Genomic DNA, 56501 nt, shown 5'->3' on the forward strand with positions numbered 1-56501 from the left:
CGCTCGGGCAGCCGAGCAGGCCCGGTCATACGATCACATGTTCGTCCCCACCCTGTGGACAACCGAATCCGCTCCCCGCCGCCGTGGGTTACGTTCGGATCGTGAACGCATCCAGCCCTGATCTCGCCTCCGCCGCCGGCCCCGGTCGCATCGTCCTGCTCACCACCAGCCACCGCGTAGCGCCCGGCCTGCTGTCCTGGCCCGCCTGGCAGGCCCTGCGCACCGCGGACGCCGTGCTCTGCGCGGACGGAGCGCATCCGCAGCTGCCGTATCTGCGCGAGGCCGGCATAGCGGTCGAGGAGGCGTCGCCCACCGCGCAGGAGCTCGTCGACGCCTGCACGGGCGGGCGGACGGTGGTGGTCGTGGCCACCGGTGAGGGGGAGCCCACGCTCACCGACGGCCTGGCCCGGCTGGCAGGCTCCGGCCGCGTCACCATGCCCGAGCTGGAGCTCCTCCCGGCCTCCTACGACCTGCCCGGCGCCCGGCTGCTGGACCTCGTCCAGGTCATGGACCGCATCCGCGCCGAGTGCCCCTGGTCCTCCCAGCGGACCCATGAGGGCCTGGCCAAGTACGCCATCGAGGAGTCGTACGAACTGGTCGAGGCGATCGAGGCCGGCGACCGCGAGGAGCTGCGCGAGGAGCTGGGGGACGTCCTGCTCCAGGTCGTCTTCCACTCCCGGATCGCCGAGGAGCACCCGGAGGCGCCGTTCTCCGTCGACGACGTGGCCGGCGGCATCGTCGCCAAGCTCGTCCACCGGCACCCGCATGTCTTCGGCGACGAGAAGGCCGAGACACCGGAGGACGTCAAGGCGCACTGGCTGCGCACCAAGGCCGAGGAGAAGCGGCGCACCTCGGTCACCGAGGGCGTCCCGCTCGGCCAGCCCGGCCTGGCCCTCGCCGCCAAGCTCGCCTCCCGCGCGCGCACGGCGGGCCTGGACGTGCCGCTCCCGCAGGGCGAGGGCATCGGCTACCAGCTGCTGGCCCTGGCGGCCCGAGCCGAGGCGGAGGGCGTGGACCCGGAGGCGGCCCTGCGTGCGGCGGCGCGTGCGTACCGGGACGCCATCCGGGAGGCGGAGGGAGTCGCCTCCGAGGCGCTAGGCGCGGCCCCCGGCGACCACCGGGACGTGGAGGCCCACCGGGACGCGGAGGCCCACCCGGATCCGGATACCGTCGAAGAGTGACCGACCAGCCCCACCCCCAGTCCGCCCCCGGCCCGGCCCCGGACTCCGCCCCCGCCCTGTTCACCTGGGAGTTCGCCACCGACCCCTACCCCGCCTACGCCTGGCTGCGCGAGCATGCGCCGGTGCACCGGACGCGGTTGCCCAGCGGTGTCGAGGCCTGGCTGGTCACCCGGTACGCCGATGCCAAGCAGGCCCTCGCCGACCAGCGGCTGAGCAAGAACCCGGCGCATCACGACGAGCCCGCGCACGCCAAGGGCAAGACCGGCATCCCCGGCGAGCGCAAGGCCGAGCTGATGACCCATCTGCTGAACATCGACCCGCCGGACCACACCCGGCTGCGCCGGCTGGTCAGCAAGGCGTTCACCCCGCGCCGGGTCGCCGAGTTCGCGCCCCGGGTGCAGGAGCTGACCGACCGCCTCATCGACCGGTTTGCGGCCAAGGGCTCCGCCGACCTCATCCACGAGTTCGCCTTCCCGCTGCCCATCTACGCCATCTGCGACCTGCTCGGCGTCCCCCGCGAGGACCAGGACGACTTCCGGGACTGGGCCGGGATGATGATCCGCCACGGTGGTGGGCCGCGGGGCGGGGTCGCCCGGTCCGTGAAGAAGATGCGCGGCTACCTCGCCGAGCTGATCCACAAGAAGCGCGAGGCACTGCCCGCCGAGCCCGCGCCCGGCGAGGACCTCATCTCCGGCCTCATCCGCGCCTCGGACCACGGCGAGCACCTCACGGAGAACGAGGCCGCGGCGATGGCCTTCATCCTGCTGTTCGCCGGCTTCGAGACCACCGTCAACCTCATCGGCAACGGCACCTACGCCCTGCTCACCCACCCCGGGCAGCGCGAGCGCCTCCAGGACTCCCTGGTCCGGAAGGAAAGGGGTCTGCTGGAGACCGGAGTGGAGGAACTCCTGCGCTACGACGGCCCGGTGGAGCTGGCCACCTGGCGGTTCGCCACCGAGCCGCTCACCATCGGCGGACAGCACATCGCGCCGGGGGACCCGGTGCTCGTGGTGCTCGCGGCGGCGGACCGGGACCCGGAGCGGTTCGCCGACCCGGATGTGCTGGACCTCGCCCGCCGCGACAACCAGCACCTCGGATACGGCCACGGCATCCACTACTGCCTCGGCGCGCCGCTCGCCCGGCTGGAGGGCCAGACCGCGCTCGCCACCCTGCTCACCCGCCTGCCCGACCTGCGGCTCGCCGTCGATCCGGCCGACCTGCGGTGGCGCGGTGGGCTCATCATGCGGGGCCTGCGCACCCTGCCCGTGGAGTTCACGCCGGCCCCGGCAGGCACCGGCGATCAGTAGTCCAGGCCCGCGTACCAGTCGCCGCGGCCGCCCGGCGTCAGGTCGAGGAGGTGCCAGACGGGGTTGAGGAGGTCGATGCCGCGCTGGTCGATGTCCTCGGACATGCGCGGGTGGGCGGAGTAGAAGTGGTGGACCGTGCCGTCCGTGTCCCGGGTGAAGACGGAGACGGTGGAGTCCTGCACCCCGTCCTCGTCCTCGCTTCCCAGGTCGTACTTGAAGGTGCTGTCCCCGGCGCTCAGCAGCCGCAGCCGGGACCAGCCGCGGCCCCGGGCGTGCCGGCGCAGGGTGGGCGGGTCGGCCGCCGCGACGACGACGAGGTCGGCATTCCGGGCGACGTGGTGAGCGACGCCGTTGAAGCCGTCGATCCACAGGGTGCACATCGGACACGGGTCGGTCTGCCGTTTGCCGTACATGAAGTGGTAGACGATCAACGGCCGGTCGGGGCCGGTGAACAGCTCGCTCAGCCTGACCTCGCGGACGGGCGTGTCGCCCGCGTCGAGGTCGGCGGGGCCCTCGAGGAAGACGTAGTCGTCGACGGCGGAGCCCTGCGGAAGCGCCCTGCGCAGGGCCGCGACCTTCTCGCGGTGGCGCATGAGGTCGATCTCGGCGTCGCGGAGTTCCTCGCGTGCGGCGAGGTACTCCGCGGACTCGCCCGCCAGCCGGGTGTGCCGCGCCATCGTGTCCTCCTGGACGGAAGCCCCCCCCCGTGGGTCATGTCGGGGTCCATGGTCGCGGCCGCCCCGCGTGCCGGGCGTGAGGCGCCGCCGTTCCCGACGGGTGACAAGGACAGCGAGAACCGAGCGGGGCCGGCTGCCCGCGACGTGAATTGGGCTCAGGTGGCGCTGCCCGAGTTCGTTCCGGGTTTCGTGTGGAGGATCTCGCGAGCCTGGTCCGCGGCGCGGGCGATGCTCTCGGAGACGAAGTCGACGAAGCGGGCGATGTTCTCCAGCCGGGCGGCGGCCGCGGTGCCGGGGCCGAGGATGCCGACGCCCTGCCGGGCGATCTCGCCGAGCTGGGCGGTGGACCGGGCGGCGGCCATCGTGGATTGGTACATGACGTCGTCGTCGACGACATAGCGTTCGCGGCGGCGTTCGTCGCGTTCGCGGCGGATGAGGCCCTGGCTTTCGAGGAACGCGACCGCCTTGGAGACGGATGCCGGGCTGATCCGGAGGTGCCCGGCGAGTTCTGCGGCGGTGAGGCTGCCGGCGTCGGTGGTGTAGAGAGCGGCCAGCACCCGGGCCGTCATCCTGGGCAGGCCCGATTGCATGAAGACGGTGGTGAACGTCTCCTCGTACTCGCGTACGGCTTCGGCATCGCGCCCGTGGGCCTGCGGGGGCGTGTCGGTGTCCCGGGGCGCGGCCTTTCGGCGGCGGTGGGCGCGGCGTTCGGTGGCACGGTGGGCGAGGTCGGCGCGGTAGGCGGTGGGGCCGCCGTTGCGCATGACCTCGCGTGTGATGGTCGAGGTCGGGCGGCCGAGACGTCTGGCGATCTCCGCGTAGGCGAGGCTGTCGGCCAGTCCCAGCGCGATCTGCTGGCGTTCCTGCTGGGTGAGTCTGCCTCCCGGCATCGCGGTCTCCTTCGTGGTCCGTGGTGTCTCCACCGTAGCGTTCATTCCCAATCAAGTGCAACGAACGCGCTGGGCTTGTTGCATTGAATTCAAAGCCATTGCAATGAATTCATCACATCTACCTGCGACTATAGAGACAGTAGGCAACGAACTCGTTGCCAGACATTCGAATGCAACGTAGCGTTTCTGTTGTCGGAAACGGGCCGAAGGAGCCCGCGATACAGCAGAAGGAGCGCACGATGCAGAAGTTCGACACCCCCGCCCCGGTCTCGGTCGTCCTCGACGTCCCCGCCGGACACATCAGGTTCATCGCCGCCGACCGGACCGACACCACGGTCGAGGTTCTGCCCGCGGACGCCTCCAGGAGCCGCGACGTGAAGGCGGCGGAGCGGATCGAGGTCGCGTACGGCGACGGCGTCCTGCGGATCGAGGCCCCGGAGGCGAAGAACCGCATCCTCGGCAACTCCGGAGCCATCGAGCTGACCGTCCAGCTGCCCGCCGGCTCCCGCGTGGAGGGCAAGGCGGCCCTCGGCGAGTTCCGGGGCGTCGGACGGCTCGGCGACGTCACCTTCGAGGGCGCGCAGGGCACGGTCAAGCTCGACGAGACCGCGAGCGCCCACCTGACCCTCCAGTCCGGCGACATCGCGGTCGGCCGCCTGGGCGGCCCCGCACGGATCACCACCCAGAAGGGCGACCTCCGCATCGCCGAGGCCGTGCAAGGCACCGTCACCCTGCGCACCGAGCACGGCGCGATCTCGGTCGGCGCCGCCCGCGGAGTCTCCGCCTCGCTGGACGCCGGCACCTCCTACGGCCGGATCCACAACGCGCTCAGGAACACCGACGGCGCCGCCGTTCTGGACATCCACGCGACCACCGCCTACGGCGACATCAGCGCCCACAGCCTGTAAGAGGGGCGCCCCTCAGGCCAGGCGATCCCGTCCGTCCAGTTGACTTCCGCGACAGTTCCGAAGGAGCACATCCATGTCCCTCACTCTCACCGACCAGGACCGTCCGGAGCTGCGGAAGGCCATCGAGGAGATGGTCGAGTCCGGTTTCACCGGGGTGACGATGCGCGTGCACGACGAACGGGGCGAATGGGCCGGCAGCGCCGGGAGGCGCCAGCTGGGCGAGAGCGCGAAACCGCCGGCGGACGGGCATGTCCGGATAGGCAGCAACACCAAGACCTTCACCGCGACCGTGATGCTGCAACTGGCCGCAGAGGACACGATCGGGCTGGACGACCCGGTGGCCGACTGCCTGCCCGAGTTCGGGCTGGACCCGAGGGTCACGGTGCGGATGCTGCTGCAGCACACCAGCGGGCTGTTCAACTTCACCGGCGAGTACTACGACGACGGGACGTTCGCGCCGGGCATCCCCGCCACGACCGCGGGCCGGGAGTGGGTGGACAACCGGTTCAAGACCTACCAGCCGGAAGAACTGGCGCGGTTGGCGTCGTCCAGGCCGGCGCGGTTCGAGCCGGGGACGGACTGGAGCTACTCCAACACCAACTACGTGCTGGCCGGGCTGCTGGTCGAGAAGGTGACCGGCCACTCGCTCGCCGAGGAGATGCAGCGGCTGATCCTGGGGCCGCTCGGGCTGTCGGGCACCGTGCTGCCGGGCACCGGTCCGGAGATCCCCGAGCCGCACGCCCACGCCTACTACCGGTACGAGGAGGACGGTGAGCAGAAGACGGTCGACGTCACCCGCCAGAACCCCTCCTGGATCTCCACCGGCGGAGACATGATCTCGACGACCCGGGACCTCCACACGTTCATCTCCGCCCTGATGAGCGGCAGGCTCCTGCCGGCCCCGCTGCTGGCCGAGATGTGCAAGCCGCATCCCAAGGCCGGTTACGGCCTCGGGGTGTTCGTGCAGGACGCGGGCGACAACGGCGGCACCGTCATCACCCACAACGGCGGCATGGCGGGCCACGCGGCGCTGATGTACAGCACGCCCGACGGCAGCAAGACCCTGACCGCCGCGCTGAACTACGTCGACGACGCCGCCCTGTCCCTGGCGGTGGCGTTCCAGAAGGCGACGCAAAGGCTCGTCCAGGAGGTGTTCGGCGGCGGGCAGGACGGGCGGGCTCGGTAGCCAGGGCCGAGCGGCGTGGACCCGCGGGGGCCACGTACGGGCGGCGCACTCCGGCACCGCATCGGAGCGCGCCGCTCGTTCGTGTTCACCGGCCCCGGGGACAAAGCGGACGGGACGGGAGTGTCGGTGCCGCGCGAGGGCTAGATGACAAACATTCAACTCTGTGATCTTCACGTGATCTGCGCGGCATGAACTTGTGACAAGTGATCGTCTGCCGATACGTTCACCCATCAGCGTGGCGAGAGGCACGACTTCGCCGCGCCGGTTCCGCTGTCGCACGAAAGGCTTTCGCATGCTCTCCGGGAACGGTCGTCACCGTCGCCCCCGTCAGGCTCCGGCCCTCCTCGTCGCGGCCGGCGTGACCGGCTCCGCCATCGCCATCCCGCTGCTCGGCGCCGCCAGTGCCAACGCGGCCGACGGCACCACGTGGGACAAGGTCGCCGAGTGCGAGAGCGGCGGATCCTGGAGCGCGGACACCGGGAACGGCTACTACGGCGGTCTGCAGATCTCGCAGGACGACTGGGACAAGTACGGCGGCACGCGGTACGCGGAGAGCGCCGACCAGGCCAGCCGCTCCCAGCAGATAGCCGTCGCCGAGAAGATCCTCGCCGACCAGGGCACCAAGCCGTGGGCCATGTGCGCGCTGACCGCCGGGCTGACCTCCCACTCCGGTTCGGTCGACGTCGACCCCGGTGTCGGCGGCTCCGGCGACAGCGGCGCTTCGGGTGACGCGTCCGGCTCGGCCGACGGCTCCGACTCGTCCGGTCTGCCGGATTCATCCTCCCCGGACCCCGGTTCCGGTTCTGCCTCCGACTCCGCCTCGAACTCCTCCGGCTCGGACTCGACCGGCTCCTCCTCGGGCGAGAGCGCCACGCCGACCCCGGGCGGGCACACCGCCGGGATCCTGGACGGCACCGGCGGCTCCACCGGGACCAGCACCCCCAAGTCCGACAAGACTGACAAGTCCGGCTCGCCCGACGGTGGAAGTTCACAGGGAGGCGACAGCTCTCCCACGGCCACCCCGAGCGCCGGCAACCCGGACAAATACCAGCAGAGCGCCGGTTCCTGGAGTCTGGTCGACACCGGCGCGCTGAGCAGTGGCGGACGTCACCGTGGCGGGAGCGCGGACGAAAGCGTGACAAACGGTCAGAACGCCACATCTTCCGGCCGTCACGCCAGCCGTGAAACGGGCACCTACACCGTCCGCGAGGGCGACTCCCTCGCCTCCATCGCCGACTCCCTTGACGTCGACGGCGGATGGCGGGCGCTCTACGACAGCAACAAGGAGGCCATCGGCGCCGACCCGAACCACATCAGTGCCGGTCAGACCCTGAAAGTCGGGGGCGAAAACGGCGGCGAATAGCGGCAGTTGACGCCCCGTTTCGCGGCTGATGTCCGTTTTGGCGAAAGTGTGGGATGAGTCTCAGAAGCCCTGATCGTCTTTGAAAATCCGACGATCGCATGTCTACGGTCAGGACCGCTCGTCACCACGAGCCCCGGCCGTCGCAACGCCGAATCCTGCCAGCGACTGCCCGGGAACAGTCGTCGCGTCAAGCGCCGTAGGCAGGAGCGGGGGACCCAAGGTAAGCGCCGGGCCCAGCGGTTGACGCTGGACCGGCTTGGGGTGAAGCCACGCCTCGCATGAGCGAGTGCGCGGCCGGGCAACTCAACCGGCCCGAACCCGACAGCTCACCTCGCAGGCGTCGGTGAGGGGATCGATCCATGCTGTTCTCCGGCAAGGGCAAGCACCGTCGTCCGTCCAAGACCGTCCGCGCCATCACGCTCGCCGGTGTCACCGGCGCCGCCGTCGCCGCCCCGCTGATGGCGGCCGGCAACGCCTCCGCCGCCACCGCCTCCCAGTGGGACGCCGTCGCCCGGTGCGAGTCGGGCGGCAACTGGTCCATCAACACGGGCAACGGCTTCTACGGTGGCCTGCAGTTCACCAACTCCACCTGGGCCGCGTACGGCGGCACCGCCTACGCCGCGCGTGCCGACCTCGCCACCAAGGCGCAGCAGATCGCCATCGCCGAGAAGGTCCTCGCGGGCCAGGGCAAGGGCGCCTGGCCGGTCTGCGGCACGGGCCTGACCAGCGCCGCCTACAACGGTTCCGCCCCGACGACCACCAAGTCCAGCAGCACCACCACCCGCTCCACCGACCAGCAGGCCGCCACCCGCTCCACCACGCGGACGGCGCCGAAGGCGAGCAAGACCGTCACCGCGCCGACCGGCAAGAAGGTCAAGAAGGGCGACGGCGAGTACAAGGTCGTCAAGGGTGACACCCTCAGCGCCATCGCCGAGAAGCACGGTGTGAAGGGCGGCTGGCAGAAGCTCTTCCAGCTGAACAAGGACATCGTCCAGGACGCGAACCTCATCTACCCGGGCCAGCAGCTGCACCTGAAGTGACATCTGGCTCCGAACGGACCCACAGTGCCCTCACATCCCCGGCCCGCACGCTGAAGGCCTCGTGAGGGCCACCCCCGTCCCCACGGGCTCCCCGCCCCGGCGCGTGTTCCCCCGTACGCGCCGGGGCGGGGTCTTTCGTCTCCGCGCGCTGTTTCCCCACTCTTCAGCCGGGTCTCACCAGCAGGCCCCTTTGTTCCGTGGGTGAACAATGGGTACCGTCTGCGTGTCTCTCCTGTCCACGGGACGGTCGGTCGGTGGCCGGCGCCCCGGGGACGGTTAGGCTCTAGTCGCAAGGCACAGCCGTAAGGCAGAACGCCCCCGCACTTCCAGCGTCACATCCCAGAAGGAGATGCTCGTGCCGTCCATCGACGTCGTCGTAGCCCGGGAAATCCTGGACTCCCGAGGCAACCCCACGGTCGAGGTCGAGGTCGGCCTCGACGACGGCAGCACGGGTCGTGCCGCCGTCCCGTCCGGCGCCTCCACCGGTGCCTTCGAGGCCATCGAGCTCCGCGACGGCGACCCCAACCGCTACCAGGGCAAGGGCGTCGAGAAGGCCGTCCTCGCCGTGATCGAGCAGATCGGCCCGGAGCTGGTCGGCTACGACGCCACCGAGCAGCGCCTGATCGACCAGGCCATGTTCGACCTGGACGCCACCGACAACAAGGGCTCCCTCGGCGCCAACGCCATCCTCGGCGTCTCCCTCGCCGTTGCCCACGCCGCCTCCGAGGCGTCCGACCTCCCCCTGTTCCGCTACCTGGGCGGCCCCAACGCGCACCTGCTGCCGGTGCCGATGATGAACATCCTCAACGGCGGCTCGCACGCGGACTCCAACGTGGACATCCAGGAGTTCATGATCGCCCCGATCGGCGCGGAGTCCTTCTCCGAGGCCCTGCGCTGGGGCGCCGAGGTCTACCACACCCTCAAGTCCGTCCTGAAGTCCAAGGGCCTGTCCACCGGCCTCGGCGACGAGGGCGGCTTCGCCCCGAACCTGGGCTCCAACCGTGACGCCCTGGACCTGATCCTCGAAGCGATCAAGCAGGCCGGGTACGTCCCCGGTGAGCAGATCGCCCTCGCGCTCGACGTGGCCGCCTCCGAGTTCTACAAGGACGGCAAGTACCTCTTCGAGGGCAAGGAGCGCTCCGCCGCCGAGATGACGGAGTACTACGAGGAACTCGTCGCGGCCTACCCGCTCGTCTCCATCGAGGACCCGCTGTTCGAGGACGACTGGGCCGGCTGGAAGGTCATCACCGACCGCCTCGGCGACAAGGTCCAGCTGGTCGGCGACGACCTGTTCGTCACCAACCCCGAGCGCCTGGCCCGCGGCATCGAGGAGGGCACCGCCAACGCCCTGCTGGTCAAGGTCAACCAGATCGGCTCGCTGACCGAGACCCTGGACGCCGTCGAGCTGGCCCAGCGCAGCGGCTTCAAGTGCATGATGTCCCACCGCTCCGGCGAGACCGAGGACGTCACCATCGCCGACCTCGCCGTCGCCACCAACTGCGGCCAGATCAAGACCGGCGCCCCGGCCCGCTCCGAGCGCGTCGCCAAGTACAACCAGCTGCTGCGCATCGAGGAGATCCTCGACGATGCCGCGGTGTACGCCGGCCGCAGCGCCTTCCCGCGCTTCAAGGGGAACCACGAGATCTCCAAGGGCTGAGCCAACCCGGGCCAAGTCTTAGCCAGTCGTACGTACGTCCCCGTACCCGGTCCCGTACCGTGTCCGGGGACGTACGCACGTGTGAAGGACACCGGCAAGGGGAGGCGGGAGAAGCCAGATGGCCGTGAAGGACCGGGACCGTTTCTCCACCACGACCAGGCTGCGGCTGCTCGGCGAGCAGACTGCGGCCCGCGTGTACCGCTCCCAGACCAGGCGCCAGGCCCGCCGCTCCCGGCTCACCGGGCGGGCGGCGCTGCTCGCGCTGGTGCTGTGTTCGCTGATCGTCGCGCTCGCGTATCCGATGCGGCAGTACGTCTCCCAGCGCGCGCAGATCTCCGACCTCCAGCAACACCAGGAGCAGGCCCGCAAGCGGGTCGAGCAGCTGCGCGACCTCAAGGCGCGCTGGCAGGACGACTCCTACGCCGAGCAGCAGATCCGGCGCCGGCTGCACTATGTGATGCCCGGGGAGACCGGGTACGTGGTGATCGGCCCAGGGGGGGCCAAGCAGCCCCGCGCCGACCTCGGGGCCGCCCGCCGGCCCTGGTACGCGAACGTCTGGGACGGCGTCGACAAGTCCGACGCCTCCGACCAGTGAACCGACAGAAAGCCTGACGAAAAAGCAGTCATGGAAACGCCCCCGCCGCCCACTGAGCGCACCGAGCCCACCGACGCCGACGTCGAGGCCTTCAAGCAGCAACTCGGCCGCCCGCCGCGGGGCCTGCGGGCCATCGCACACCGCTGCCCGTGCGGTCAGCCGGACGTCGTGGAGACGGCACCCCGGCTGCCCGACGGCACGCCCTTCCCGACGACGTACTACCTGACGTGCCCGCGCGCCGCCTCGGCGATCGGGACGCTGGAGGCGGACGGCGTCATGAAGGAGATGACGGAGCGGCTGCAGACCGACCCGGAACTGGCCGCCGCCTACCGGGCCGCGCACGAGGACTACATCCGGCGCCGGGACGAGATCGAGGTCCTGGAGGGCTTCCCCAGCGCGGGCGGCATGCCGGACCGCGTGAAGTGCCTGCACGTGCTGGTGGCGCACTCGCTGGCCGCCGGTCCGGGCGTGAACCCGCTCGGTGACGAGGCGATCGCGATGCTGCCGGAGTGGTGGCGCAAGGGGCCGTGTGTGCAGCCGCTCCAGGCTCCCGATCCGGCGGACGAGCACCCTGGTGAGGAGGGTGCCGTGTTGGACCCCGCAGAGGTCCGCAGCGGCTTCTTCGCCTACCGGCCGATGGTTCCGGAGGGCTTCTCCCGGGTCGCCGCCGTCGACTGCGGCACGAACTCCATCCGGCTGCTGGTCGCCGACGTCAACCCGGCCACCGGCGAACTGCTGGAGCTGGACCGGCGCATGACGATCGTGCGGCTCGGCCAGGACGTGGACCGCACCGGCCGGCTGGCTCCGGAGGCGCTGGAGCGGACCTTCGCCGCGTGCCGGGAGTACGCCGGGGTCATCCGTGAACTCGGTGCCGCCGAGGTGCGGTTCGTCGCCACCTCCGCCTCCCGGGACGCCGAGAACCGGGACGACTTCGTACGGGGAGTCGTGGACATCCTCGGCGTCGAGCCCGAGGTGATCTCCGGCGACCAGGAGGCCGGGTTCTCCTTCACGGGGGCCACCAAGGAACTCGCGGGACGTGCCGACCTCGCCAAGCCGTACCTGGTGGTGGACATCGGCGGCGGCTCCACCGAGTTCGTCGTCGGCGACGAGCAGGTCCGGGCGGCGCGGTCCGTGGACGTCGGCTGTGTGCGGATGACCGAGCGGCACCTGGTGCACGACGGCAAGGTGAGCGACCCGCCCACCGAGGAGCAGATCGCCGCCATGAGGGCGGACATCGAGGCGGCTCTGGACCTCGCCGAGGAGACCGTCCCGCTGCGCGAGGCGCGCACGCTGGTGGGTCTCGCCGGGTCCGTCACCACCGTCTCGGCCATCGCGCAGGAACTGCCGGAGTACGACTCCGCGCGCATCCACCACTCCCGTATCTCCCGCGACCGGGTGCGCGAGATCACCGAGTGGCTGCTGCGCTCCACGCACGCCGAGCGCGCCGCGATCCCGTCGATGCATCCGGGCCGCGTCGACGTCATCGGCGCGGGCGCCCTCGTACTGCTCGCGATCATGGAGCGGACCGGTGCCGAGGAGGTCGTGGTGAGCGAGCACGACATCCTCGACGGCATCGCGTGGTCGGTGGCGTAGCTCTCTTTTGTTACCCGTGGGTAGCCATCTGCTGAGCAGGTCGGATAACGTTTGAGCGGCATGGGGGGCCCTTCGGGGCCCCTTCGTCGCGACCGCTCCGGAAAAGTTCGTGAAGTTCTTCACAAGGAATTCGGCCCGGTCGGGCCACGAAAGGGTGCCGGTTGACCCTTCCGGGGGCCCAAAGGTCGTTTGAACATGTTCAGATGGAGGGCGCGGGTCGCCGCGGAAAGGGTCGTTCCGGGGGTGTCACGGCACCCTCACCGCCGCCCCGCCGGCCCGGAGAGGCAGCTCACGCGGCATTGACAATGGCCCAAAGGGGGCTGCGGTTCCGCTCGCCCGCCATGATCTGGGTCACGTGGGTCGCGGAGTGTAGCACAGCCCCTGTCAGAGCTTGTGAAGGGGCGCACGAGCACCCCCTCCAAGGCGGGTGGATACTCGATGGCATGAGCACCACGGAGCGTCCCAGGATCCTCGTAGTAGGCGGTGGGTACGTAGGCCTGTACGCAGCTCGGCGCATTCTCAAGAAGATGCGCTACGGAGAGGCGACCGTCACGGTCGTCGACCCCCGGTCGTACATGACCTACCAGCCCTTCCTCCCCGAAGCCGCCGCCGGCAACATCTCCCCTCGCCACGTCGTCGTCCCGCTGCGACGCGTGCTGCCGAAGGCGGAGGTCCTCACCGGTCGGGTCACCACCATCGACCAGGACCGCAAGGTCGCCACGATCGCCCCGCTGGTGGGCGAGGCGTACGAGCTGCCCTTCGACTACCTCGTGATCGCGCTCGGCGCGGTCTCCCGCACCTTCCCGATCCCCGGCCTCGCCGAGCAGGGCATCGGTATGAAGGGCATCGAGGAGTCCATCGGTCTGCGCAACCACGTCCTCGAGCAGCTGGACAAGGCCGACTCCACGACCGACGAGGAGATCCGCCGCAAGGCGCTCACCTTCGTCTTCATCGGCGGTGGCTTCGCGGGTGCGGAGACCATCGGCGAGGTCGAGGACCTGGCGCGGGACGCGGCCAAGTACTACAAGAACGTGTCCCGTGAGGACATGCGCTTCATTCTCGTCGACGCCGCCGACAAGATCCTCCCCGAGGTCGGTCCCAAGCTCGGCCAGTACGGCAAGGAGCACCTGGAGAGCCGGGGCGTGGAGATCTACCTCTCCACCTCCATGGACTCCTGCGTCGACGGCCACGTGGTGCTGAAGAACGGCCTCGAGGTCGACGCCAACACGATCGTGTGGACGGCCGGCGTCAAGCCGAACCCGGCCCTCGCCCGCTTCGGTCTGCCCCTCGGCCCGCGCGGCCACGTGGACTGCGAGCCGACCCTCCAGGTCAAGGGCACGGACTACATCTGGGCCGCCGGTGACAACGCACAGGTCCCGGACCTCGTCGGCCGCAAGGCGGGCAACGAGAACGCCTGGTGCCCGCCGAACGCCCAGCACGCGCTGCGCCAGGCCAAGGTCCTCGGCGACAACGTGGTCTCCGGCATGCGGGGCTTCCCGCAGAAGGACTACGAGCACGCCAACAAGGGTGCGGTCGCCGGTCTCGGCCTGCACAAGGGCGTGGCGATGATCGTCATGGGCAAGATGAAGATCAAGCTCAAGGGCCGCCTCGCCTGGTACATGCACCGTGGTTACCACGGCATGGCGATGCCGACCTGGAACCGCAAGATCCGCGTCTTCGCCGACTGGACGCTCGGCATGTTCCTCAAGCGCGAGGTCGTCTCCCTGGGCGCCATGGAGAACCCGCGCGAGGAGTTCTACGAGGCCGCGAAGCCGGCGCCGGTCGCCGCCGCCAAGACCGAGGAGAAGGCCAAGGCCTCCTGACCCCGGTCGGGTGAATACACCGAAGGGGCCGCCTGCCATCCGTGGTGCGGGCGGCCCCTTCGGCGTGCCGACGCGCCTGCCGCCGAGCCGGTGACACACTCCGGTCAGGTGGACACGGCGGGTTCCGCGACCTGCCGGGGCGCGTGGTCCGGGGTCTTGATGCTGTCGAGCACCTGCCGGTAGTCCCGGTCGACGGCGGCCCGCTGCCTGCCGGTGCCGATGGTCATGACCACGATCGACTGCTTGCCGTGGTCGACGAGGCGGATGTGCCCCACCTTGCCGTCGGCTCCGACGAGCCTGGCCTCCAGATACCGGTCGCCGTCCTTGGTGCCGTCATGGACGTCGGTGCTGTGCAGCCGGGCGCTGGTGTCGCTGCTGTTGTAACCGTCCACCGCGGCCTTGAGACCCGTTCTGAGGTCCCACGGCTTGTCCGGGGCCTTGCCGGGCCCGTCGAAGACCGAGAAGCCCAGGGCGCCGTATCCGGTAGGCACCACGTAGTCGCGGCTGTTGACTCCGTGATCGCTGTACTTCTGCACCACGGGTTTTCCGGGGAGCCGGACGGTGATGCCGCTCGGGGAGTCGGTGATCTTCTGCCACTCAGTGGCGGCGAACGCGCTGCCCTGCGACAGCACACCTCCGGTGATCACAGCGGTCGAGGCGGTGAGCAGGGCGAGACGGTGGAACCTGGAAAGACGAACCATGGCAATGCACATCCGATGAGGAGAAGGGGAAGCCGGGTACGCCATCCATTACGGCCCGGCCTCCCGGTACGCGTCATGCCCCTGCAAGTCGTGGCTTGACCGACGGCGCGGCTTCGCGCACACTCCGCCCCCATCTGCGTGGCCGGTACAGCTGTTTTGCCCACTTGTAACTCCTTTGCGGGACTGCGCCGGAGGGCCAACGGTGTTTACGTGGTTACCGGCATCCGGGATCTCGTCTTGGAGGTGTGCGCCATGACTGACGCCGCGTCGCGGCTGAGGAGTCTTGCCGAGCAAGGGCTGGGAGTCCCGCTCCCGGTACGGATCCGTGCCTGGGACGGGTCGCAGGCCGGGCCGCCGGACGCGCCGGCGCTCGTCGTGCGCAACCGCCGGGCCCTGCGCCGCATGCTGTTCAAACCGGGCGAGCTGGGCCTCGTCCGCGCCTGGGTCGCGGGCGACCTGGACATCGAGGGCGACCTGTACACCGCGCTCGACGCCCTGGCCGGCCTCGTCTGGGAGCGCGGCGAGGACGCCCCCGGCCTGCTCCGGTCCCTGCGCGACCCCGCCGTCCGGGCCGCCGGCCGCGAACTGCTGAAGCTGGCCGGGCCGCCGCTCCCGCCCGCCCCGCCGCGCGAGGAGGTCCGCAGACCGCGCCGGCATCTGCACACCCGGCGCACCGACAAGCAGGCGATCAGCCACCACTACGACGTCGGCAACGACTTCTACGAGATCGTCCTCGGCCCCTCGATGGTGTACTCGTGCGCCTACTGGGAGGACGCCGGCACCCTGGAGACGGCCCAGCGGGACAAGCTCGAACTCGTCTGCGCCAAGCTCGGCCTGGCGCCCGGTCAACGGTTGCTGGACGTCGGCTGCGGCTGGGGCTCGATGGCGATCCACGCGGCCCGTGAGCACGGGGTGAGCGTCGTCGGGGTCACCCTGTCGCAGGAGCAGGCGGCGTACGCCCGAAAGCGCGTCGCCGACGAGGGGCTGACCGACCGGGTGGAGATCCGGGTGCAGGACTACCGGGACGTCAAGGACGCCCCCTTCGACGCCATCTCCTCCATCGGCATGGCCGAACACGTCGGCGCCGAGCGGTACCTGGAGTACGCCCGCCGGCTGCACGACCTGCTGAAGCCCGGCGGCCGGCTGCTCAACCACCAGATCGCCCGCCGCCCGCAGCGCGACGAGTCGGCGTACGCCGTCGACCCGTTCATCGACGCCTACGTCTTCCCCGACGGCGAACTCGCGCCCGTGGGCACCACCGTCACCCAGCTGGAGCGCGCCGGGTTCGAGGTGCGGGACGTGGAGTCGATCCGCGAGCACTACGCCCGCACCCTGCGCCGCTGGGTCGCCAACCTGCAGGGGGAGTGGGACCGCGCGGTCCGCCTCACCAGCCCCGGCCGCGCCCGCGTCTGGCTGCTGTACATGGCCGCCTCCGCGCTCGCCTTCGAACGCAACCGGATCGGCGTCAACCAGGTCCTGGCGGTCCGCACCCCGGAGTCGGGCGCGTCCGGGCTGCCGCTGCGCACCCGCACCTGGAACACCTGACCCGGGTACGGCAGAAGGGGGCCCCTTTGCTCGGGGCCCCCTTCACCGTCGTACCACCGCTACTCGGCCTTGATCGCCGCCAGCATGTTCAGCCTGGCCGCGCGCCGGGCCGGCCACAGCGCGGCGAGGACGCCGACCGTGCCCGCCAGCAGCAGGAAGACCATCATCCGGCCCCAGGGCAGGACCAGTTCGTACGTCGGCATCTTCGTGCCCAGCAGCTGACCGGCCGCCCAGCCGAAGAACACGCCGAGGCCGATGCCGAGCACCCCGCCGAACAGGGAGATCACCAGGGACTCCAGGCGGACCATCCGCTTGACCGCCTTGCGGTCCAGGCCGATCGCGCGGAGCATGCCGATCTCCTGGGCGCGTTCGAAGACGGACATGGCCAGGGTGTTGATGACGCCGAGGACCGCGACGATCACCGCCATGCCGAGCAGGCCGTAGAGCATGTTGAGCATCGTCGTGAAGATCTTCGCGATGGCGTTGGAGATGTCCTGCTTGTCCTGGACCCTGATGGCAGGGTTGGAGTCGAGAGCCTTGACGAGCTTGTCCTTGGTGGCGCTGGAGGCGCCGCCCGCGGTCTTGACCATGACGTCGCTGTCGGTCGGGTGGGGCAGGTGCGGAGTGAGGGCCTTGTTGTCGACCAGGATCTCCTTGAACATCTCGTTGCCCTTGTAGACACCGGCGACCGTCAGCTTCTGCCGCTTGCCGTCCTCGTAGCGCACGGTGAAGACCGACCCGGCCTTCCAGCCGTGCGACTTGGCGGTGTCCTCGTCCACGGTGACCCGGGAGCTGCCCACCTCGAAGGTGCCCTGCTCCATCTCCAGATGGGTCAGTGCGCCGATCGCGGAGCCGTTGACGCCGGTCAGCACCTCGTTGGAGCCGTCGATCCGGGAGACGGCACGGCGCAGGGGGCTGCTGTCGGTCACGCCGTCGGTCGCGGCGATCTTCTTCGCCACGTCAGGGGAGAGCGGGTCGCCGTTGGTCATCGAGACGACGTAGTCCGCACGCAGCGACGAACTGGCCATCTTGTCGATCGCGGTCTGCAGGCTGCCCGCCATCACCGTCATGCCGGTGATCAGGGTCAGGCCGATCATCAGCGCGGACGCGGTGGCCGCCGTACGGCGCGGGTTGCGCACCGAGTTCTGGCGGGCCAGCTTGCCCGAGACGCCGAAGGCGCGCAGCAGCGGGGCGGCGGCCGCGATCAGCGGGCGGGACAGCAGCGGGGTCAGGATGAACACGCCGATGATGAGCAGGACCGCGCCGATGCCCATGGGTCCCTGGGCGGAGTCGGTGTTCATCGTCGTGGCCGCGAGGACCACCGCGATGCCGGCCGCCGCGAACAGGGCGCCGAGCGTGTTGCGCAGCACCAGCGACTTGGTGGTGGCCTTGGCGTGCACGCTGCTCATCGCCGCAACCGGCGGGATCTTCGCGGCCCGGCGGCCGGGCAGCCAGGCGGCCAGCATGGTGATGAGGATGCCGACCGCGAGGGCGGCCACCACGGTGCCGGGGCTGATCACCAGCGGCCCGTCGGGCACGCTCGCGCCGAAGGAGCCCAGCAGCGAGCGCAGGCCCGCGCCGATGCCGATGCCGGCGGCGAGCCCCGCCACACCGGCGACCGCGCCGACCGCGAACGCCTCGATCAGCACCGAGCGGGTCACCTGGCGTCGGGAGGCACCGACCGCGCGCAGCAGGGCCAGTTCCCGGGTGCGCTGGGCGACCAGCATGGTGAAGGTGTTGGCGATGATGAACGTGCCGACGAACAGCGCGATACCCGCGAACACCAGCAGCGCCTGCTTCAGGCCGCTCATCGAGTCGGCGATCTGCTTCGCCTGGTCGTCGGCGAGCTGCTTGCCGGTGGTGGTCTCCACCAGATGCGCGGGCAGGGCCTTGTCCAGCTCGGCCTTCAGCGCGGTCTGGCTGGTGCCGGCCGCTGCCTTGACGTCGATCTCGTCGAAGGTGCCCTTCTTGCCGAACAGTTGCTGCGCGGTCGGCGTGTCGAACAGCGCGAGGCTGCCGCCCGCCGACACATTGCCGTCGTCGGTGGTGAAGATGCCGGCGAGGGTCGGGGTGAGGACCGGGCCGTTCACGGACAGGCGCACGGTGTCGCCGACCCGGTAGCCGGCCCGCTCGGCGGTCCTGGAGTCGAGCAGGACCTCGTCCGCGCCGCGCGGGGCATGGCCGCTGACCAGCGGGTACCGGGCGTCCTTGGTGCCCCAGTAGTTGCCGCCGTTGGACTGCCAGTCGCCGCCGACCAGTTTGCCGTCCTTGCCGGCGACGGCGGTGAAGCCGCTGACCACACCGGTCGCGGAGGCGGCGCCCGGGACCTTGGCGGCCTTGTCCAGCGTGGCCCGGGTCAGGTCGGACAGCTTGCCGACCTGGTCGCCCCTGGAGTCCTGGTACTTGGGCTGTACGGCGACGTCGACCCGGTCGAAGCCCTTGGCGGAGCTCTTCTGGTAGGCGTCGGAGATGGTGTTGGTGAAGACGAGCGTCCCGGAGACGAAGGCCACGCCGAGCATGACGGCGAGCACCGTCATCAGCAGCCGGGCCTTGTGCGCGAGGACGTTGCGCAGGGCGGTGCGGAACATCAGGAGGTACGGCCCTTCGCGTCGAACTGCTTCATCAGGTCGAGGACGGAGTCGGCCGTAGGCCCGTGGATCTCGTCGACGATCCGGCCGTCCGCCAGGAAGACCACGCGGTCCGCGTACGCCGCCGCCACCGGGTCGTGCGTCACCATGACGACGGTCTGGCCCAGCTCGCGCACGGAGTTGCGCAGGAAGCCGAGGACCTCGGCGCCGGAGCGCGAGTCGAGGTTTCCGGTCGGCTCGTCACCGAAGATGATCTCCGGCTTGGAGGCGAGGGCGCGGGCGACGGCGACCCGCTGCTGCTGGCCGCCGGAGAGCTGGGAGGGCCGGTGGCTGAGCCGCCCGGACAGGCCGACCATCGAGATCACCCGGTCCAGCCAGGCCTTGTCCGGCTTCCGCCCGGCGATGTCCATCGGCAGGGTGATGTTCTCCAGGGCGGTCAGCGTCGGCAGCAGGTTGAAGGCCTGGAAGATGAAGCCGATCTTGTCCCGGCGGAGCCTGGTGAGCTGCTTGTCCTTCAGGGAGCCCAGTTCGGTCTCGCCGATCCGCACCGAGCCGGAGGAGAAGGTGTCGAGGCCGGCCACGCAGTGCATCAGCGTGGACTTGCCGGAGCCGGACGGGCCCATGATCGCGGTGAACTCGGCCTGCCGGAAGTCGACGGAGACCCGGTCCAGGGCGACCACCCGGGTCTCACCCTGCCCGTAGATCTTCGACAGCTCCGTGGCGCGTGCGGCCACGGCGGTGGTCCGGCCGGCGGTGGGTGTGGTGGTCACGGGACGGTGCTCCTGTCGGGACGACGTGTGTTCCAAGGGGACCGCTCCATCGTCCCGGCACGCAGGGCGCGTGTAGTCAGTCGCTGTTCCGGTTCCGGAGGCCGACTCGGGTCGGACGGGAGAGCGCGGCGTCATACCTGGGGAGGACGGCGGACCCTGAGACCGGCACCGCCCCGGATCGCCGCCGACTTGCCCTCGACTCGCCGTCGACTCGACCTCGAACCGCTGTCCGACGATGTCGAGAACGGGTGGAACACCCTCGTTCGGACGGTGAAATTCCGTCATTCCACGTACGCGCGTACCCACGTCACGTCAGGCTGTTGGCAAGTGCGGATGGCCCGTTCCGCGGGCTGATGCACCCTCAGACGTCAATAAAATAAGACAACATCGGTCCGCTCTCCCGCTGTTCGGGGGATGCGTCCCGATAGGCTCAAACCTCGTAGCGGAGCCCATGGCCTGCCCGGATGGTGGAATGCAGACACGGCGAGCTTAAACCTCGCTGCCCCTTCGCGGGCGTGCCGGTTCAAGTCCGGCTCCGGGCACCACCTCGTCTGCTACGCAGGAGGCGGGCCGCCCTCGGGGTGACCCGGAAGTGGCCCGCTGGTTGCAGTTCTGGTTGCAATTACGGTTCCCGCAGCGCGCCGCCGAGCCGTTTCGCGGCATCCTTCGTCAGCTTGCGCCCTGCTGATTCGGTGACGCTTAGTGACCGACAGGGGTAGTCGCTCCTACGGGGTGCGCCGGGGGCGTACCGCGCGGCCACAGGTCCTGTCCGGGGTGATGGCGGCCTCGCCCTGGGCTACATGCCCCAGGGGGTGTCGACCGCTACGGGGTTCGCCATGATCTGCACCCACGGTCTCAATCGGGCCCGTCTCCGGGTGCGTGCGCCGGACCGGCCCCACAGGGCGTTGCCGACCCGGTTCGCGGCGTCCCGCGTCAGCTTGCGCGTCGCATGGGCGTAGCGCTTGGTGACGGACAGGGAAGAATGCCGCAGGATCTGCTGGCAGTAGAAGTTCGACGAGGCTGAGCTTGCGATGCTCCTGCTGATGCGGCTGAGCCTCTCGATACCGGAAGCCGACCTGACACTTCCGCCTCCTGGGTACACCTACGAGGAGGGCCAAGGTGGAGATGAAGGATCAGACGAGGAGCGCGTCCTCAGAAGCCCATGAGTTCGTGCGCTCATGGACGCACTCGTCGATACTCTGGGCCGTCTCTGGGCCGTCCGAAGCCGCTCAACAGCGGTCGACAACGACCAATGACGACCACTCACGCGACCGCCAGCAGGCCCCGGAGCTGCAAAAACACACGCCTCCAAGATCCCTGACAAGACCCAGCGCAAGAAGAAGTAACGCTCGTACGATTGGGTCTTCTACCTGCGATTTCATCGCAGGTAGAAGGCCTCGGGCTTGTTGCCGGCCATCTCATGCGAGTGACGTCCGGGAGGCTGTCGGAGATGGTCCGTGCCGCCGGGAAACGCTCGCGAACACGCTCGCTTTTAGGCGTGGACGTAGGTCTGCGGACCCTGGGCGTCCACGTGCGCGCTGTCCGGCGTGTACCAGACGACGACCCAGGTGCCGCCGGTGGTCGCCTTGCCGCTGATCCGGTAGGCGCCGCTGCCGTCGGTCTTCACCCGGCCCCGCGACAGCCAGGTCTTCTGGCCCGCCGGGCGGAAGAGCAGCGTCACGTAGCTGTGGGTCACGGGCTTCCAGGGGCCGGTGGTGCCCTGCTCGTAGACGTGGCCGCTGAAGCTGACGTAGCTGTTCCTGGAGACCGTGGTGTGGTTCGGTTTCCCGCCCGTCACCTTCGTCGCATAGACGGAAGTGTGCACGGTGTTGCTGTACGCGGCCGGGAAGTCGGTCGCGGCCGGCGAGAACAGTCGCCAATAGCCGTGTGGGTTGCTGACGGCCAAGGTGACCGCCCGGGCGACGGGAAGCGGATTCGCCGGGATGCGGTCCACCGTCGTCCAGCCGGTCTTCCCGTCGGCGGACTGCTGGAGGTACAGGACGTTGCCGGGCACCGCAGCGTTCGTGCTGTCCGCGCTCACGGACAGGGAGAGCCTGGAGTGGGCGTCGACCTTCGCCGAGGCCAGGTGGAGTGTGGCGTGCTGGACGATCGACGTGACGTCGAAACCGGCGGACGAGCCGGTCAGGTACTCGTCCCAGCCCCCGGTGTGGTCTCGCGCGTCCACGGTCCAGTGGCTCGGCGTGTTGTATACGTCCTGGGTAAAGGAGAACCGGCCGTCGCTGCCCGTGGTGCCGGCCTGCGTCGAGTGCGCCCCCTGGAGCGTGAGGGGTTGGCCGGCGGCGGGGTGCCAGGTGCCGTCCTGCGCCTGGTACTCCAGGATTCCGCTGATGCTGGTGGTCGCCCAGGCCGGCACCTCCGCGGCGGTCGCCTTGTCGAGCACGATCCGGGTCGGCTCGGTCACCGGGTCGACCTGTGTGGACGGCCCGCAGAAGCCCATGCGGTCGATGACAGCCTTTAGCGTGAGCTGCGGCTTGCCTGCCGACTCAGGTACCGACTTGTGGACCGTGAAGCTGCCGTCGGCGGCGACGGTCCCCACGGCCGCGTATAGACCTGCACTCCCGAGCGTCACGCTGAGGGTGTACGGGCCCGAGTAGGGAGCCAGGGTTCCGTCGGGCTGTTGGGCGAGTACCTTGCCGGTGGCGGTCAGGGCCTCGTTGCCGTAGGTGAGCAGCGTGGACGAGAACTGGGTGTCCACGAAGAACAGGGTGGTGCCGTCGGACGCCTTGCCTTCGCACCACGGTGCGGCGGTTGCGTCGGCCGGGGCCGGGTCGGCGTACGCGGTGGCGGCCGGCAGCGCCAGGGCGGCGGTCAGCAGCGTCGCAGTGGCCAAAGCGGGAAGGGGGATTCGGATTCTCACCGGGCTACAGCCTCCAAGGTGGTGAGTGCCAGTCAGGAGCCCTTCCCGGACTCCTGAGTGAGAAGTACGGACACTACGCCGACGGCACGGCTCCTGATTCGCGCTGTGTCCGAAATGCCGCTACACCACACGGGTGATCGTGGTCACATCGTTAGACCGGTGCCGCGGGGTGGGGGCGCAAACGGGCCGCAGGTGTCTGACTGCGCGACGGCGGAAGGCTGATGCGGGCGGACGACGTCGGACGTCTGGGCATGGGCCATGCTCGACTCCCTGGTGGCTGTTTCGGCCAGTTCTCCGACATCCAGGCGACCGGCTTCCGCGCGCTGTCGCCGTGACAGCACATGGACCTCACGTGGGAAGCCTCCGGTTTCAAACAAAACGGCTACGACTACCGCGCGGTTAGCATCGTGCCGCGGCCTGCCTGACATCCAAACCTGACATCAACGACAGCGCACGCCCACGGTCGCCCTGCCCTCGCACCCTCTATCGCGGCGTACGGCGAGGCGCCCCGTAGATCGAACTCCTAAAGCGGGTGTCGCAGATTCGAACCCTGCCGGGGGCACTAGCTCTGACCTGCATCAGAGCATCAAAAAGGCTTCTCGGAATGTCTAACGAGGGGCCTTTTGGGTAGGGCGTCGACCCTGGCTGGGGTCGGCGCCCTGTGACGCTTACGAGAGGGGTCAGGGGACGTTGTGCGTGGTGTTACTGGCCCACAGGGCGCCGCCCTTGCCGATGCCGCCAGTGCGTTTGTAAACGACGAGGTTTCCGTCGTCCTGCATCACCGCGTACGCCCCGGGATTGCCGTAGGTTCTGGTGGACCAGAGGACGCCGCCCTTACCGGGGCCGCCGCTGCTTTCGTAGACGACGATGTTCCCATCGGTCTGCATGATCGCGTACGCCCCCGGGTGTCCGGAGGTCTTGCTGGACCAGATGGCGGCGCCGTCGCGCTTGCGGTACATCACCAGGTTGCCGTCGGTCTGCATCACCAGCCGGGTGTATCGGCTCTGTGTCCACCATCCGGCCTTCATGGTCTGGCCGGAGGCGATGGTCTGGGAGCGTGCGTACGAGCCGCTGGACCACAGGGCACCGCCGGGGGCGGTGCTGGCCGCCCGGTAGACGACGAGGTTTCCGTCGTCCTGCAGGGCCGTGTACGCGCCGGGGTTGCCGTGGGTCTTGGTGGACCACAGGGCGCCGCCCTTACCGGGGCCGCCGGTGCTCGTGTAAATGACGAGGTTGCCGTCGGTCTGCATGATCGCGTACGCGCCGGGGTGTCCGGAGGTCCTGCTGGACCAGATGGCCTGGCCGGTGCCGCCGCCTGTCTTGAGGTAGGCGACGAGGTTGCCGTCTGTCTGCATCACCAGCGTCACGCTGCCGCTGCTCAGATGGTGTCCCGGCGGGAGCACCTGTCCGGTCAGCATGGCCGTGCCAGCGGCCGGCGCGGGGGCGGATGCGGGAATCTGCGGGTCGACGACGTGGATGTTCTCGTGCCCGTCGAGGTAGGCGATCCCGCCGTGGTACTTGTCCACCGCCCAGGTCATGCGGCGGTCGTCGGTAAGCGGCCCGGCCGGAAGATCGGCCAGGTCGCTGGTGACCGCGGTATCGGTGTGGACGTCGGTGAGCACCAGCTTTCCGGCAGCCTCGTCGTGTTCGACGAGATAGCCGTCGCCGAGCTGGGCGAGCCCTGCGGAAGGCAAGGGGATGTCCTTGCCCGTGGTCAGGTCCCACACACCGGCCGGTCCGTTGTTCCCGCAGGACCAGTAGACCCACCGGCTGGCCGCGGCCTGCAGTTCGCTTGGCACGCACGGGGCACCCGTGGCAAGGGTCTGCACAGTCTTCTGCGTGGTGAGGTCGACCTGGCTGATGGTGCCCGCAGTCGGGCCGGCCTCCCACAGCGTGGACCCCGACAGCGCCGCCCCGGTGACCGGGCGAGTGAACAGTACCCGGCCGGGGTTGGCCGAATCGGTGTCGCCGATGTACTGCTTGTGCGTGGAGCCGCCGTCGTAGACCACATAGCGACCGTCGGCGTCGATGAGTGTGCCACCGGTCGCGGAAGGTTCGATGAAGTAGCCGGTCTCGCCTTGCTGAACGGTGACCTTGTCGCCGTCGGAGCGCCACAGCTGCGAGATGCGGCCGTCACCGGTACCGATCGGCCGGCACGAGGCCGCTGCGTCGCAGTTGCTGGGTGCCCAGGTCTGGCCGAACCTCGTGTGGGCACCGTAGGAGGGCGTGGTGCCCAGCGTGATGGTGCGGGTGAAGCCGTTCACGGCGGGCATGCTGCCGCGTTCGTCGGTGAACAGGGTGCCGCCGGCGAGCGAGAGTCCGTCGATCGGTGATGGCGTCGCGGGATCGGAGTCCACTGCGGTCACGGTGGGGGTGCCATCGGAGCCAGGGGTCACCCTGCGTGCTGCCCAGTCGGTGACCGACGCCCCGCCGGTGACCAGAACGCCGCCCGATCCCGTGCGGATCTGGTCCGGGCTGGCGTGGGGGAGGAGGGTGAGCGTGTCGCCGCCGGTCAGGGGCGTGGCGGTCAGCGGTCCGCCTAGGCCGTAGGTTGGGGTGCTGGTGCCGGAGGGGCCGTGGATTGCTATGAGCCAGTCGCCCGCGATGCCGAATCCGGTGGCCACCATGCCGCCGACAGCGGGCACGGTGACGGTCCTCTGCGGGTCGCCGGGGGAGGACCGCGGTACCAGGTGGACGGCCGAGGTGTCCTGCTGGGAATACCAGGCGATGTATTTGTCCGTCAGGAGGACGGAGACGTTTGCCTCGGGCACGGTGCCGGATATCGGGGTTATCCGGCCGGTGTTGAGGTCTACCAGGGCGAGCCGTCCGCCCGTGGTGTCGGTGTAGCGCACGACCGTCGAGTCGGCGTCGCCCGCTCCCGTGCCGCCGGCGATGGTCGCGTCTGCGGGCCAACCCGTCATCTGGGTGTCGGTGACCTGGCCGCCGGCCGACGTGAGGATGTGCAGTGAGGCGAACCGCTGGCCCGAGGACCCCGGAACCATCGTCACAACGTGCGATCCGTACGTGCCCATGTAATGCTGGCCGGCCGGGATGGGGATGCTCGTCGTGGTACCGGCGTCCATGTCGTGGAGTTCGATGCCAGTCGTGTCCACGGTAGCCACGACATCCGCGCCCGCGCCGTCAGGGCGTCCGGCGAAAGCCCCCTTCACGGGGATGTCCGGGCCGCCCTGGTAAGCAGTCCACACCGCCCCGGGGTTGCTGCCGCTGTGCTGGTGCAGGAACCCGCCGGGACCAGCGAAGCTCAATACGTCCAAGCTCGGAAGGTAGTCCAGAGCAGCGGGAATGACGGTCTCGGTGGGGCTGGCCGCCTGGGCGGGCGGTGCGGCGATCGCGGCGAGGCCCGAGACCAGGGTGAATGATGCGGCTACGGCGATCGAGCCGCGTACGAGGGCGCGATGGGCCACCCGTTCCTCCTAATGAAGGTGAGAAGACATGGGTGGGACGCGGCAGACGGCACCTCGTCATCCCGGTGATGCTGTTGGAAGCCCTCGGCTCGCTGTACCTCCCATGCAAACGGCGAAACTAACGCAGTCTCACGAGGATGGGGAAGCTCCAGCAGGCCATACTTGCCGAGTTCACAACAGGACGGTACGAGGTTGTGCCGGGAACGGGGGACCGTGAGCAGGAGACGCTACGTCGCCCGGGGCGTGTCGGGTGGTTACCGGATCTGGGACAACCGGGGACGTCGATGGTGGGGCGATCTATACGAGTTGTGTCCTGACGATCTCGTGGCCGAGCTCAACGGCCAGGCAGACCACGCACGGATCACTGCGCTGATGAAGCGCTACAGGGCGCAGAAGCGGTAGGTGGCCCCGAGCGTGGATGACGAGTGCGCGCACCACAACCGCACCAGAACGGGCGGGAACAGCGGGGAATCACGGGGAAAGCAGCCGAACCCGACGGAGCCGCGCCCGGACCGTTCGCCCAGGTCAACGCCTGAACCGGCCACAAATGATCGCAGCTTCCCAAGCTGAGGTATCAGACCTACGGTCCCGAGATCCCTTGGACGATCACGCCGACGGCGATGAACACGCCAACAACCAGGAACCCCCAGGCCGCTACCTTCTGCATGACCCGGTTGACGCGGTCGTTGAAGTCGCGCGCTGCCCTCTACGGCCCTCGGACAGGCGCCGCAACCAAGGGCACACTCGCCTCAGCCCGTCGGCGGTGCCAGGTCGCGAACCCTCGATAGTCGAGAGCCAGGACCAAACCCACAGCCGTGAAGAACGCCCCCAGAAAAGACAGCGGCAGCAAGCCCCACCCATGGACAGGCGTGCCACGCCCGACCATCACCGCGACCGTGACCGTGAGGCCATCACGTGTCATCACTCGGGGATCATAGAAGTCCAAGCCCGCCAGAGTGCATCCTCATCGTCTGCCTCGTAGCAGGCCCGTCCCCATCCGTGCCCGATTCTGCGGAAAACCACGGGGAGCTACAGACACGAGCGGGGGTCACGTCCGCTGGAGTGGTGTATCGACGACCACTCGGTGATCTCGTTTTGAGGCTATGCGGTGAGTTCGGTCGGGAGGACGGTCTCGTCGGTTTCTGACTCGATCGGGTGGAGGCGGGCCTTGGCCAGCAGGTCGAGTCCCATGTAGCGGCGGGCCTCGGTCCACTCGTCGTTCTGCTCGGCCAGGACGGCGCCGACCAGGCGGATCAGAGCGGTACGGTCGGGGAAGATGCCGACCACGTCGGTGCGCCGGCGGATCTCCTTGTTGAGCCGTTCCTGCGGGTTGTTCGACCAGAGCAGATGCGGGACGCTCGGGGTGAACAGCCGCTTGGCGGCCGGTCGGCGTCGCGCGTTCTCGAGGGAGCGGCGGGGGACCACGATCGGCAGTCGTGCGTGACCGCTGGAGATCAGGTAGCCGTTGTCGCCACGATCTTCGAGCACCACCATATCAATCAAAACCTAGCAATTAGGCAATTGTGACACGCAGTTGCCCATATAGGCGCAGCCGCCGAACGTCAGCCGGCGGCCGTGCGGAGCCGGGGCGGACCTCGCAGTTCCTCACCCCTCGTACACGGTCAGGACCGCACCGTCCACCTCGATGCGCCGGCCCGCCCGGAGCCCGTCCGTGCGCAGGGTGCGCAGGCAGGCGTGGAACAGCTCCAGCTCGTCCGCGTCCAGGATCGCGGCAGCCAGGTCCAGCAGTTCGGTCACCGCGTCCTCGGTGAGCACCTCCGGCAGTTCGCCGGAGAGCAGGACGACCGATTCACCGGCGGGACCCCGGACCACCGCGGTGGCCGGCCCGCCATGCACGAACAACACGTTCCCCCCAAAGGGCCCGGGTAGCACGGCTCTCGCTTCCCGGGCAGAACGAGAGACTAGCGGGGGATGTGGGACTGTTCGGGCGAAGTTGCATGATTTTTCCGGCGCGCCCCGGAAGCGGGCGCTCCGGTCACTTCTCCGGCGTCGACGGCGCGGAGCGCCCCAGCAGGGACTCGACCAGGGCGGCGACATGCCGGCGGTCCTCGGCCGACAGCTGCTGCACGCTGGCGATGAGCAGTTCCACCTCGGGGTCGGTCGCCCGGGCGGCCGTACCGTCGGTGTCCGGGGCGGCCGGGCCGCCGTAGACGTGGATGCCGCAGGCCTCGGCGGCCGCCCGGCGCACGGTGTCCAGCGGCAGCTGAAGGCCCTTGGCCAGGCCCTCCAGGGTGGTGGCCTGGGGCATGCGGACGACCCGGTCGGCCGTGGCCAGGTGGTGGACGGTGGAGCGGGGTACAGCGCCGCGCCGCGCCACGTCGCCGTAGGACCAGCCCTTGGCATCGAGACGCTCACGGATCAACCGCTGCAGTGCGTTGGCCACTGAAGTCCACTTCCTGCTCGCCGCTCGACCTGACCGTGCCTGTCAGCGCCGATTCTACGGTCGGGTAGCGGGGCCGCCGAAAGGGTGATTCACCGGATCGGGGTTGCGGAGCGGTGGCGCGAGGCTCTAGTGTCCAATCTCGTTGGACAGCTCGTCCGACCAAGTTGGACAGAGTGTGGGGGGAACCTGACTCTCTCCGACCGGAACCGCCTGTTTCCCAAGGGGGAATCGACCATGTTGAACGCCCATGAGCTCGACGCCGAGTCCGCGGAGCTGCTGCCGGGCCGCGAGGCCCTCGGCCGGCTGAAGTTCAGCTTCGGCAAGACGGTGAACGTGACCAAGCACGTCGCGAACATCAGCGCCCACAACGAGTCCGCCGCCCTGAACGACCACTCCTCGTGGTCCGTGGCCGACTCCGGCGCCGGCCAGACCATCACCGTCAGCCAGTAGCCCGCGCGCACCCGACCCGACCACCACGAAAGGAACCACCACCATGAGCATGGACATGCGCGAGCTGGACGGCGAGTCCGCGGAGCTGCTGCCGGGCCGCGAGGCCCTGGGCCGGCTGAAGTTCAGCTTCGGCCGGACGGTGAACGTGACCAAGCACGTCGCGAACATCAACGCCCACAACGAGTCGGCGGCCATGAACGACCACTCCTCGTGGTCGGACGCCGAGTCGTCGGCCCAGCAGACGATCACCGTCACGCAGTAACGGCACCACGGCCGTGGGGACGGACCGCACCCGCCCGAAGGGGCGCGCCGAGCGCCCCGGAGGGCACCAGGCACAGGGCGTGCGGGTGGTCCGTCCCCGCGGTCTTTTCCGGGGGGAACGTGGGGGGAGACCACAGATGACGGTGCTCGACGACGGCACCAGCGCGCTGTACGACACCGGTCCGGTACCCGGGCCCGGTGGCTGGCCGGTGACGTACGAACAGGTGACGACCGGCAGCCTGCCGGCCGTCGGGACGCCGGTCCGGCCCGCCCCGCGGCTCAGCGCGGGACTGCGGCTGCACGGCGAGTACCAGGGTTCGGGCTTCACCGAACCGAAGTACATCGCCCGTCGGGGGGACGGGCAGGTCGTCCAGCTGTCGCGACTGCTGTACCTGGTGGCGTCGTCCGTCGACGGCGTCCGTGACGTCGAGACGATCGCCCACCGGGTCAGCGCCCGCTACGGCCGCGAGGTGAGCGGCGAGAACATCCGCTACCTGGTGGAGAACAAGCTCGAACCGCTCGGCGTGTGCGTGCCCGAGGGCCAGGAGGACGACGAGGTCGACGCCCCGCGCTCCGACCTGCTGCTCGCCCTCAAGGGCCATCGGGTGATCTTCGACGAACGCCGTACGGCGCGGATCGCGCGGGCCCTGGCCTGGCTGCACCGCCCGGCCGTGGTCGCCGCCGTGCTGCTCACGGCGCTCGCGATGGACGTCTGGCTGTTCGGCTTCTTCGGGGCGATCGAACCGGTGCTGGAGGTCCTGGACCAGCCGGTGCTGATCCTCATCGTCTTCGTCCTCACCGTGGCCTCGCTCGTGTTCCACGAGTTCGGCCACGCCTCCGCCTGCCGGTACGGCGGTGCCCGGCCGGGCTGCATCGGCTGCGGGCTGTTCCTCATCTGGCCGTCGATGTACACCGACGTCACCGACGTCTACCGGATCTCCCGGGCCGGCCGGCTCCGCACGGACCTCGGCGGGGTGTACTTCAACGTCGTCTTCATGCTGGCCATGGCCGGGGCCTACTTCGCCACCGGGGCGCAGTTCTTCCTGGCCGCCGTCTATCTCGGGCACTTCGAGATCCTGGAACAGCTGATGCCGGCCGTCCGCCTGGACGGCTACTACATCCTCGGCGACCTCGCCGGAGTTCCCGATCTCTACGGCAAGATCAGGCCGATCCTGCTCTCGCTCGTGCCGGGCGCGAAGGGCCGGGCGGCGCGTGCGGAGGTCGCCGGGCTGAAGAGGTCCGCGCGCACCATCGTGGCCGGCTGGGTGCTGACGATGGTGCCGCTGATCGTCGGCGAGATGGGCTACGCGCTGTGGAACCTGCCCCGGATCCTCACCACGATGGTCCGCTCGCTGACCGAGCAACTCCTCGGCACCGGCGGGGCGTTCGCACACGGGCAGATCGTCGCCGGGCTCGTCGGGGTGATCGGCAGCGTGATGCTGCTGTGCCCGATGGCCGGCGTCGTCTATCTGTCGGTGAAGATCGGCGGCCGGCTCTTCCGGGCCGCGAAGCGCTCCACCGCCGGACGGCCCGGGCTGCGCCTCGCGCTGTGCGTGCTCGCCCTCGCCGGACTGACCGGGCTCTCCTACGCCTGGGTGTCCGGGGTGACCCCGAAGCCGCTCCCGAAGCAGCCCCCGATCGCACCGATCCTGCAGCCCGGGGTGCCGACCGAGGAGCCTTCGCCGCGGGACGCCTCGACTCCGGGGCCGGGCGGGCGCGGCGGGTACGGCACCGGCGGCGCCTCCGTGTCGCCCTCGGCGGTGCCGGGAGCGTCCGCGTCGGCGTCGGGCGTCGGGTCGTCGCCGAACACCTCGATGAGCGCGTCCGCCTCCGCGCCGCAGTCCTCGGCGTCCGATCCGGCACCGGGCGCGCCGACCGGCTCGCAGTCCCATCAGCCGGAGACCTCCACCGGTGGCACCACCGCGAGTACGACCCCGCCCAGCAGCCCGGACCCCGGCCCCCCGACCTCCCCGACCCCGTCGGAGAGCGTCCCCGCGTCGCCGACCGGAAGCCCCACGCCCGCACCGTCCGGTGGCTCGCCCGCACCGGCGTCGTCCTGACGCCTCATCAGCCATGTCCGGCCCTCCCGGGCCGCCCGAACAACGTACGGAGACCCCAATGAGCAGCCATCGCAAGGCACGCTCCAGCAACCACCCCCTCGCCCGCCGCGCCCTGGGCCTCGGTCTGTTCGCGGCCGGAATCGCCGGTGCGGCCACCGCCGTACCGGCCCAGGCGGCGACCGGCGCCGCGCACGCGGCCTTCGCGTCCGACCACGTCTTCAGCCACGCCGACCGGGCCCATCACACGCGGGCCGAGGACTCCTTCACCATCCGTCAGTTCGGCACCGTCAACGCGGCGGGGGTGCGCAACCAGGCCAACGCGGTCTCCGCCGGCTGCTCGGCCGACGACCACTGCCGGTCGGTCGCGCTGTCCTTCCAGATCGTCACGATCGCCGGTGAGCACACGCACCTGAACGCCGTGAACCTCAGCGACGCGGCCAACAAGGAGTGCACCGGCTGCCAGACCCTCGCCGGTGCCTACCAGTTCGTCGTCTCCACGCCGGCACCGCTCACCCTCGACGACGGCGCCCGGCAGCAGCTCGCCGACATCCACCGCCGGCTGGACGCGCTGACCCACTCCACACTGCCCGCGGCCGAGCTGAGGACCCGGGTCGACGGCCTGGCGGGCGAGGTGACCGCGGTCCTGCGCGACGCGGTCGCCCACGCGCCGAAGGCGGAGGCGCAGCCGACCGTCACCCTGCACCGCCACCTGGACGGCTGGCCGGGTCACTGAACCCTTGTCGACAGGGTCCCGCGCCCCTACGGGGGCGCGATGGGCCCCATTGACATCGGTCGGCCCCCGGCGCAGACTCTGGCGCGAGAATGGTGAACAAAACTTCACCACGCGAACCCGTAGAGTCGACCCGAAGGGACGAACCGATGCGCACGACCGTCGGGATCATCGGAGCGGGGCCGGCCGGACTGCTGCTCGCGCGGCTGCTGCACCGCGCCGGCATCGATTCGGTCGTCCTGGAGAGTCGCGACCGCGCCTACGTGGAACATCGGCAGCGCGCCGGAATCCTGGAGCAGGGCACGGTCGACGTGCTGCGCGCGGCCGGCGCCGGGGAGCGGATGGACCAGGAGGGCCTGCGGCACGACGGCATCGAGCTGCGCTTCGACCGGCGCCGCCACCGCGTCGACTTCCCCGGCCTGACCGGCGGCCGGTCGGTGACGGTGTACGCCCAGACCGAGGTCTGCAAGGACCTGATCGCCCTTCAGCTGAAGGAGGGCGGGCCGCTGCTGTTCGAGGCGGAGGCGCTGGCGGTGGAGGGCGCGGACGGTGACCGGCCGCGCATCCGGTTCAGACACCAGGGCCGCGAGGACGTGCTGGAGTGCGACTACGCCGTCGGCTGCGACGGCTTCTGGGGCGTGGCCCGGGCGGCCTTCCCGGCCGCCCTGTCCCGCGTGTTCGAACGGACGTACCCCTACGCCTGGCTCGGCGTCCTCGCCGACGTCGCGCCCTCCCACGACGAACTCGTCTACGCCCGCCACGACCGCGGCTTCGCCCTGCTCTCCATGCGCTCTCCGTCCATCTCCCGTCTCTACCTCCAGGTACCCGCCGGCACGGACGCCGACGACTGGACCGACGACGAGATCTGGACGGAGCTGGAGCGCCGCTTCGAGACGGACGACGACTGGCGGCTGGAACGCGGCCCCATCACCCAGAAGTCGGTCACGCCCATGCGCTCCTTCGTGCACGAGCCGATGCGCCACGGCCGGCTCTTCCTCGCCGGTGACTCCGCTCACATCGTGCCGCCGACCGGAGCCAAAGGGCTGAACCTCGCCGTCGGTGACGTCGTCACCCTCGCCCGCGCCCTCGTCCATGAGAAGGAGACCGGCTCGGCGGACCTCCTCGACGCCTACTCCGCGACCTGCCTGCGCCGCGTCTGGCAGGCCGAACGGTTCTCCTACGACATGACGACGATGCTCCATCCGGCCCCGGACGCCACCCCCTTCGACGCCCGCCTCCAGCGGGCCCGGCTGGAGCGGATCGCCTCATCCCGCGCGGCCGAGACGGACCTGGCCGAGGCGTACACCGGATTCCCGCTGGGTTAGCGGCACGTCTCGGCGAGGTAGCAGGTTCGTCATGGAACCCGATCACCCATGGCCGGGAATCACCGGTACGCGTAGCGTGTTGGCGAGCACGGCAGGGGAAAGATCCTCCTCAGGTATCATGGTCGGTCCTTTGCCAATCCATTACTCTTGAGCCAAGGCTGCGCACGCCAGCCATGGAGGAGTGAAATGAGGAGCAGTAACCCGGTCTTCTCGCGACGGGGGTTCAGCCGCGACAACGGCTACGCCGGCTTCAACACCGCACCGCAGGCCGGGTACGCACAGGGCAACCCGTACGCGCAGAACCCCTACGCCCAGAACCCGTACGCGCAGCAGGGCGTCGGCGCCCCGCCGCAGGCCCCGGTCACCACCGACCGGATGACGATGGACGACGTCGTCGTCCGCTCGGCCATCACGCTCGGCACCGTCGCCGTCGGCGCCGTCCTCGCCTGGGCGCTGCTGCCGGTCACGGCGACCAGCTACGGCCTGGCGATCGGCTCCGCGATCGTCGCGTTCGTCCTGGCGATGGTCCAGAACTTCAAGCGGACCCCGTCGCCCGCGCTGATCCTCGGGTACGCCGCCTTCGAGGGCGTCTTCCTCGGCGTCATCAGCGAGATGTACAACAGCCGCTGGAGCGGCGCCCCCTTCCAGGCGGTGCTCGGCACCATGGCGGTCTCGGCCGCGACCCTGCTCGTCTACAAGGCCGGCTGGATCCGCGTCACCGCCCGCTACGCCCGCATCGGCATGGCCATCGCCATGGCGTTCCTGGTGGTCATGGCGGTCAACCTGCTGCTGGTCGTGTTCGGCGTCGCCGAGAACGGCGGCCTGCGCAGCTTCGGCCCGCTCGGTGCGCTCGTCAGCATCGTCGCCATCGTGCTCGGCGCGTTCTTCCTGACCCTCGACTTCAAGCAGATCGAGGACGGCATCGCCTACGGCGCCCCGCGCAACGAGTCCTGGCTCGCCGCGTTCGGTCTCACCGTGACCCTGGTGTGGATCTACCTGGAGATGCTGCGGCTGGTGGCGATCTTCACCAACAACGACTAGCGCCTGCGCCGGTCATGAGGAGGGCCCCGGGTTCCGACCCGGGGCCCTTCGCCGTCTTGAGCGGCGGCTAGAGCAGCTTCCGTGCTGCCCTCCTCAGGTCGTACTCGTGGACGATCGCCTTCGCGTGGCCGTACGCGAGGTCGTACTCGTGCCGGAGCCAGCTGACCTTCTCCTCGAAGCGGAACAGGGCGGGGCCTTCTTCAACGGTGCGCAGCCAGTCGGAGACTTCGCGACCGGTGCAGTGGGGGATGCGGGCGAGCAGATTGCGGTGGGTCTCCTCCGAGAAGAGCTGGGACATCGGCGCCTCCGAACGCAAAGGGGATGTAAGCCGGTCCTTCACGTCACCGTGCCTGAGCGTTCGCGTATTGGCAACAGTGCGGCACGTTACGCTCGGCGCGTGGTTGATACGACGCCCTTGACCCGAGCAGTGGATCACTTCGCCGACAGGTTGCGCGCGGCGCCGCAGAGCCGGCTGCAGCGGGGTGCCGCGGCCGAGGCTCTCGAACTGGCCAGGGAGTTGGCCCGGCGCGCCCAGGCCGTCGAGGAGCCCGGGAGCGAGCCTCGCCAGATGCCGGACGCCGGGATGTTCGCCGCGGCCGACCAGATTCTGGTGGCCGCGCACGACTTGGCGGTCGTGTTGCGGAGCGACGACGAAGTCGCCGAAGCGGTCCGGGTGGTCGAGGAGGCGCGTCAGCGGGCGGGGGTCTGAATGCCGTTCCCTACAGGGACGCGATGACCCTGTCCGCCAGGATGTAGACCATGTTCTGGTCGTCCTCGCCGTAGGCGAAGGTGAGGGTGTAGGCGCCCGAGATGCCGGAACCGCCGAGCAGATACGGGGCCTCGCCCGCGTCCACCGCTGCTGCCAGGCGTTCGGCGGTCTCGCGGTGGCCCGGGGTCATGCACAGGGTGGTGCCGTCGGCGAAGACGTAGACGTCGAGGGTGCCGAGGGGACCCGGGCGGACGTCGGAGAGTTCGACGCGGTCGGCGGCCAGCTGCTCCAGCGTGGTCACCGTGCGCTCGTGGTCGTTCACCGCCGACGTCTGCACCGGGACGAAGTCGGGGTGCGAGGGGTGACGGCGGCGGGCCGCGGTCAGTTCCGGGGACTCCCCGGCGAACTCGTCGGCGTCGGCGGTCGGCTCGGACACCGGCTCCAGGCCGGCGAAGTCGGTCTGCCGGGGCAGGAACAGCTCGGTGTCGGGCAGGCCGAGCAGGGTCGGGGTGTCGGAGGCGTCACGGGCCTCCTGCGCGGCCCAGAAGGCACGCGCCTCGGCCAGCTCCCGCTCCCGCTCCTCGGCGAGCGCCTCGGCCACGGCGGCGCGTATCTGGTCGGCGTCGGTGCCGCTGCGGGCGTTCGGCAGCAGTGCGCGCATGGCGGCCGACTGGTTCTCGGCGAGCTGGGTCTGCAGCTCCGCCAGCTGGCGGCGCAGCTTCAGAACGGTGCGCAGGACGGCGACGCCCACGGCGCCGGTGGCGGCCGTGGTGAGCAGCAGGGCGATCGGCATGGCGCTCACTGACGTACTCCCGGTTCAAAGTCGACCCCCGACTTCCTACATCAGCTTGAAGGGCGGACTAAGCAGCTGTCAGTGCGTAACGTCACGAAACGGACAGGACTTTGGCCTTGGGGTGTCGTCATGGACCGCGCTGACCTGCGCTGACCTGCACCGATGTGTCGGGTGAGCGAGATAGGTCACATCCTGGGGGAGATTGGATCACGAAAAGACCCGGAACCGTGGAGTTTCCTCGGTTCCGGGCCGTTTCCTGACGTAAGGTGCCCGCCTCGCTACGGACGGTGGATCAGCTGAGGCGCTCGATGACCATCGCCATGCCCTGGCCGCCGCCGACGCACATCGTCTCCAGGCCGAACTGCTTGTCGTGCCACTGCAGGGAGTTGATGAGCGTGCCGGTGATCCGCGCGCCGGTCATGCCGAAGGGGTGGCCGACGGCGATGGCGCCGCCGTTGACGTTCAGCCTGTCGATGTCGATGCCGAGCTCACGGTAGGAGGGGATCACCTGGGCGGCGAAGGCCTCGTTGATCTCGACCAGGTCGATGTCGTCGATGGTGAGGCCGGCGCGCCGCAGCGCCTGCTTGCTCGCCTCGACCGGGCCGAGGCCCATGATCTCGGGGGAGAGGCCGGAGACGCCGGTGGACACGATCCGGGCGAGCGGGGTCAGGCCCAGCTCGCGGGCCTTGGTGTCGCTCATGATGACGACGGCGGCGGCACCGTCGTTGAGCGGGCAGCAGTTGCCGGCGGTGACGAGTCCGTCCGGGCGGAAGACCGGCTTGAGGCCCGCGACGCCCTCCAGGGTGACGCCGGGGCGGGGGCCGTCGTCCTTGCTGACGACCGTGCCGTCGGGGAGGGTCACCGGGGTGATCTCGCGCTCCCAGAAGCCGTTCTTGATGGCCTGCTCGGCCAGGTTCTGCGAGCGGACGCCGAACTCGTCCATCTCCTGGCGGGTGATGCCCTTGGCGCGGGCCAGGTTCTCGGCGGTCTGGCCCATCGCGATGTACGGGTCGGGCAGCAGGCCGTCCTCGCGCGGGTCGTGCCAGGTCGTGCCCTCCTGCTGGGCGACCGCCTCGGTGCGGGCCTCGGCCTCGGCGAACAGCGGGTTGTGCGTGTCCGGCAGGCCGTCGGAGCTGCCCTTGACGAAGCGGGACACCGTCTCGACACCGGCCGAGATGAAGACGTCGCCCTCGCCGGCCTTGATGGCGTGCAGCGCCATGCGGGAGGTCTGCAGGGACGAGGAGCAGTACCGGGTGATCGTGCAGCCCGGCAGGTGGTCCATGCCCATCTGTACGGCGACGATCCGGCCGAGGTTGTGACCCTGCTCGCCGCCGGGGAGGCCGCAGCCGAGCATCAGGTCGTCGATGTCCTTGGGGTCCAGCTCGGGGATCTTGGCGAGCGCGGCCTGGATGATCGTGGCGGTCAGGTCGTCGGGGCGCAGGTCCTTCAGGGAGCCCTTGACGGCGCGGCCGATGGGGGAGCGGGCGGTCGAGACGATGACGGCTTCGGGCATCACGGCTCCAGTGAACGGGTTTTGTTGAGGCAGGGCCGGTTGGGAAGTTACCGCTACGTATGGGCAAGGTCACTGGTATTGCCGTGTGACACTGACCGCAATTTACTAAGCGCTTGCTTGGGCCTCCGGCTGCCTTGGCCGACATTGTGCGGGCGGGCCCGCTTACCGCCCCAGGGGCTCACGCCGACGGGCGGGCGGGCTCGGCCTCCGGCACCCGGCGCCGACGCCTCCGCTTCAGCAGCGCCCAAGGACCCCGCGGCCCCGTCGGCATGGCGGCCGTGACCTCCGTGCCGGCCTCGGACGCCGCCTCGGCGGCCGCGCGGGCGACCGGCAGGAAGCCCTCGCGCCGCGACACGTCCGGCCGCTCCTCCTCCGCAGGCCACAGGCCCAGGGCCGCGCAGACCGTCGGCAGCACGGCCATCGCCGCCGTTGCGTAGCCCTCCGCCGAGGGGTGGTAGTTGTCCGGACCGAACAGCTCCCGCGGGTTCGCCTCGAACTCGGGGCCCAGAAGGTCGCCCAGCGACACCGTCCGGCCGCCCTGCTCCACCGCCCCGATCGTCTGCGCCGCCGCCAGCTGCCGCGAAGCCCGCCTGGCCAGCCAGCGCAGCGGCTGCTGCACCGGCTCGATGGTGCCGAGGTCGGGGCAGGTGCCGACCACCACCTCCGCACCGGCCGTGCGCAGGCGTCGTACCGCCGCCGACAGATGCCGTACCGAACGGGTCGGCGGCATCCGGTGGGTCACGTCGTTCGCCCCGATCATGATCACGCAGACGTCCGGGACGGGCGCCGGCCCCGACAGCACCGATGCCACCTGGCGGTCCAGGTCGTCGGACTGGGCGCCGGGCAGCGCCACGTTCCGCAGCTCCACCGGGCGCTCCGCCACCGCCGCCAGGCCCGAGGCCAGCAGCGCGCCCGGGGTCTGGCCCGCCCGGTGCACGCCCTGCCCGGCCGCCGTGGAGTCGCCGAGCATGGTCAGGCGGAGAGGCGGTTCGCCGGGGACGTCGTACGCGTGGCCGTACACACCGTCCGCCACCGGGACGCGGCCGCCGCTGTGGTTGCCCACATGGCGCCGGGCCAGCCGTACCTCCGCGAGCAGCAGACCGACCGCGGCCGCCCCGACCAGCCCGACCCCGCCACCGCCGTACGCCGCTCCGGCCGCGATGCGCCGGGCCACCCTCGCCCTCGACATGCTCGTCATGCGTCGCCGCCACCTCCTCGTAGCCGTACACCCACTCCTTGCCCCGTACGGACCGTGCGTCAATCTCAACGGGGAGTGAACGGCCGCGGCAGCCACACAGCTGGCCTTAGGCTGGCGACACCACTAAGACCACACCTTTTGCAGCAACCGGAGACAACGGTGCAATTCCACGACTCGATGATCAGCCTCGTCGGCAACACCCCGCTGGTGCGGCTCAACAACGTGACCAAGGGCATCCAGGCCACCGTCCTTGCCAAGGTGGAGTACTTCAACCCGGGCGGCTCCGTGAAGGACCGCATCGCCCTGCGCATGATCGAGGCCGCCGAGCAGAGCGGTGAGCTCAAGCCGGGCGGGACGATCGTCGAGCCGACCAGCGGCAACACCGGTGTGGGGCTGGCCATCGTGGCTCAGCAGAAGGGGTACAAGTGCATCTTCGTGTGCCCCGACAAGGTCTCCACGGACAAGATCAACGTGCTCCGGGCCTACGGCGCCGAGGTGGTCGTGTGCCCGACCGCCGTCGCTCCTGAACACCCGGACTCCTACTACAACGTCTCCGACCGGCTCGTCCGCGAGACCCCGGGTGCCTGGAAGCCCGACCAGTACTCCAACCCCAACAACCCGCTCTCGCACTATCACTCGACCGGCCCCGAGCTGTGGGAGCAGACCGAGGGCAGGATCACCCACTTCGTGGCGGGCGTGGGCACGGGCGGCACCATCTCCGGCACCGGCCGCTACCTGAAGGACGTCAGCGACGGCAAGGTCAAGGTCGTCGGCGCCGACCCCGAGGGCTCCGTGTACTCCGGTGGCTCCGGGCGGCCGTACCTGGTCGAGGGCGTCGGCGAGGACTTCTGGCCGACCGCCTACGACCGCACCGTCGCGGACGAGATCGTCGCCGTGTCCGACAAGGACTCCTTCCAGATGACCCGCCGGCTGGCCAAGGAGGAGGGCCTGCTGGTGGGCGGCTCCTGCGGGATGGCCGTCGTCGCGGCGCTGCGGGTCGCCGAGCGGCTCGGGCCCGACGACGTCGTGGTCGTACTGCTCCCGGACAGCGGGCGCGGCTACCTCAGCAAGATCTTCAACGACGAGTGGATGGCCGACTACGGCTTCCTGGAGGACGAGGGCCCGAGCGCCCGCGTCGGCGACGTCCTGAACGACAAGGCGGGCGGCACCATCCCCTCCCTGGTGCACATGCACCCGGAGGAGACCGTCGGCCAGGCCATCGAGGTGCTGCGCGAGTACGGCGTCTCGCAGATGCCGGTCGTCAAGCCGGGCGCCGGTCACCCGGACGTGATGGCCGCCGAGGTGGTCGGGTCCGTGGTGGAACGGGAGCTGCTGGACGCCCTGTTCAACAAGCGCGCCTCCCTGGAGGACCCGCTGGAGAAGCACATGTCCGCCCCGCTGCCCCAGGTCGGCTCCGGCGAGCCGGTCGGCGACCTGATGTCGGTGCTCGGCTCGGCCGACGCCGCGATCGTCCTGGTCGAGGGCAAGCCCACCGGCGTGGTCAGCCGGCAGGATCTGCTGGCCTTCCTGGCCAAGGGCGGAAAGCAGTAGCGAACCCCCGGTGAACTGTGGGTTTACGGGCACGACTTGAGGTGAGGCGGGGTTCGCGGAAGTGGTACGAGCGTGTCACGTGCGCGCAGCACCCGCTTAACACGCGTCCGGCACATTGGTGGGTGTCGGCAGGGCGGGAGCGGCTCCCCGCCCCGGCCGGCGCCGAACGGCGCCAAGGACCTCCGGAGCGGCTCCCGGACCTCCATGGACGCCATGGACGCGAAAGCCCGGCCCTGACCCGGCCCGCGTCCCTCGCGGGGACCGCCGTCGTCCCGCCCCCCGGCAACGGGGGTGCGGCGGTCCCCGCGCATATCTTTTCCGGGGGGTTCAGCGAGCGGTGCTGGATTCCCAACTTCCCAGCAGCGCGGGCCGCGTGACGTGCGGCTGACGAACATCGAGCCGGGGCTGACGGAGACCGAGTCGGCGACCCATGTGAGCAGCGCGGAGCTGTCCGGGCAGCTGCACGAGATGTTCGGGGCGATCGGCGGGCTCACGGTGGCCGAGGTCGCGGACGTCGTCGCCTACGCCACCAGCCGGCAGGTCATGGTCCTGACGACCCGGCAGGCGTGAGGGTCAGTCGTCGTCGGAAGGACGGCGGCGGCCTCCGAACACGCCCGTGTTGGTGCGGGCGGCCTGGACGAGGTTGACGCCGACGACGCCGCCCCAGGAGATCAGCAGGCCGGACAGGCCGGCGTTGTAGGCGCCGATCGCCGACAGCGGGATCGCCAGCACCAGCGATACGACGGCGAGGCCGAACCGCTCGGCCCAGGAGTCCGCGCCGTCCCCGGGGCGGTTGCCGCGTGCCACCTGCATCCGCTGCTCGGCCAGTGTCCGGCGCAGCCGGCGCTCGACCGCACCGTCGATGCGCTGGTCGACCTTCTCCAGGAAGGAGTCGACCAGCGCCGACTCGTACTCCTCGCCCAGTTCCCTGCGGGTCTGCAGGGTGGCGTCGAGTTCTTTTCTGAGGTCGGTGTCCCGCCCGTCCGTTCCGGTCATGAGGGATACGTTAGAGAGCGCTCACGCCCTCCGCACGGGGGACAACCCCCCTCTTCGAACACCTGGCTACCTCACCAGCCCGTGCTGCTTCGCATAGGCGTTCGCCACGTCCTCGGGGTCCTTCTTGTCCTTGTCCACCTGCCGGTTGAGCTCGGTGAGCTGGGCCGTGGTCAGCAGGTTGCCGAGCCGGGCGAGCGCCTTGCGGACGGTGTCGTCGGCCTTGCGGTCGGCGATGAGCGGGACGATGTGCTGGCTGGGGATGAGGTGCGCGGGGTCGGTGAGCACCACCCAGTCGTTGGCCTTGATGTCGGTGTCGGTGGTGAACAGGTTCGCCACGTCCACATCGCCCTTCTTGAGCGCGCCCTTGACCAGCGGACCGTCGGAGTCCAGCGACTTGAACTCCTTGAACTCCACGCCGTACACGTCCTTCAGGCCGACCGCGCCGACCTGACGCTTCTTCACCTCGGGGGCGGCGCCGATGACCAGCTTGCCGTTCTGCTTCTTCAGATCGGCGAGGGACACCAGGCCGTACTTCCGCGCCGTCTCGCGGGTGACGACGAAGGCGTCCGAGTCCTCCGCCATGCCGTACGGCAGCACCTGGAGGCCGGCCGGGAGGGCCTGGGTGAGGGCGTTCTGCATCTCACCCGACTCGCTGGCCGTGACCTTCGGGGCGAGGTAGTTGAGCAGGGCGCCCTGGTACTCGGGCAGCAGGTCGATGTCGCCGCCCCTGAGAGCCGGGATGACGATCTCGCGGGTGCCGAGGTTGGGGCGGACGGTCGTCTTCACTCCGGCGCCCCGCAGGGCGGCCGCGTAGAGGTAGCCGAGGATCTGGTTCTCGGTGAAGTTGGCCGTGCCGATGGTGACTCCGCCCTTGCTGGAGCCGGCACCGCCGGCGGCGGAGCCCTGGCCGTTGAGGGAGGTGATGCCGCTCGCGCAGGCGGAGAGGGCGGGGACGGAGGCGACCGCGAACAGGCCGCCGAGGACAGTGCGTCGGTTCATGTCAGGTTTTCCCTACGCGGTGCGGTGGCGGAAGAGGAAGCGCTGGAGGCCGGCGAGGGCCACGTCCAGGACGACGGCGACGAGGGCGACCAGCACCGCGCCGCCGAGCACCTGGACCAGGTCGCGCTGGGCGAGGCCGTCGAAGACGTAGCGGCCCAGGCCGCCGAAGGAGACGTACGCGGCGATGGTCGCCGTGGCCACGACCTGGATCAGGGCGAGGCGCAGGCCCGTCATGATCAGCGGCAGCGCGAGCGGCAGCTCGACCTGGAGGAGGACCTGGTGGCCGCGCATGCCCTGGCCGCGCGCCGCGTCCCTCACGTCCGGGTCGACGGCGGTCATGCCGGCGTAGGTGTTGGTGACGATCGCCGGGACCGCGAGGGCGACCAGCGCGACGTACACCGGCAGCATCGACAGGCCGCCGGCCAGGAAGACCAGCACGACCAGGCCGACGGTCGGCAGGGCCCGGCCGAAGGAGGCGAGGTTGATCGCGAGGAACGCGCCCTTGCCGGTGTGGCCGATCAGCAGTCCGAGCGGCAGGCCGATGGCGGCGGCGATGAGCGTGGCCAGCAGGGAGTACTGGAGGTGCTCGGCGAGGCGGTGGGCGATACCGTCCGGGCCCGTCCACTGGGAGCCGCTGGTCAGCCAGGTGCCGAGGTTCTTGAGGAGTTCGTACATCAGGCTCGCCTCCTGGCCCAGGGGGTGAGGGCGTACTGGACGGCGACCAGCGCCGCGTCCGCGACGACCGCGAGGAGCAGGGTGAGGACCACTCCGGCGATCACCGGGGTGGGGAAGTTGCGCTGGAAGCCGTCGGTGAAGAGCTGGCCGAGGCCGCCGTCGCCGATGTAGGTCGCGACGGAGACCAGGGAGATCGACATGACGGTGGCGATCCGGACGCCCGCCATGATCACGGGGAGCGCGAGCGGGAACTCGACCGTGAGGAGCGTGCGCAGGGGGCGCGTGCCCATCGCCTTCGCCGCCTCCTTCACCTTCACGGGGACCGAGTCCAGGCCCTCGACGGTGTTCCGCAGCAGGACGACCAGGGTGTAGACGGTCAGGCCGGTCACGGTGGTGGTGCGGGTCAGGCCGCTGACCGGCAGGAGGAGTACGAAGATCGCGATCGACGGGATCGTGAACAGGACGTTGGACGCGCCGAGCAGGAAGCCGCGCAGCCGGGGGATCCGGTGGGCGACCACGGCCAGCGGGAGCGAGATCAGCAGGCCGAGGGCGACGGCCGTGAGCGCGGCCTGGAGGTGGGAGAGCGTGAGGGTGGTGAGGTCGTCGGTGTGGGCCGATATCCAGGACCAGTCGATCGTCATGCGGCCACCCTCACTTCGGCGTGGGCGCGCCCGGCGTGCTCGTGGATGTCGTCACGGGAGGAGACCCCGGTGAGCACGCCGTCGGCGTCGACCCGGGCGATCAGTCCGGTGGGGGAGGCGACCGACTCGTTGAGGGCGGAGAGAAGGGAGTCGGTGTCCCTGAGCGGGCGGACCGGGAGCTCGGCGTCCTTCGAGGCCCAGTGGAGCGGCTTGTTCCGCGCGTCGAGTACGAGGGTCCAGGCGCCGCCTTCGGGTGCCGGGCCCTGGGGGACGTCGGCGAGGGTCTTCAGGGAGAGCAGCTTCAGGCCGCGCTCGGCGCCGAGGAAGCCGGCCACGAAGTCGTCGGCCGGGCGGGCCAGGAGTTCGGCGGGCGGGGCGCACTGGACCAGATGGCCGCCCGTGCGGAACACGGCGATCCGGTCGCCGAGCCGCACCGCCTCGTCGATGTCGTGCGTGACGAAGACGATGGTCTTGCTCAACTCCGCCTGGAGCCGGAGCAGTTCGTCCTGGAGCTGGGTGCGGACGACCGGGTCGACCGCACCGAACGGCTCGTCCATGAGCAGCACCGGCGGGTCGGCGGCGAGGGCGCGGGCGACGCCGACGCGCTGCTGCTGGCCGCCGGAGAGCTGGTGCGGGTACCGCTTGCCGGCCTCGGGGGCGAGGCCGACGGTCTCCAGCAGTTCGGCGGCGCGGGCCCGGGCCTTCTTCCGGTTCCAGCCGAGCAGCAGCGGGACGGTGGCGATGTTGTCGAGCACCGTGCGGTGCGGGAAGAGGCCGGCCTGCTGGATGACATAGCCGATGGAGCGGCGCAGCTCCGCCGCGTCCTGCCGGGTGACGTCCTTGCCGCCGACGCGGATGGTGCCGGAGGTCGGCTCGACCATCCGGTTGATCATCCGCAGGGTCGTGGTCTTGCCGCAACCGGAGGATCCGACCAGGACGGTGATACCGCCTTCCGGCATCTCCAGGCTGAGGTCGTGGACTGCTGTCGTGCCGTTGGGGAAGCGCTTGTGGACCGCGTCGAACTGGATCATGAGATGTCCCTTGCCCGGCTGTATAACGTCATGCAGAGTTCTTGGTGTGTGAATAGCTTGTCAACGGTTCGGCGTTAATCCGCTGTAACGGTTGACCACAAAGCAAGAACGGGTGTCCTGGTTGAGGGGAGTTTGGGCGTGATGTCGTCTCGCATCGTGGACGCACCGGTGTCCGTGCCGTCCGCGCGGTCCGCGGCCGTGGTCCTGGACGGGTCCGGACTCGGCGTCGAGGACGTCGTGCGGCTCGCCGACGGCGCCGCGCATCCCGTCCCCGAGGCCGACGCGATGCGGCGCGCGGAGCGCTCCTGGAACGCCGCCCGGCAGATCGCCGCCACCGGACGCGTCTACGGCCGTTCCACCGGCGTGGGCGCCAACCGGAACGAGGACGTGCCCACCGAGGCCGCCGCCGGCCACGGTCTGCGCCTGCTGCGCAGCCACGCCGGCGCGATCGGCGAGGAGCTTCCCGCCCGCCAGGTGCGCGCCATGCTCGCCGTCCGCGCCAACCAGCTGCTGGCCGGCGGCGCGGGCCTGAGGCCCGGCGTGGTCACCGCCCTGTGCGAGGCCCTGGAGTCCGGGGCGCATCCGGTCGTCAACGAGTTCGGCTCCGTCGGCACCGGCGACATCGCGGCCCTGGCCCAGCTCGGGCTCGCGCTCGCCGGCGAACACCCCTGGCGCGGCACGGGCGCCCCCGCGCCACAGCCCCTCGACAACAACGACGCCCTCGCCCTGATCAGCAGCAACGCCCTCACCCTCGGTCAGTCCGCGCTCGCCCTGCACGAACTGCGCGGGCTCATCGGCGCCACCCAGGTCGTCGCGGCCCTGTCCCTGCTCGCCGTCGACGGCTCCCACGAGGCGTACGCCGCCCCCGTGCACGCCGCCCGCCCGCATCGGGGCAGCACCGAGGTGGCCCGGCGGATGCGGGAACTGATCGGCGCCGCGGACCGGCCGACCCCACCGCTCGGCCGGATCCAGGATCCCTACGGCTTCCGCTGCCTGCCCCAGATCCACGGCCCGGCGCACGACGCCGCCGACGCCCTGGAGCAGGTCCTCACCGTGGAGATCAACGCGGCCGCCGAGAACCCGCTGATCGCCCCCGAGGACCTGGCCGCCTACCACCACGGCGGCTTCTACCAGGCCCAACTCGCCCTCGCCCTGGACCACTTCAGGCTCGCGCTGACCCAGGTGGCCCGGCTGTCCACCTCCCGCCTGTCCACCCTCAACGAGCCCGCCTACACCCGGCTGCGCCCCTTCCTCGCCGACCACGAGCCGGCCTCCTCCGGCGTGATGATCCTGGAGTACGCGGCCGGGGCGGCCCTCGGCGATCTGCGGGCCTTCTCCGCGCCCGCCTCGCTGGGCCACGCTGTACTCTCCCGGGGCGTCGAGGAACAGGCGAGCTTCGCCTCGCTCGCCGCGCGGCAGACTCTGCGCGCGTGCGGTGCGTATCGTCTGGTGGTCGGCTGCGAGCTCGTCGCCGCCGTCCGCGCACTGCGCCAGCGCGACCTGCGGCCCGACCCCGGGCTGCCGGCCGGCCGGGCGTTCGCGCTCGCCGAGTCGGTCCTCGATCCCGACCCGGCCGACCGGCCACTCACGGACGACGTGACGGAGGCGGCCGCACTGCTCGACCGGTTCACGGACATCTGGAGGGGGAGCGCGTCATGAGCGTGGACAGGACTGTGGACAGAAGTCCCGAGGCGACGGGGGTGACGGACAGCCCCGCGGGCCGGCTGCAGGCCCTCTTCGAGGGGCACCGGCTCACGCCGACCCAGCGCCGGATCGCGCACAGCATGGTCCGGCGGGCCGCCGACGTGCCGTTCCTGTCCAGCGTGGAGCTGGCCGAACTGGCCGGGGTCAGCCAGCCGTCGGTGACCCGGTTCGCCGTGGCGCTCGGCTTCGATGGCTACCCCGCCCTGCGCAAGTACCTGCGCGAGGTCGTACCCGCCGAACCGGCCGCCGAGGCGGGCGCCTTCAACGAGTACCAGCAGGCCGTCGAGGCCGAGATCGAGAACCTCAGGCACCTCGCCGACCTGCTCGCCGACCCGCGCCCGGTGCAGAAGGCCGGCCGGATCCTGGCCGCCTCCCGCCCGCTGCCGGTGCTCGGCCTGCGCGCCGCCGCCTCCCAGGCGTACGGCTTCGCCTACTTCGCCGCCAAGGTCCATCCGGACGTCCGGCTGCTCAACGAGGGCGGCACCATGATCCAGGACCGGATCGACGCGGCCGTCCGCGCGGGCGCCTCCGCGCTGCTGTGCTTCGCCCTGCCCCGGCATCCGCGTGAGGTCGTCGACACCCTCGCCTACGCCAAGGACGTCGGCCTGACGACCGTCACGGTCGCCGACTCCGCGTTCGCGCCGGTCGCCAGGTACTCCGACCTGCTGCTGCCCGCCGCCGTCGGCACCGGGCTCGCCTTCGACACCGCGTGCGCGCCGATGCTGCTCGGACGGGTGCTGCTGGAGGCGGTCTGCGACGACCTGCCCCAGGCGCAGGCACGGCTGGAGGAGTTCGACGCCAAGGCCGCCGCGCGGGGCCTCTTCGTGGAGTGACGGCGCGGCGCTCTCATGTTCGTCTCACGTTCGGCCGCTAGCTTCCCCAGGAGACACAGGCGCTTTGCGGACACGTGACACGGGAGGCTGACGTGGCGCGCGGAGGACAGGGGCTGGCCCGGGTGGCCGTCGTCGTACGGGCTGGGGCCGCACCGCTGTGGTGGTTCGGGGTGTTCGCCGCGGGGATCGGGATGCTGCTGCCCGGGCTGACCGGGCGCCGGATCGGAGTGCTCGCCGGTGCCGCGCTGTTCCTCGTCGGCGCGGCGGTCGTGGCACTGGTGCGCCGGGGCCGGTACGCCGCACTTGCCCGCGGCGCGGTCCGCGCGGGCAAGTACGACGTGCTGCAGGACCGTGCGGTGACCGTGCGCAACTGGCGCCGGGGCCACCGCTGGTGGCTGCTGCTGGCCTTCGCCGTGGCGCTCGGCTCCGCCCTCGCGGTGCCCGCGGCCGGCGGCATGCTGCTGGCCGGGCTCGGCACCGGGCTGCGGCTGAAGGCCGCCTGGATCGGGCGCCGCGAACGCGCCGGGCAGACGCTGCTGTGGGTGCGCGTCGACTGGCTCGACCGGCGCGGTGGGTGCCCGGCGGGCAAGGCGGTGAAGGGCCTGCGCGGTACGGGCATCGCGGCCGGCGACGCGGCCCCTGGCGGGTCCCGCCGCCGTACCGCGGCGCTGGTCTAGCTCTCGCCGGGGCTCAGACCTCCAGTTCCTGCTCGATCTTCTTCAGCTGGTGCCGGGCCATCGCCAGGTTGGCCCGGGAGGCGTCGAGGACCAGATAGAGGAACAGGCCGTTGCCGCCCCGGCTCTTGAGCAGGCGGATCAGGTGGTACTGGTCGGTCAGCGTGATCAGGATGTCCTCGATCCCGCCCTTGAGGCCCAGCATCTCCATCGCGCGCATCTTGGCGCGGACCACGTCGGTGTTGCCCGCGGCGGCCACGTTCAGGTCGAAGCTCTTGCTGCCGCCCATCGTGCCCAGCGCCATCCCGCTGGTGTAGTCGACGAGCGCGACGCCGGTGGCGCCCTCGATGGAGGTGAGGGCTTCCTTCAGCGCGGTCTCGGTGTTGGCCATGGTGGATCCTCTCGGAAGGTTCAACTGTCGGTTGCGGTGTGCGCGTCGGTATTCGTGGCGCGGGGCGTGCGGGTCGTGCGGGTACGGGTCGGGGGTGCGGAGCTGACGGCGCCCAGGGGCCGCCCGGCCCGCCGGGCCTGCCGGGCCGCGGCGTCGGCGGCGTCGAGCAGCTCCCCGATGCGGGCGCCGGAGCGACGGCCCTCCAGATGCAGCCGGCCGACGTTCACCCGGTCCTGGGCGAGCAGGGTCAGTACGGCGGTGCGGCCGGCCGCGTAGGTGGCGACATAGCCGCGCTCACCGCGCACCAGCAGCTCCCGGAAGCCGCCGTTGCGGGTGGCGTCGGCGACCCGCACGGCGACGCCGAGCGCGGCGGCGGTGAGGGCCGCGAGGCCCTCGGGGTCGACCCCGGGAGTGTCGTGGGCGACGACGAGACCGTCGACCCCGGCCGCCAGGGCGCCGGTGAGCTGCGGTACTCGGTTGCGCAGCCGGTGCAGTTCGTCCAGGACGGCCCCCAGGTCCTCCTCGGACACCATCAGCTCTCTCCTCTCGGCGGGGCGGTGCCGTTCAAAGCGCCTCCAGCGCATCCCTGAGCCTCTTCAGCAGCGCGATGTCGGGGTCGGTGACCGGGGGTGGGAGCGGCGGTGCGAGCGCCGTGACGACGGGTGTGACGGGTGCCGCCGGTGCGACATGGCCGGCGGACACGAGCCGGCGTACGTCGACCAGCGTGTGGAAGGCCTGCCGGCCCAGGTTCCGGGCGATCCCGGCGGCCGTGCGGACGCCGTCCACGCGGTCCAGGACCGCCCGCTGCCGGGGCGTGACCGGCGCGGCAGCCCGTGCGGCGGCCGGGTCCGCGCGGATCAGCGGGGCGGTGTCGGCGGCCGGGTCGGGCCACAGCCGGTGCAGCAGCAGCCGGCGGCGCAGCGTCTCGCGTTCCAGGGCGACGACCGGCACCGAGGGCAGCGGGCCGAGGCGGGGCGCGCGGTCGTAGCGGAAGCGGCCCGGGGCGCTGCTCGGGGCCAGCGCGAAGTACCCGGCGTCGTAGAGCGCGTCCAGATGGCACAGTTCCAGCGCGCCCGCGGGCAACACACCTGAATCCAGCAGGAGTTCGGCGGCCTGCAGCGGGCCGGAGGTCTCGGCGGCGGCCCGCTGCCAGGCGGTGGCCGCGAGGGTGCCGTGGGCGGTGAGGAGCACGTCGAGACCGGGGGCGAACGGGCTCTCGGCGTGCACCACCCGGCCCTCGGCGAGATACAGGGTGCCGTGCTCGCGGACCAGGACGCCGGTGGCGCGCTCCTCGGCGAGCCGGGTCAGCATCGGCGACAGGGCCCGGCCGGCCGACTTGTCCCGCACCGGCAGCGGGGGCGGAGGTATCTGCACCAGGGTCATCCCAGCACCAGCCGGGCCGCCATCTCGCCGAGCCGGATCCGGGCGAGCGCGAGATTGCCCTCCTCGCGGCCGAGCCACAGGTGCAGGAAGACACTGCTGTCGAAGGTCGTGTCCACGAACCGCAGCAGGTGGTAGCTGTCGCGGTTGCTGACGATCACGTCCTCGACGGTCGGGTGCCCGTCGTCCGTCTGGGTCGCGAAGGCGCCGTGCTCGGCGGCCATCCGGGCCAGTTCGGCGGCCTCGGCGGCGGTCGTCTCGTGATCGCCGCCGGGCGCCTCCCCGACCGTGCCGAGGGCCAGTCCGCTCGTCCAGTCCACCAGCGCCGCTCCCCGGGCACCGGGCAATCGCATCGCTTCCAGCAGACACTCGTCGATTCCGGGCACCGGTGGTTCCCCTCCCGCCTGGTTCTCCGGTTGAGTGACAGCGACACTACGCACCGTGCGCGGGAAAGGGGGAGCCTTTGGCATTTTCCAGTGGAACGTGCTTCCGGCGTACTAGTGTGGGTCAACTAGCCTCTGGGTCCAGCGAGTTGATCCATTCGTTCGAGGGGTGCCGGGGGTGCGTCAACGGCTGCCCGGCGCGGGGAGGGTGGTGAGCGCGTCCGTGTGCGCCCCGCCGGACTCCGCCACCACCTCGGCGACGGTCTGCGGCTCCCGTACGGTCGCGAAGGCGACGCCCGACGAGCCGTCCGGCGCGAAGCCGTAGATACCCGGCCGGACAAGGGAGTTGTAGGCGTAGTGATGGGCGAAGTAGTACGCGCCCGTGTCCAGCGCCGCCGCGTAGTCGCCCTGCTCCAGCAGGGGCAGCGCCCGCCCCTCCGCCAGCAGGTCGCCCGAGAAGCAGGCCGGCCCGGCCACGTCCTGCACCACCTCGGGCCCCGGCTTCGGCCGCCCCTTGGCGTCGTACGCGGCGATCCGCAGCGGCCACGCCCCCGGCGCGTACACGGTCCGCGTCGCCACCTGCACGCCGGCGTGTGTCACCGCGATCCGCCGCCCGCCCGCGCTCTTGGCGTACTCCACCCGGGCCACCATCGTCCCCTGCTTGGCCAGCAGCGACCGCCCGAACTCGGTCACCAGCCCGTACCGCCCGTCGAACAGCCCCGGCACCTCCTCGGCCAGCAGCCGGGCGTACTGCGCGTACGAGGGTGCCGTCGCCTCGGCCGCGAAGTTCACCGGCAGTCCGCCGCCGATGTCGAGCGTGTCGATCTGCCGCCGCCCCGCCCGCTCGTTGATCTCCTCCGCGAGCGCGTACGTCTCCGCCACGCCCCGTGCCAGCAGCGCCAGCGGGATGCCCTGCGAGCCGGTGTGCGCGTGCAGCCGGGTCAGCCACGGCCGGTCCAGATAGGCCCGTACGACCCACTCGCGCGCCCCCTCGTCGCGCAGTGCCACCCCGAACTTGGAGGTCTCCGTCGCCGTCGAGGTGGCCCCGATCGTGCCGCCGCCGACCTGCGGGTTCACCCGGAGGCCGAGCGGGGACGCGGTCGGCGCGGACCGCACCAGGGCGTCCAGGCGGTCCAGCTCCTGCGGGTTGTCGGCGTTCACCGCGATCCCCAGGGCCAGCGCCTCGCGCAGCTCGGCCGGGGTCTTGGCGGGCGAGTCCAGCACGGTCCGGGCCGCCGGCACTCCGGCCGCGCGGGTCAGCGCCAGTTCGCCCGGGCTCGCCACCTCCGCGCCGATGCCCGCCTCGTGCAGCAGCCGCAGCACGGGCACCAGCGGGCTCGCCTTCACCGCGAAGGCGTGCAGCATCGGTGTCCCGGGCGGCACGACGGCGTCGAAGGCCGCGCGCAGCGCCGCCGCCGACTCCCGGATCCCGGTCACGTCCAGCAGCCCCACCACGGCCGCGTCCGGCCCCAGCAGCCCCTGCTCCACGGCGGCCCGCACCGCCTCGTCCCGCCGTGCGGCGCGCTCCTGCGCTTCCCTTTCGAGGTCCCGCTCCACGGTCTCTCCCCTCGTGTCCCCTCGTACCCGTCTCGCGTACATCAAGCCAAACACCGACGGCGCGCGGACGGGGTCGCCCCGATGTATTGACTAGTTCTATTCAGAACGCCAGGATGTGAATAGAGATTGCAACAGGAGGAGGCAGACGATGTCGGGACCCCGCCCCGTACGAGCACCGCGCGGCACGGAACTGAGCGCCCTGGGATGGCAGCAGGAAGCCGCGCTGCGCATGCTGCAGAACAATCTCGACCCGGAGGTCGCGGAGCACCCCGACAAGCTCGTCGTCTACGGCGGCACCGGCAAGGCAGCCCGTGACTGGCGCTCCTTCGACGCGATGGTCCGCACCCTGAGGACCCTCAAGCAGGACGAGACCATGCTGGTCCAGTCCGGCCGCCCGGTCGGCGTGATGCAGACCCATGAGTGGGCCCCGCGCGTCCTGATCGCGAACTCCAACCTGGTCGGCGACTGGGCCAACTGGGAGGAGTTCCGCCGTCTGGAGGCCCTCGGCCTGACCATGTACGGCCAGATGACCGCCGGTTCCTGGATCTACATCGGCACCCAGGGCATCCTCCAGGGCACCTACGAGACCTTCGCCGCCGTCGCCGCGAAGAAGTTCAACGGCACCCTCGCCGGGACCATCACCCTGACCGCCGGCCTCGGCGGCATGGGCGGCGCCCAGCCCCTCGCCGTGACCATGAACGACGGCGTCGCGATCTGCATCGACTGCGACCCGCGCGCCATCGAGCGCCGCATCGAGCACCGCTACCTCGATGTCAGGGCCGACTCCCTCGACCACGCGCTCCAGCTGGCCACCGAGGCGCGCGACGCCCGCCGCCCGCTGTCCATCGGCGTCCTCGGCAACGCGGCCGAGCTGGTCCCGCAGCTGCTCGCGATGAACGCCCCCATCGACATCGTCACCGACCAGACCTCCGCCCACGACCCGCTGTCCTACCTGCCGGTGGGCGTGGCCTTCGAGGACATGGCCGACGCCGCCGCGAAGGACCCGGCCGGCTTCACCACCCGTGCCCGCGAGTCCATGGCGAAGCACGTCGAGGCCATGGTCGGCTTCATGGACGCCGGCGCCGAGGTCTTCGACTACGGCAACTCCATCCGCGGCGAGGCCCAACTGGCAGGCTACGACCGGGCGTTCGCCTTCCCCGGCTTCGTCCCCGCCTACATCCGCCCGCTGTTCTGCGAGGGCAAGGGCCCGTTCCGCTGGGCGGCCCTGTCCGGCGACCCCGCCGACATCGCCAAGACCGACAAGGCGATCCTGGAACTCTTCCCGGAGAACGAGTCCCTGGCCCGCTGGATCAAGATGGCCGGCGAGCGCGTCCACTTCCAGGGGCTGCCCGCGCGCATCTGCTGGCTCGGCTACGGCGAGCGCGACAAGGCCGGCGAGCGCTTCAACGACATGGTGGCCTCCGGCGAGCTCGCCGCTCCGCTGGCGATCGGCCGCGACCACCTGGACTGCGGCTCGGTGGCCTCGCCGTACCGCGAGACCGAGGCCATGCTCGACGGGTCCGACGCGATCGCCGACTGGCCACTGCTGAACGCCATGGTGAACGTGGCCTCCGGTGCGTCGTGGGTCTCCATCCACCACGGTGGCGGCGTGGGCATGGGCCGGTCCATTCACGCCGGGCAGGTGACGGTGGCCGACGGCACGAAGCTGGGTGGCGAGAAGATCCGGCGCGTGCTCACCAATGACCCGGGCATGGGCGTCATCCGGCACGTGGACGCGGGATACGACATCGCGGAGTCGGTGGCCGGGGAGCGCGGTGTCCGGGTGCCCATGCGCGAGGGTGACGACGCGTGAGTTTCCACAGCATGTGGGCGGAGCTGCTGCCGATCGGCCGCAGCTCCGCCTCCGGCGGCTACCGGCGCTACGCCTGGACCGGCGCCGACGCCGACTGCCGGGCGTGGTTCAAGGAGCAGGCCGAGGCACGCGGATTGATCTACGAGGTCGACCGCAACGGCAACCAGTGGGCCTGGCTCGGTGACCCCGCCGCCGGGGACGCCGTCGTCACCGGGTCCCACCTGGACTCCGTGCCCGACGGTGGTGCCTTCGACGGACCCCTCGGTGTGGTGTCCTCCTTCGCGGCCCTCGACGAGCTGCGGAGCAGGAACGCGCGGTTCGCCAAGCCCCTGGCCATCGTCAACTTCGGGGACGAGGAGGGGGCCCGGTTCGGGCTCGCCTGTGTCGGGTCGCGGCTCACCGCCGGGCAGCTGGCCGTCGAGCAGGCCCACCGGCTCACCGACGCCGACGGGGTCAGCCTCCCGCAGGCCATGGAGGCCGCCGGATACGACCCCGAGGGCATCGGGGCCGACCCTGAGCGGCTGGCCCGGATCGGCGCCTTCGTCGAGCTGCACGTCGAGCAGGGACGGGCGCTGGACCTGTCCGGCGACCGGGTCGGCATCGCCAGTGCCATCTGGCCGCACGGCCGCTGGCGGTTCGACTTCCGGGGCGAGGCCAACCACGCCGGCACCACCCGGCTGGTCGACCGCCGCGACCCGATGCTGTCCTACGCCGAGACCGTGCTCGCCGCCCGCCGGGAGGCCGAACTCGCCGGTGCCGTCGCCACCTTCGGCAAGATCGCCGTGGAGCCCAACGGGGTCAACGCGATCCCCTCCCTCGTGCGCGGCTGGCTCGACTCCCGCGCCGCCGACCAGGACACCCTGGACACGGTGGTCGGGGGCATCGAGAAGGCCGCGCGGGAGTACGCCGACGCCCACGGCATCGAGCTCGACGTCGTCCGGGAGTCCTTCACGCCCGTCGTCGAGTTCGACCACGCCCTGCGCGACGAACTCGGCCGCATCCTGGGCAAGGACACCGGCCTGAAGGTGCCCGTCCTCGGGACCGGGGCCGGACACGACGCCGGAATCCTCTCCGGCAGCATTCCGACCGCCATGCTGTTCGTGCGCAACCCCACCGGTGTCTCGCACTCCCCGGCCGAGTTCGCCGCCGAGGACGACTGCGTGGCCGGGGTGTGCGCGCTCGCCGACGTACTGGAAGGGCTGGCCTGCAGGTGACCAAGCGGACCTACTGGCTGGAGCACGCCTGGCTCGGCCGATGCGTCGAGCCGGGGGTCGTGGTCGAGACCGAGGGTGGGCGGATCGGTGCCGTGCGCACCGGGGCGCCCACCCCGCCGCCCGGCGCCGAGGTGCTGCGCGGGCTCACCCTGCCGGGGCTCGCCAACGCCCACAGCCACGCCTTCCACCGGGCGCTGCGCGGCACCGTCCAGGTCGGCTCCGGCACCTTCTGGACCTGGCGCGAGGTGATGTACTCCGTCGCCGACCATCTGACCCCGGACACCTACCACGCCCTGGCGCGCGCGGTGTACGCCGAGATGGCCCTGGCCGGCGTCACCTGCGTCGGCGAGTTCCACTACGTGCACCACGCGCCCGGCGGCACTCCCTACGCCGACCCCAACGCCATGGGGGAGGCGCTGATCGACGCCGCCGCCGAGGCCGGCATCCGGATCACCCTCCTCGACACCTGTTACCTGTCCTCCGCCATCTTGAACAAGCACAGTGGCGAGCCGCCGAACACCCACCAGCTGCGGTTCTCCGACGGCAGCGCGGAGGCCTGGGCCGAACGCTGTTCAGTTCTCAAGGAGCGGGATCACGCGCGGATCGGGGCGGCGATTCACTCGGTACGGGCCGTGCCCGCCGGGCAGTTGGCGACCGTGGCGCGGTGGGCCGAGGAGCGGCGGGCCCCGCTGCATGTGCACCTGTCGGAGCAGACCGCCGAGAACGACGCCTGCCTCGCCGCGCACGGCTGCACCCCCACCCGGCTGCTCGCCGACCACGGCGTCCTCGGGCAGCGCACCACCGGTGTGCACAACACCCATCTCACCGACGAGGACATCGCCCTGCTCGGCGGCTCGGGCACCGGCACCTGCATGTGCCCGACGACCGAGCGGGACCTGGCCGACGGCATCGGTCCGGCCGTCGCCCTGCAGCGGGCCGGCTCCCCGCTCTCCCTCGGCTCCGACAGCCACGCCGTCATCGACCTGCTCGAAGAGGCGCGCGCGATGGAGCTGAACGAGCGGCTGCACACCCGCACCCGGGGCCACTGGACGGCCGCCGCCCTGCTGCGGGCCGCCACCGCCGACGGCCACGCGGCTCTCGGCTGGGGCGAGGCCGGCACCCTGGAGCCCGGCGCCCTCGCCGACTTCACGACGATCGCCCTGGACTCGGTCAGGACAGCGGGCCCGCTGCCCAGGCTGGGCGCCGAGACGGCCGTATTCGCCGCGACGGCAGCGGACGTACGGCATACGGTCGTCGGCGGACGGCATGTCGTACGGGACGGGGCGCATACGCTCGTACCCGACGTGCCGCAGGCCCTCGCGCGGGCAGTCGAAGCCCTTCGCTCCTGACCACCACCCACGAGGACACCATGAGCAGCAGCACCGTCATCACCAACATCGCCACGCTGGTCACCAATGATCCCTCCCTCGGTGACGGCTCCCCCCTGGGCCTGGTCCAGGACGCGGCCGTCGTCATCGAAGGCGACCGCGTCGCGTGGACCGGTGAATCCAGCAAAGCACCCGCCACTGACAATCGGGTCGACGCGGGCGGCCGGGCGGTGCTGCCGGGCTTCGTGGACTCCCACTCGCACCTGGTCTTCGCCGGAGACCGCACGCAGGAGTTCAACGCCCGCATGTCCGGCCGCTCCTACACGGCGGGCGGCATCCGCACCACGGTCGCGGCCACCCGGGCGGCGAGCGACGCGGACCTGGAGGCCAACCTCACCCGTTACCTCGACGAGGCCCTCCGCCAGGGCACCACGACGTTCGAGACCAAGTCGGGCTACGGCCTGACCGTCGAGGACGAGTACCGCGCGCTGCGCCTCGCGGCCCGGCACACCGACGAGGTGACGTACCTCGGCGCGCATGTCGTCCCGCCCGACTACGCCGACGACCCGGCCGCCTACGTCGCCCTGGTCACCGGCGAGATGCTGGACGCCTGCGCGCCGCACGCCCGCTGGATCGACGTGTTCTGCGAGAAGGGCGCCTTCGACGGCGACCAGGCCCGCGCGATCCTCACGGCGGGCAGGGCGAAGGGCCTGCACCCCC

Annotated in this window: 50 protein-coding genes, 1 tRNA gene, 4 pseudogenes and 1 riboswitch (1 of these 56 only partly in view); of the genes and pseudogenes, 31 read left to right on the forward strand and 24 right to left on the reverse strand. The window is 70.7% G+C overall.

Annotation, left to right across the window (positions count from 1 at the left end; all coding sequences use genetic code 11):
• Window positions 1-101: 101 nt before the first annotated feature.
• Both ACWCQS_RS25480 and ACWCQS_RS25485 read left to right on the forward strand, forming a co-directional pair.
• Complete coding sequence (locus ACWCQS_RS25480; protein WP_451006593.1) at window positions 102-1181, forward strand: nucleoside triphosphate pyrophosphohydrolase; 1080 nt, start codon at window positions 102-104, stop codon at window positions 1179-1181.
• Entirely contained in the window at window positions 1178-2488 is a 1311-nt protein-coding gene (locus ACWCQS_RS25485; RefSeq protein WP_451006594.1) for a cytochrome P450 family protein, read from the forward strand. Before ACWCQS_RS25480 ends, ACWCQS_RS25485 begins: the two co-directional genes overlap by 4 nt.
• On the opposite strand, the gene ACWCQS_RS25490 is transcribed toward ACWCQS_RS25485, so the two are convergent.
• Both ACWCQS_RS25490 and ACWCQS_RS25495 read right to left on the reverse strand, forming a co-directional pair.
• Window positions 2482-3165 carry a DUF899 family protein gene (locus ACWCQS_RS25490; RefSeq protein ID WP_451006595.1) on the reverse strand — a complete coding sequence of 228 codons (684 nt, stop codon included), beginning with the start codon at window positions 3163-3165 and terminating at the stop codon, window positions 2482-2484. The genes ACWCQS_RS25485 and ACWCQS_RS25490 overlap by 7 nt on opposite strands.
• A 155-nt stretch (window positions 3166-3320) precedes the next feature.
• Window positions 3321-4055: a MarR family transcriptional regulator gene (locus ACWCQS_RS25495; protein ID WP_451006596.1), complete on the reverse strand. Its 735-nt coding sequence runs from the start codon at window positions 4053-4055 to the stop codon at window positions 3321-3323.
• Between the two features lie 239 nt (window positions 4056-4294).
• Between ACWCQS_RS25495 and ACWCQS_RS25500 the strand changes: the two genes are divergently transcribed.
• The 9 genes and pseudogenes from ACWCQS_RS25500 to ACWCQS_RS25540 all read left to right on the forward strand — a co-directional run bounded on the left by ACWCQS_RS25500 (window position 4295) and on the right by ACWCQS_RS25540 (window position 14220).
• Window positions 4295-4963, forward strand: coding sequence for a DUF4097 family beta strand repeat-containing protein (locus ACWCQS_RS25500; RefSeq protein ID WP_451006597.1), 669 nt, complete (start codon window positions 4295-4297; stop codon window positions 4961-4963).
• 73 nt (window positions 4964-5036) lie between these two features.
• Entirely contained in the window at window positions 5037-6149 is a 1113-nt protein-coding gene (locus tag ACWCQS_RS25505) for a serine hydrolase domain-containing protein (protein ID WP_451006598.1), read from the forward strand.
• A gap of 292 nt (window positions 6150-6441) precedes the next feature.
• Entirely contained in the window at window positions 6442-7512 is a 1071-nt protein-coding gene (locus ACWCQS_RS25510; protein WP_451006599.1) for a transglycosylase family protein, read from the forward strand.
• Between the two features lie 182 nt (window positions 7513-7694).
• Window positions 7695-7867, forward strand: a riboswitch (cyclic di-AMP (ydaO/yuaA leader).
• Window positions 7868-7871: 4 nt separating this feature from the next.
• On the forward strand, window positions 7872-8552 hold the full coding sequence (locus ACWCQS_RS25515; protein ID WP_451006600.1) for a transglycosylase family protein: 681 nt from the start codon (window positions 7872-7874) through the stop codon (window positions 8550-8552).
• Between the two features lie 349 nt (window positions 8553-8901).
• Window positions 8902-10209, forward strand: a complete 1308-nt coding sequence (gene eno, locus ACWCQS_RS25520; RefSeq protein ID WP_451006601.1) for a phosphopyruvate hydratase — start codon at window positions 8902-8904, stop codon at window positions 10207-10209.
• 118 nt (window positions 10210-10327) lie between these two features.
• Window positions 10328-10804 (forward strand): FtsB family cell division protein, encoded by a 477-nt coding sequence (locus tag ACWCQS_RS25525; RefSeq protein ID WP_451006602.1) that lies wholly within the window; start codon window positions 10328-10330, stop codon window positions 10802-10804.
• Between the two features lie 30 nt (window positions 10805-10834).
• Window positions 10835-11236, forward strand: a pseudogene (locus ACWCQS_RS25530) (DUF501 domain-containing protein); the annotation flags it as partial.
• Window positions 11237-11440: 204 nt separating this feature from the next.
• Window positions 11441-12397: a Ppx/GppA phosphatase family protein gene (locus ACWCQS_RS25535; RefSeq protein ID WP_451006681.1), complete on the forward strand. Its 957-nt coding sequence runs from the start codon at window positions 11441-11443 to the stop codon at window positions 12395-12397.
• Window positions 12398-12840: 443 nt separating this feature from the next.
• Window positions 12841-14220, forward strand: a complete 1380-nt coding sequence (locus tag ACWCQS_RS25540; RefSeq protein ID WP_351807376.1) for an NAD(P)/FAD-dependent oxidoreductase — start codon at window positions 12841-12843, stop codon at window positions 14218-14220.
• A 104-nt stretch (window positions 14221-14324) separates the two neighbouring features.
• On the opposite strand, the gene ACWCQS_RS25545 is transcribed toward ACWCQS_RS25540, so the two are convergent.
• On the reverse strand, window positions 14325-14921 hold the full coding sequence (locus ACWCQS_RS25545; protein WP_451006603.1) for a hypothetical protein: 597 nt from the start codon (window positions 14919-14921) through the stop codon (window positions 14325-14327).
• A 252-nt stretch (window positions 14922-15173) separates the two neighbouring features.
• On the opposite strand from ACWCQS_RS25545, the gene ACWCQS_RS25550 reads away from it, so the two are divergent.
• Window positions 15174-16466, forward strand: coding sequence for a class I SAM-dependent methyltransferase (locus ACWCQS_RS25550; RefSeq protein WP_451006604.1), 1293 nt, complete (start codon window positions 15174-15176; stop codon window positions 16464-16466).
• Between the two features lie 59 nt (window positions 16467-16525).
• Here the strand turns inward: ACWCQS_RS25550 and ACWCQS_RS25555 are convergent, their stop codons facing one another.
• Window positions 16526-19054 (reverse strand): ABC transporter permease, encoded by a 2529-nt coding sequence (locus ACWCQS_RS25555; RefSeq protein ID WP_451006605.1) that lies wholly within the window; start codon window positions 19052-19054, stop codon window positions 16526-16528.
• Window positions 19054-19824 carry an ABC transporter ATP-binding protein gene (locus tag ACWCQS_RS25560; protein WP_388631970.1) on the reverse strand — a complete coding sequence of 257 codons (771 nt, stop codon included), beginning with the start codon at window positions 19822-19824 and terminating at the stop codon, window positions 19054-19056. The genes ACWCQS_RS25555 and ACWCQS_RS25560 overlap by 1 nt, the downstream gene beginning before the upstream one ends.
• Before the next feature lie 458 nt (window positions 19825-20282).
• On the opposite strand from ACWCQS_RS25560, the gene ACWCQS_RS25565 reads away from it, so the two are divergent.
• Window positions 20283-20369 (forward strand) — tRNA-Leu (locus tag ACWCQS_RS25565).
• A 947-nt stretch (window positions 20370-21316) separates the two neighbouring features.
• Here the strand turns inward: ACWCQS_RS25565 and ACWCQS_RS25570 are convergent.
• Window positions 21317-22675, reverse strand: coding sequence for a hypothetical protein (locus ACWCQS_RS25570; protein ID WP_451006606.1), 1359 nt, complete (start codon window positions 22673-22675; stop codon window positions 21317-21319).
• A 248-nt stretch (window positions 22676-22923) separates the two neighbouring features.
• Here ACWCQS_RS25570 and ACWCQS_RS25575 point away from each other — a divergent pair.
• Window positions 22924-23127 (forward strand): annotated as a pseudogene (locus ACWCQS_RS25575) (cold shock domain-containing protein).
• Between the two features lie 255 nt (window positions 23128-23382).
• Here the strand turns inward: ACWCQS_RS25575 and ACWCQS_RS25580 are convergent.
• Window positions 23383-26127: a hypothetical protein gene (locus ACWCQS_RS25580; protein ID WP_451006607.1), complete on the reverse strand. Its 2745-nt coding sequence runs from the start codon at window positions 26125-26127 to the stop codon at window positions 23383-23385.
• Window positions 26128-26340: 213 nt separating this feature from the next.
• Between ACWCQS_RS25580 and ACWCQS_RS25585 the strand changes: the two genes are divergently transcribed.
• A complete protein-coding gene (locus ACWCQS_RS25585) occupies window positions 26341-26529 on the forward strand; it encodes a hypothetical protein (RefSeq protein WP_451006608.1) in 189 nt (62 codons plus the stop codon).
• A gap of 699 nt (window positions 26530-27228) precedes the next feature.
• Here the strand turns inward: ACWCQS_RS25585 and ACWCQS_RS25590 are convergent.
• The 3 genes and pseudogenes from ACWCQS_RS25590 to ACWCQS_RS25600 all read right to left on the reverse strand — a co-directional run.
• Window positions 27229-27471: pseudogene (locus ACWCQS_RS25590) on the reverse strand (transposase); the annotation flags it as partial.
• Window positions 27472-27732: 261 nt separating this feature from the next.
• Entirely contained in the window at window positions 27733-27984 is a 252-nt protein-coding gene (locus ACWCQS_RS25595) for a hypothetical protein (protein WP_244189471.1), read from the reverse strand.
• Window positions 27985-28123: 139 nt separating this feature from the next.
• The gene (locus ACWCQS_RS25600) at window positions 28124-28531 is read right to left on the reverse strand and encodes a helix-turn-helix domain-containing protein (RefSeq protein ID WP_451006609.1); all 408 of its coding nucleotides are present in this window, start codon (window positions 28529-28531) and stop codon (window positions 28124-28126) included.
• Window positions 28532-28765: 234 nt separating this feature from the next.
• On the opposite strand from ACWCQS_RS25600, the gene ACWCQS_RS25605 reads away from it, so the two are divergent.
• From ACWCQS_RS25605 to ACWCQS_RS25630, 6 genes are all read left to right on the forward strand, one after another.
• Window positions 28766-28981: a hypothetical protein gene (locus ACWCQS_RS25605; RefSeq protein ID WP_451006610.1), complete on the forward strand. Its 216-nt coding sequence runs from the start codon at window positions 28766-28768 to the stop codon at window positions 28979-28981.
• Between the two features lie 43 nt (window positions 28982-29024).
• The gene (locus ACWCQS_RS25610) at window positions 29025-29243 is read left to right on the forward strand and encodes a hypothetical protein (RefSeq protein ID WP_388631945.1); all 219 of its coding nucleotides are present in this window, start codon (window positions 29025-29027) and stop codon (window positions 29241-29243) included.
• Between the two features lie 136 nt (window positions 29244-29379).
• Complete coding sequence (locus ACWCQS_RS25615) at window positions 29380-31302, forward strand: hypothetical protein (RefSeq protein ID WP_451006611.1); 1923 nt, start codon at window positions 29380-29382, stop codon at window positions 31300-31302.
• A gap of 58 nt (window positions 31303-31360) precedes the next feature.
• Entirely contained in the window at window positions 31361-32035 is a 675-nt protein-coding gene (locus ACWCQS_RS25620; RefSeq protein ID WP_450984036.1) for a hypothetical protein, read from the forward strand.
• Between the two features lie 146 nt (window positions 32036-32181).
• Window positions 32182-33357: a 4-hydroxybenzoate 3-monooxygenase gene (locus tag ACWCQS_RS25625; protein WP_451006612.1), complete on the forward strand. Its 1176-nt coding sequence runs from the start codon at window positions 32182-32184 to the stop codon at window positions 33355-33357.
• 186 nt (window positions 33358-33543) lie between these two features.
• Complete coding sequence (locus ACWCQS_RS25630) at window positions 33544-34398, forward strand: Bax inhibitor-1/YccA family protein (RefSeq protein ID WP_388631934.1); 855 nt, start codon at window positions 33544-33546, stop codon at window positions 34396-34398.
• A 67-nt stretch (window positions 34399-34465) separates the two neighbouring features.
• Here the strand turns inward: ACWCQS_RS25630 and ACWCQS_RS25635 are convergent, their stop codons facing one another.
• Window positions 34466-34696, reverse strand: coding sequence for a DUF4287 domain-containing protein (locus ACWCQS_RS25635; RefSeq protein WP_020940491.1), 231 nt, complete (start codon window positions 34694-34696; stop codon window positions 34466-34468).
• Between the two features lie 99 nt (window positions 34697-34795).
• On the opposite strand from ACWCQS_RS25635, the gene ACWCQS_RS25640 reads away from it, so the two are divergent.
• Window positions 34796-35107 (forward strand): hypothetical protein, encoded by a 312-nt coding sequence (locus ACWCQS_RS25640; RefSeq protein ID WP_388631932.1) that lies wholly within the window; start codon window positions 34796-34798, stop codon window positions 35105-35107.
• Between the two features lie 10 nt (window positions 35108-35117).
• Here ACWCQS_RS25640 and ACWCQS_RS25645 read toward each other — a convergent pair whose 3' ends face one another.
• The 3 genes from ACWCQS_RS25645 to ACWCQS_RS25655 all read right to left on the reverse strand — a co-directional run bounded on the left by ACWCQS_RS25645 (window position 35118) and on the right by ACWCQS_RS25655 (window position 38611).
• Window positions 35118-35909, reverse strand: a complete 792-nt coding sequence (locus tag ACWCQS_RS25645) for a hypothetical protein (RefSeq protein WP_451006613.1) — start codon at window positions 35907-35909, stop codon at window positions 35118-35120.
• A gap of 283 nt (window positions 35910-36192) precedes the next feature.
• Window positions 36193-37413, reverse strand: a complete 1221-nt coding sequence (locus ACWCQS_RS25650) for an acetyl-CoA C-acetyltransferase (protein WP_451006614.1) — start codon at window positions 37411-37413, stop codon at window positions 36193-36195.
• Window positions 37414-37591: 178 nt separating this feature from the next.
• Complete coding sequence (locus tag ACWCQS_RS25655; RefSeq protein WP_451006615.1) at window positions 37592-38611, reverse strand: SGNH/GDSL hydrolase family protein; 1020 nt, start codon at window positions 38609-38611, stop codon at window positions 37592-37594.
• A gap of 159 nt (window positions 38612-38770) precedes the next feature.
• Here ACWCQS_RS25655 and ACWCQS_RS25660 point away from each other — a divergent pair, with 159 nt between their 5' ends.
• Window positions 38771-40162 carry a cystathionine beta-synthase gene (locus ACWCQS_RS25660; RefSeq protein WP_388631922.1) on the forward strand — a complete coding sequence of 464 codons (1392 nt, stop codon included), beginning with the start codon at window positions 38771-38773 and terminating at the stop codon, window positions 40160-40162.
• Window positions 40163-40528: 366 nt separating this feature from the next.
• Window positions 40529-40732, forward strand: a pseudogene (locus ACWCQS_RS25665) (short-chain dehydrogenase); the annotation flags it as partial.
• Window positions 40733-40735: 3 nt separating this feature from the next.
• Here the strand turns inward: ACWCQS_RS25665 and ACWCQS_RS25670 are convergent.
• From ACWCQS_RS25670 to ACWCQS_RS25690, 5 genes are all read right to left on the reverse strand, one after another.
• Window positions 40736-41158, reverse strand: a complete 423-nt coding sequence (locus ACWCQS_RS25670) for a hypothetical protein (protein ID WP_451006616.1) — start codon at window positions 41156-41158, stop codon at window positions 40736-40738.
• A 66-nt stretch (window positions 41159-41224) separates the two neighbouring features.
• Entirely contained in the window at window positions 41225-42157 is a 933-nt protein-coding gene (locus tag ACWCQS_RS25675) for an ABC transporter substrate-binding protein (protein ID WP_451006617.1), read from the reverse strand.
• 12 nt (window positions 42158-42169) lie between these two features.
• A complete protein-coding gene (locus ACWCQS_RS25680; protein ID WP_450984028.1) occupies window positions 42170-42832 on the reverse strand; it encodes an ABC transporter permease in 663 nt (220 codons plus the stop codon).
• A complete protein-coding gene (locus tag ACWCQS_RS25685) occupies window positions 42832-43473 on the reverse strand; it encodes an ABC transporter permease (RefSeq protein ID WP_351807415.1) in 642 nt (213 codons plus the stop codon). The genes ACWCQS_RS25680 and ACWCQS_RS25685 overlap by 1 nt, the downstream gene beginning before the upstream one ends.
• A complete protein-coding gene (locus tag ACWCQS_RS25690; RefSeq protein ID WP_451006618.1) occupies window positions 43470-44504 on the reverse strand; it encodes an ABC transporter ATP-binding protein in 1035 nt (344 codons plus the stop codon). Before ACWCQS_RS25690 ends, ACWCQS_RS25685 begins: the two co-directional genes overlap by 4 nt.
• A 141-nt stretch (window positions 44505-44645) precedes the next feature.
• On the opposite strand from ACWCQS_RS25690, the gene ACWCQS_RS25695 reads away from it, so the two are divergent.
• The 3 genes from ACWCQS_RS25695 (at window position 44646) to ACWCQS_RS25705 (ending at window position 47718) form a co-directional block, all read left to right on the forward strand.
• Complete coding sequence (locus tag ACWCQS_RS25695; RefSeq protein ID WP_451006619.1) at window positions 44646-46163, forward strand: aromatic amino acid ammonia-lyase; 1518 nt, start codon at window positions 44646-44648, stop codon at window positions 46161-46163.
• On the forward strand, window positions 46160-47041 hold the full coding sequence (locus ACWCQS_RS25700; RefSeq protein WP_451006620.1) for a MurR/RpiR family transcriptional regulator: 882 nt from the start codon (window positions 46160-46162) through the stop codon (window positions 47039-47041). The genes ACWCQS_RS25695 and ACWCQS_RS25700 overlap by 4 nt, the downstream gene beginning before the upstream one ends.
• A gap of 92 nt (window positions 47042-47133) precedes the next feature.
• Window positions 47134-47718: a hypothetical protein gene (locus tag ACWCQS_RS25705; RefSeq protein WP_451006621.1), complete on the forward strand. Its 585-nt coding sequence runs from the start codon at window positions 47134-47136 to the stop codon at window positions 47716-47718.
• 13 nt (window positions 47719-47731) lie between these two features.
• Here ACWCQS_RS25705 and ACWCQS_RS25710 read toward each other — a convergent pair whose 3' ends face one another.
• The 5 genes from ACWCQS_RS25710 to ACWCQS_RS25730 all read right to left on the reverse strand — a co-directional run bounded on the left by ACWCQS_RS25710 (window position 47732) and on the right by ACWCQS_RS25730 (window position 51426).
• A complete protein-coding gene (locus ACWCQS_RS25710) occupies window positions 47732-48106 on the reverse strand; it encodes a hypothetical protein (protein ID WP_450984024.1) in 375 nt (124 codons plus the stop codon).
• A gap of 20 nt (window positions 48107-48126) precedes the next feature.
• Window positions 48127-48639 (reverse strand): roadblock/LC7 domain-containing protein, encoded by a 513-nt coding sequence (locus ACWCQS_RS25715; protein WP_451006622.1) that lies wholly within the window; start codon window positions 48637-48639, stop codon window positions 48127-48129.
• Between the two features lie 31 nt (window positions 48640-48670).
• The gene (locus ACWCQS_RS25720; protein ID WP_451006623.1) at window positions 48671-49489 is read right to left on the reverse strand and encodes a transcriptional regulator; all 819 of its coding nucleotides are present in this window, start codon (window positions 49487-49489) and stop codon (window positions 48671-48673) included.
• On the reverse strand, window positions 49486-49872 hold the full coding sequence (locus tag ACWCQS_RS25725) for a hypothetical protein (RefSeq protein WP_388631893.1): 387 nt from the start codon (window positions 49870-49872) through the stop codon (window positions 49486-49488). The genes ACWCQS_RS25720 and ACWCQS_RS25725 overlap by 4 nt, the downstream gene beginning before the upstream one ends.
• A 180-nt stretch (window positions 49873-50052) precedes the next feature.
• The gene (locus ACWCQS_RS25730; protein WP_451006624.1) at window positions 50053-51426 is read right to left on the reverse strand and encodes a diaminopimelate decarboxylase; all 1374 of its coding nucleotides are present in this window, start codon (window positions 51424-51426) and stop codon (window positions 50053-50055) included.
• 148 nt (window positions 51427-51574) lie between these two features.
• Between ACWCQS_RS25730 and hutU the strand changes: the two genes are divergently transcribed.
• The 4 genes in view from hutU to hutI are tightly spaced (at most 20 nt apart) and all read left to right on the forward strand, a layout consistent with a single transcriptional unit that may run on beyond the window.
• Window positions 51575-53239 carry a urocanate hydratase gene (gene hutU / locus ACWCQS_RS25735; RefSeq protein ID WP_451006625.1) on the forward strand — a complete coding sequence of 555 codons (1665 nt, stop codon included), beginning with the start codon at window positions 51575-51577 and terminating at the stop codon, window positions 53237-53239.
• Entirely contained in the window at window positions 53236-54453 is a 1218-nt protein-coding gene (locus ACWCQS_RS25740; RefSeq protein ID WP_451006626.1) for an allantoate amidohydrolase, read from the forward strand. The genes hutU and ACWCQS_RS25740 overlap by 4 nt, the downstream gene beginning before the upstream one ends.
• On the forward strand, window positions 54444-55802 hold the full coding sequence (locus tag ACWCQS_RS25745) for a formimidoylglutamate deiminase (protein ID WP_451006682.1): 1359 nt from the start codon (window positions 54444-54446) through the stop codon (window positions 55800-55802). The genes ACWCQS_RS25740 and ACWCQS_RS25745 overlap by 10 nt, the downstream gene beginning before the upstream one ends.
• A 20-nt stretch (window positions 55803-55822) precedes the next feature.
• Window positions 55823-56501, forward strand: the 5' portion of a protein-coding gene (gene hutI, locus ACWCQS_RS25750) for an imidazolonepropionase (protein ID WP_451006627.1). It continues 497 nt past the right edge of the window; only the first 679 of its 1176 coding nucleotides appear in the window; its start codon is at window positions 55823-55825; its stop codon lies off the right edge, out of view.

It is taken from the genome of Streptomyces sp. NPDC002076, assembly GCF_053593835.1.

Coding starts and splice junctions, on each gene's coding strand:
- ACWCQS_RS25610 (WP_388631945.1), top strand. CDS start 29,025: ATGAGCATGGACATGCGCGAGCTGGACGGCGAGTCCGCGGAGCTGCTG.
- ACWCQS_RS25550 (WP_451006604.1), top strand. CDS start 15,174: ATGACTGACGCCGCGTCGCGGCTGAGGAGTCTTGCCGAGCAAGGGCTG.
- eno (WP_451006601.1), top strand. CDS start 8,902: ATGCTCGTGCCGTCCATCGACGTCGTCGTAGCCCGGGAAATCCTGGAC.
- ACWCQS_RS25635 (WP_020940491.1), bottom strand. CDS start 34,696: ATGTCCCAGCTCTTCTCGGAGGAGACCCACCGCAATCTGCTCGCCCGC.
- ACWCQS_RS25505 (WP_451006598.1), top strand. CDS start 5,037: ATGTCCCTCACTCTCACCGACCAGGACCGTCCGGAGCTGCGGAAGGCC.
- ACWCQS_RS25630 (WP_388631934.1), top strand. CDS start 33,544: ATGAGGAGCAGTAACCCGGTCTTCTCGCGACGGGGGTTCAGCCGCGAC.
- ACWCQS_RS25500 (WP_451006597.1), top strand. CDS start 4,295: ATGCAGAAGTTCGACACCCCCGCCCCGGTCTCGGTCGTCCTCGACGTC.
- ACWCQS_RS25700 (WP_451006620.1), top strand. CDS start 46,160: ATGAGCGTGGACAGGACTGTGGACAGAAGTCCCGAGGCGACGGGGGTG.
- ACWCQS_RS25680 (WP_450984028.1), bottom strand. CDS start 42,832: ATGTACGAACTCCTCAAGAACCTCGGCACCTGGCTGACCAGCGGCTCC.
- ACWCQS_RS25715 (WP_451006622.1), bottom strand. CDS start 48,639: ATGGTGTCCGAGGAGGACCTGGGGGCCGTCCTGGACGAACTGCACCGG.
- ACWCQS_RS25695 (WP_451006619.1), top strand. CDS start 44,646: ATGTCGTCTCGCATCGTGGACGCACCGGTGTCCGTGCCGTCCGCGCGG.
- ACWCQS_RS25625 (WP_451006612.1), top strand. CDS start 32,182: ATGCGCACGACCGTCGGGATCATCGGAGCGGGGCCGGCCGGACTGCTG.
- ACWCQS_RS25510 (WP_451006599.1), top strand. CDS start 6,442: ATGCTCTCCGGGAACGGTCGTCACCGTCGCCCCCGTCAGGCTCCGGCC.
- ACWCQS_RS25540 (WP_351807376.1), top strand. CDS start 12,841: ATGAGCACCACGGAGCGTCCCAGGATCCTCGTAGTAGGCGGTGGGTAC.
- ACWCQS_RS25525 (WP_451006602.1), top strand. CDS start 10,328: ATGGCCGTGAAGGACCGGGACCGTTTCTCCACCACGACCAGGCTGCGG.
- ACWCQS_RS25555 (WP_451006605.1), bottom strand. CDS start 19,054: ATGTTCCGCACCGCCCTGCGCAACGTCCTCGCGCACAAGGCCCGGCTG.
- ACWCQS_RS25685 (WP_351807415.1), bottom strand. CDS start 43,473: ATGACGATCGACTGGTCCTGGATATCGGCCCACACCGACGACCTCACC.
- ACWCQS_RS25615 (WP_451006611.1), top strand. CDS start 29,380: ATGACGGTGCTCGACGACGGCACCAGCGCGCTGTACGACACCGGTCCG.
- ACWCQS_RS25490 (WP_451006595.1), bottom strand. CDS start 3,165: ATGGCGCGGCACACCCGGCTGGCGGGCGAGTCCGCGGAGTACCTCGCC.
- ACWCQS_RS25720 (WP_451006623.1), bottom strand. CDS start 49,489: ATGACCCTGGTGCAGATACCTCCGCCCCCGCTGCCGGTGCGGGACAAG.
- ACWCQS_RS25545 (WP_451006603.1), bottom strand. CDS start 14,921: ATGGTTCGTCTTTCCAGGTTCCACCGTCTCGCCCTGCTCACCGCCTCG.
- ACWCQS_RS25515 (WP_451006600.1), top strand. CDS start 7,872: ATGCTGTTCTCCGGCAAGGGCAAGCACCGTCGTCCGTCCAAGACCGTC.
- ACWCQS_RS25535 (WP_451006681.1), top strand. CDS start 11,441: ATGGTTCCGGAGGGCTTCTCCCGGGTCGCCGCCGTCGACTGCGGCACG.
- ACWCQS_RS25655 (WP_451006615.1), bottom strand. CDS start 38,611: ATGACGAGCATGTCGAGGGCGAGGGTGGCCCGGCGCATCGCGGCCGGA.
- ACWCQS_RS25650 (WP_451006614.1), bottom strand. CDS start 37,413: ATGCCCGAAGCCGTCATCGTCTCGACCGCCCGCTCCCCCATCGGCCGC.
- ACWCQS_RS25495 (WP_451006596.1), bottom strand. CDS start 4,055: ATGCCGGGAGGCAGACTCACCCAGCAGGAACGCCAGCAGATCGCGCTG.
- ACWCQS_RS25675 (WP_451006617.1), bottom strand. CDS start 42,157: ATGAACCGACGCACTGTCCTCGGCGGCCTGTTCGCGGTCGCCTCCGTC.
- ACWCQS_RS25690 (WP_451006618.1), bottom strand. CDS start 44,504: ATGATCCAGTTCGACGCGGTCCACAAGCGCTTCCCCAACGGCACGACA.
- ACWCQS_RS25605 (WP_451006610.1), top strand. CDS start 28,766: ATGTTGAACGCCCATGAGCTCGACGCCGAGTCCGCGGAGCTGCTGCCG.
- hutU (WP_451006625.1), top strand. CDS start 51,575: ATGTCGGGACCCCGCCCCGTACGAGCACCGCGCGGCACGGAACTGAGC.
- ACWCQS_RS25670 (WP_451006616.1), bottom strand. CDS start 41,158: ATGACCGGAACGGACGGGCGGGACACCGACCTCAGAAAAGAACTCGAC.
- ACWCQS_RS25620 (WP_450984036.1), top strand. CDS start 31,361: ATGAGCAGCCATCGCAAGGCACGCTCCAGCAACCACCCCCTCGCCCGC.
- ACWCQS_RS25710 (WP_450984024.1), bottom strand. CDS start 48,106: ATGGCCAACACCGAGACCGCGCTGAAGGAAGCCCTCACCTCCATCGAG.